The sequence below is a fragment of the Streptomyces sp. 4F14 genome (assembly GCF_048159485.1).
Lineage (GTDB): Bacteria > Actinomycetota > Actinomycetes > Streptomycetales > Streptomycetaceae > Streptomyces.
The window spans coordinates 1-56435 of sequence record NZ_JBLRVY010000030.1; the positions used below are offsets into that span (position 1 = coordinate 1).

Consider the following 56435-nt stretch of genomic DNA (forward strand, 5'->3'; position numbering starts at 1 on the left):
CCCGCTTATCGCTCTGACCTGCACTCTAGGTCTGTGCCCCCGGGCAGATTCGAACTGCCGACACCCGCTTTAGGAGAGCGGTGCTCTATCCCCTGAGCTACGAAGGCGGGATACGACCACACACGCGTGGCCCCTCACAGCGTAGCGGATCGCGGCGGGGTGGTGGGGGTGTGGTGGTCGAGGGTGGTGGTGAGGGTGTTTCGCCGGGCGGGCTGGGTTTCTGTGGTCGGTCTTGGGGCGGTCGGAGTGTTTCCTCAGGCCCTGCCGTAGATCTTGTTCAACTCTGCTGTGACCGCGGCCAGTTCGGCCACTGCCTCCGGCGGAGCCGTCACCTCCACCGAGCCTCCCATGGCCAACAGACCCCGTATGTCGGCCAGTTCCTCGAAGGCCAGCTCCGCGGAGCACCACTCGGTGTCGAGGGAGGTCGGGGCGGAGGGCAGGTTGCGGGCGAACAGGCGCTGGAAGACGGTGAGTTGGTCGTGCCGGATGCGGCACTGGACGCGCAGCCCCGCCGGTGGTCCCTCGAAGCGGGTGCGGAGTGCGGTCCAGACGGAGGCCAGGTCCTGGCCGGACCGCCGGTGGACGGGCTCGTCGAGGAGGGTGGCCGACTGCACGCGGTCGGCGCGGAAGAGGCGGGGCTCGCCGTCGCGGTCGGCGACGAGGTACCAGACGCCGGCCTTGCTGACGAGGCCGTAGGGGTCGACGGCGTACGTCCGAGGTACGTCACCGCTGCGGTACGTGAGGAGGAGGCGCCGGTCGGTGAAGACGGCGTGCTGGAGGACCCCGAGGTCCCAGTCGTCGGAGGTCTCCGTGCCCCGCATCCACCGCGCCGGGTCCACCAGGATCCGTCGGCTGGTCCGCTCCGCGTCCCCCCGGTACGGCGCCGGCAACGCGGCCATCACCTTCCGCAGAGCGGACCGCATCGCGTCGCCGAGCCCCAGCGCGTCGTGCGCCCCCTCCGTGGCCAGCACGAACAGCGCCCGGGACTCGTCGCTGGTGAGCCCGGTCACGTCGGTGCGGTAGCCGGGCAGGAGCCGTACGCCGCCGCTGCGCCCGCGCTCCGTCCACACCGGCACGCCCGCCGCGGAGAGCGCCTCGACGTCCCGGTACACCGTGCGGACGGAGACCTCCAGGTGCTCGGCGAGCTCGACATGGGTGACGCGCTCCCGGGTCTGGAGGAGCAGCAGGATGGACAGCAGGCGATCGGCTCTCACAGGTCGAGCGTAAATCCTGACGACAGGTGTCACGATTCGGGTGGAAATCTGGGCGCAGCCACGGAAACACGGACAGAAAAAGGCTGAACCATGACCGACACCCCCCTCGTCGACACCACCGGCGGAACCCTCCGGGGCCGCCCGCTCCCCACCGGCGGCCACCTCTTCGCCGGCGTCCCCTTCGCCGCCCCGCCCGTCGGCGGCCTCCGCCTGCGCCCGCCGCACCCGCCCGCCCCGTGGACCGGCGTCCGCGACGCCACCCGGTTCGCCCCGGCCCCCGAGCAGAGCTTCGCCGAGAAGTCGACCTTCCCGACCTTCCCCACGGCCCTGATCGAGGAGACCTCGGAGGACTGCCTCTACCTGAACGTCTGGACGCAGCCGGCCCCCGGCCCTCACCCCGTCATCCTGTGGATCTACGGCGGCGGCTTCGAGTCGGGCTCGGCGGCCCCGCCGTACAGCGACGGCGCGGCGCTCGCGCGGCTGACCGGCGCGGTCGTCGTCACCGCCAACTACCGGCTGGGGGCGCTGGGCTGGCTGCACCTCGCGGACCTGGGTCGTACCTGGGAGGGATCGACGAACCTCGGCCTCCAGGACCAGACAGCCGCCCTGCGCTGGGTCAGGGGCAATATCGCCGCGTTCGGCGGCGACCCCGGCAACGTCACCGTCGCCGGCCAGTCCGCCGGTGCCTTCTCGATCGGCGCGCTGCTCACCGCGCCCGCCGCGGCCGGCCTGTTCCACAAGGCGATCCTGCAGAGCGGGAGCACGCCCAGGACCCTCGACCGTACGACCGCGACCGCGCTCGCCGAGGACCTGCTCACCGAACTGGGGCTGGACGACCCGCAGGGCCTGCGCACGGTCCCCGTCCAGCGGCTCCTGGCCGCCCAGACCGCCGTCGTCTCCCGCGACATGGGTACGCGCGGCCTGCCCGGCGGCCGGGCCTGGGGGGTCGTGCACGACGGCGTGTTCCTGCCCGACGTACCCCGACTCGCCTCGCTGGACGTCCCGTTGCTCATCGGTGCCGACCGCGACGAGTTCCGCGTCTTCCAGACGATCTCCGGGGACGCCTTCCGCCCCGCCGACGAGGGCGCCCTGCACGCGGAGTTGCGCCGCGTCGGGGCCACCGACCCGGCCCGACTCCTCGACGCGTACCGCACGCGGACGGGTACGGCGGACCTGGCCGGCCTGCGGGCCGCGTTCCTCGGCGACGCCCTCTACCGGGTGCCGGGCGCCCGGCTGGCCCGCGCCCAGGTCGCCGCGGGCGGACGGGCGTTCCACTACCTCATCGTCGACGAGCCGTGCGGCCCTGACCTGGGCGCCTTCCACGGCGTCGACCTGCTGTACGTCTTCGACAAGCTGGCGCAGGTCGGCGCGGAGACCCCCGAGCACTGCCGGGTACGGGATGAACTCGCGGCGGCCTGGCGGGACTTCGCGGCGCACGGCGACCCCGGCTGGGCCCCGTACGACGGCAACTCCCGGGCGTTCGGCGGCACTTCGGCGATGCTCGCCGAACCGCCGGAGGACGAGGTCACCGCGCTCTGGCCCGCCGAGGACGCATCCCCGGTCCGCTGAGGCTCTCCAGCCCCCGTACCCCGCAGGTACTACCCGGGTAGACCCCCTCCCGGAGACTCCCTGAAAGGCCGAATTCCCCCCGGGCCGGATCGCCTCCGAACGCATTCCCCCTGATGCTGGAAAAAGTCGGACAAGTCCAGTGAAGGGGTAATTCCATGGCGCGCACCGGACGGCGTACGCGGATCGTGCTCGCGATGGCGATTCTGGGCGGCTTCCTCACGGGAGCCGCCGCCCGGACCGCCGAGCTAGTTCCGGCGTGCCTCGTCCCGCCCGGGAATCCCCACCCCGGTTCCTGCACCACGTACGGCCGGGCCGTCCCCCTCGGGTACGGGGTACTGCGGTCGTACGTCCAACGGGTGGGTGCGCTCCCGGTGGCCGTGGGTGTCGTGTTCCCGGCGTCGGCCCTGAGCGGGCTCCCGACGGCCGGAAGCGACGGCAAGCACTGTTTCGACAAGGACGGAGACGGCCGCACCGATCCGCACACGGAATGCTCGGTGGGCCACGAGAATGTGTTGGACCTGCCGGCCGGAGCGGGCCCGTTCGCCTGGGAGTTGGTGAACTGGAACCCCCAAGGCCACATCCCGAAAGGGGTGTACGACACCCCCCACTTCGACTTCCACTTCTATATGCAGCCGTTGGCCGAACGGAACGCGATCAGACCCGGCCCCTGCGCCACGCTGATGAACTGCGAGGACTACACCCGGGCGAAGAAACCCCTGCCGGCCCGCTACGCACCCCCGGATTTCGTGGACGTGGACGCGGTGGAACCCGCGATGGGCAACCACCTCCTCGACGCGAGGTCCCAGGAGCTGAACGGCGGCCCGTTCACCCACACGTGGATCTACGGGACGTACGACGGAGAGATCACGTTCTACGAGGCGATGATCGCGAAGTCCTGGCTGGAGGAGTTGCACGAGGGCCGAGCCGGGGACACCTGCACGCCGTTCCGGCAGCCGCGGGCGTGGCGGGAGAGCGGCTGGTACCCGACGGAGTACTGCGTGGAGTACCGCGAGAACCGAAAGGAGTACGCGATCTCCCTGAGCAACTTCACTTACCGAACCGGCAGTTGAGCCCCAGCCCCAGCCCCAGCCCCAGCCCCCGCACCGCCCCCGCTCACCCCCACCCGCTCACACCCCCCTCTCCACCGCCTCCGCGAACCGCACCAACAACCGCGAGAACTCCCGCACCTCCCCCTCCTCCCACCCCGCGACCAACCCGTCGAACACCCGCTGCTGGAACTCCCGCGCCCGCGCGAGCAGTTCCACCCCGTCCGGCGTCAGCGCCAGCACCCGCCGCCGGCTGTCCCGCACGGACGCCCCCTGCGCGACGTACCCGCTCTTCACCGCGTCGGACACCATCCGGCTCGCGGTCGACGGATCCAGCTTCAGCCGTTCGGCGACGGAGCCGACCGTCACCTCGGGGTCGTCGGGCGAGGCGGGTTCGCCGACCGCCTGGACGACGAGGATGTGGATGAGCCGGTCCTGCTCGACGGAGCCGGGCTGCCGCCCCAGGACGCGGACGACGCGGAAGAGGGCCGGGCCCGACGCGGGCTCCGGGGAGTCGGTGTCGCTCATGGGCGGACCGTAACAGATATGTGCGCCACACATACGTCGCCGCCCGCGCTCACCCCCAGTCACCCCTTGTGCCGACACCCCCCGTCTGTAATATGTGTGCGTCACGCATATATGGGAGCCCCTGTGTCCGAACCGCAGAACCCCGCACCAGAACCCCCCACACCCCCCGTCGCCCCCCTCATCGGCGTCCTCCTCGCCCAACTCCTCGCGATGCTCGACATGAACGTCACCGCCACGGCGATGCCGGTGATCATCGACGAGTTCGGCGGCCTGGACTCCTTCTTCTGGGTCACCACCGCCTACACCCTCACCGCGACCGCCACCACCCCGCTGTACGGCAAGGTGGGCGACCTCCTCGGCCGCAAACCGGTCCTCGTGTTCGCGATGGCCGCCTTCCTCACCGGCTCGGTCCTCAGCGGCGCGGCCCAGTCGATGGCCCAACTCGCCCTGTTCCGGGCGGTCCAGGGCATCGGCGCGGGCGGCTTCATCGTCTCCGCGATGGCCCTGTACACCGAACTGCTCACCCCGGCCCAACGCACCCGCTACCAGGGCTGGTTCTCCACCGCCCTGACCGCCTGCGCCGCGCTAGGCCCGCTGGCCGGCGGCTACCTCACCGACGGCTGGGGCTGGCGCTGGATCTTCTACGTCAACGTCCCGCTCGGCGCCCTCTCGCTGCTGCTGATCCTCACGACACTCAAGCCCGCCCGACGCGCGGCCCGCCCCACGATCGACTACGCGGGCGCCGTCCTGACCGGGGGAGTGGCCACCGGGCTCGTCCTCGTCTCCGCCTGGGCGGGTACGGAGTACGGCTGGGGCTCGCCGCAGATCCTCGCCCTGATCGGCGGGACGGCCGTCCTCGCCGCCGCCCTCGGCGTGGTCGAGCGCCGGGCGCGCGAGCCCGTCGTACCGCCGCACCTGCTGCGCCGGCCCGTCCTCGCGCTGGCCAACGCGCAGGCGTTCGCGTCCGGGGCCGCGATGTTCGGCGCGCTGATGTTCCTGCCGATCTTCCTCCAGGCCACCGGGGGCGGTTCCGCCACCGATGTCGGGCTGCTCCTGCTGCCGCTGACCGGCGGTGTCGTCCTCGCCGCGCTCGCCGCGAGCCCGCTGATGGCGAGGTTCGGCCACGAGAAGTGGTTCGGCGCGGCCGGGGTCGCGGTCACCGGACTCGGCATGGGGCTGCTGGCCACCCTCACACCCGACACGAGCCGGGCCCTGTCCGCCGGATACACGGTCCTGATCGGCACCGGCCTCGGACTGACGACCCAGGTGTACGCCCTCGCCGTGATGAACAACGCCCCGCGGGACGATCTCGGCGCCGCGGTCTCCCTCCACACCCTCGCCCGCCAACTCGGCGCCGGCCTCGGACTCGCCGCGTTCAACGCCGTCTTCCACACGAGGCTCGTCTCCGAACTCGCCGCCCTGGACGCCGAGTCGGCGAGAGCCGCGCAGCGTCCGGACAGCGTCCACCGCATGACCGGAAGCGCCCGGAGAACCGCGCTGGACGCGTACGACGCCGCTGTCGACCAGGTCTTCCTGGTGGCCGCCGGTCTCCTCGCCGTCGCCCTGGTCCTCGCGCTGCTCCTGAGGCTTTCCCAACAGCCCGACAAAGCAGGCGAGTTCACCGCACCCGGATGAACCGCGACACCACCCCGACCTCCTCCGTGATCCGCCCGGCGGCGGCGGCCAGTTCGGGCAGGATCACCGAGACGCACTCCTCGACCGACCGTCGCGCCACATGAGTCGCCGCGCTCACCGCGCCCACGACCCGCCCGTCCCGCCCCCGCACCGGCACCGCGACCGACCGCAAGCCGTCCTCCAACTCCTCGTCGACCAGGGCGAATCCGCGCTCCCGCACCTCGTCGAGCACGCCCCGCAGGACCCCCGGATCCGTCACGGTCCGCGCGGTGAACGCCCGCAGCTCACCCAACTCCCGTTCCCCGTCCGGCAGATCGGCCAGCAGCACCCGCCCCGGAGCCGTCACCCACGCCGGCAGCCGGGACCCCACGCCCAGCTCCACGCTCATCACATGCCGGGCGGCGACCCGGGCGACGTACTGCACCTCGCCGCCCCCGGCCAACACCCCCAGCGACACCGGCTCCTGGACCCGCGCGGCCAGTTTCTCCAGGTGCGGGCCGGCGATCCCGGCGAGCGTCGTCCGCGACAACGGCGGGAAACCCAGGGCCAGTACGCGCGGAGTGAGCACGAACTGCCGGGGATCGGCGCCGAGTCGGACGAGGCCCAGGTGCTGGAAGGTGATCAGCGCGCGGCGGGCCGAGGCCCGGGACAGTCCCGTCGCCTTCGCGACCTCGGCGAGGGTGAGCGCGGCGCGTCCCTCCCCGAACGCGGTCAGCACGCTCAGCCCGCGCGCCAGCGATTCCACGAACCCCCGCCCCAACTCCTGCTTCGACGCCCCGGTCCACGCCGCGAGCCCCGCCGGCGCGAGCCCCCCGACCGCCGCCGGCGCCGTACGCAGCACCTCCTCCATGCCGGCCACGGCCTCCCGCAGCCTGGCCAGCAACGCGTCCCGCAGCCCCTCGGCCGTATGCCGGCTGGTGTGGCTGACGACGCTGGCGACACAGGCGATCCGCCCGTCGACCCCCCGTACGGGTACGGAGATCGCGACGAGCCCCGGCTCGATGAGCTGGTCGTCCACCGCGTACCCGTCCCGACCGGCGGCCTCGGCGCGGCGCACGAAGTCATCGCCGGTGAAGACGTCCGCGTCCGGCGCCCCGGGAAGCGCCCGATCCGGTACCGCCCCGAACCCCGCGTCCGTGGGATCCGCCGCCCGGCGGGCCCGCCAGGCCGCCCACTCCGCCTCGTCCCACTCGCCGGCGAACAGCGGTCCGGGCGCGGTGCGTTCAGCCGGCAGCAGATCCCCGATCCGAAAGGAGAGGGAGAGGGTGCGGCGGCGGGTGGCCTGGTGGATGAAGCGGATGCCGTCGCCGTCGCCGACCGCGAGGGACACCGACTCGTCGAGTTCGTCGGCGAGTCGGTCGGCCCAGGCGCCGAGCAGCGCGGGCAGCCGCAGCGCGGACAGGTACGCGTTGCCGAGTTCCGCGACCCGGGGCGCCAGCGAGGCGTCCCTGCCGTCCAGGCGGACGTACCCCACCCGTTCCAGCGTCGCCGCGATCCGGTCGACGGTCGCCCGCGCGAGCCCCGTCTCCCGCTCCAGCGCGCTCAGACTGAGCGTCCCCCCGGCCCCGGTGAGCCGCTCCAGCACCCCCACGCCCCGCAGCAACGGCCCCACGGCCTCGGACGGAACGGCATCGGACGGCGTCATGGGCGGTGCACTCCCGGGTGAGATCTCGGGGACACACCGTACGGGACGGACCGGGAGCCGGTCAGGCGGAAGACTTCCCCCGCACCACCGTCACCAGGTAGTTCCCGTCCATGTCGATCCCCCCGACGGCGATGCTCACCCCGGCCTTGCGGTCCACGAACCGCTGCCCCGGCCGGAACGTCGCGTCGGACAGCTCCGCGTGGACGTTGGGGCTGCGCGTGCACCCCCCGCTGTCCCGCCGGGAGTCGTGCACGGTCACCGGCCCCAGCCCCGTGTCCACCCCCGCGTCCACCTTGTAGATGAGCACCCCCGGCCGGCACACCACCTCGTCGTTGCCCCCCTTCGTCCGCAGCTCGACCGCGTACCCGCTGCGCCCGCCGACCGGCACGAACAGCAGTTTGCGCCCGCCGGGGGAGGCGAGCGGGGTCAGCGTGTACTCGGAAGTGCCCTTCAGGGACGCGCAGTTGACCTGGTCCGGCGTCAGCCAGCCCAGTTTCCACTTGTGCCAGCCGAGGAAGTCGTTGTTGGCGCCCCAGTCCTCGCTCATGATGTCCCAGTGCCCGACGGCGCCCCCGCCCTCCTGCGTGTAGAGGTCGGGCAGCCCGAAGACGTGCCCGTTCTCGTGCGGCAGCACCCGGTACCCGGTCGCGTCGTACGTGCCGGAGCCGTCGTCCTGCCGGGAGTAGACGAAGGACGCGTTGGCGACGGGCACCCCGTCGGCCACGGGCGCCTCCGTGTTCCCGGCGAAGGTCACCGACAGGACCGTGTCCAGCGCGGAGGGCCCGGCGTTCGGGGTGACCAGCACGTTCAGCAGGTCGTAGTCCCGGAAGTCGACGCGCGGGTCGGCGGCGGCGACGATGTCCTCGACCAGCTCCCGGTACCCGGGGTCGAAGGGGGCGCCGCGCTCCAGCCCGTACGCGTCGAACGGCTTCGGCATCCGCAGCCAGCGCGGTACGGGCGCCTCCGCGCGGTAGTCGAGCCGGCCGTAGGAGGCGGCCCGGAACCACTCGGAGGTCTGCGGGAAGAACTCCCCGAAGCGGTCCATCGCGTTGCCGGGACCCTTGGCGTCGGGGAAGTCGATCATCAGGGTGAGCGCCCGGACCGTTCCCGTGGACCGGGAGTACCCCCCGGGCGTCGGCACCCCCTCGGACATCTGCACCGCCGCCGCGCCCCGGATCATGCACGGTCCGAGCGCGGAGGAGCGCGCGAGCGTCATCGGGTTCGCGCCCGCCGCCACCGGACCCGGCTGGGGCGTCCGCGCGGCCGGTCCCGCCGAGGTGCCGACGGCCAGCGTGAGCGCGGTCACCGACAGCAGCGCTGCCCTGCGGTGCGGGCGTATCCGTCGGCGCGGAGAGTGCGGCTGCATGCGGGGCCCTTCGGTCCGGGCAGCCACCGGTCACCGGCTGCACCCTCCCGCTCACCCTCTGCCGGGGCGCGAGGGGGCGCGCGCTGGGGGCGTCCGATCGGGGGCGCCACCCCTCGTACGGAAATATGCCTGCCGTAGAGACGTGTGACGCAGGTCACATTCGTTGGGGGAAATAACCGGGGACCACATCCCCGTTTAACCCAGCGTCCGAGCGAAACGGGGATGCAGTCCCCGGATCGACAGCCCTCTCCTCCGAAGGAGCCCGCCGTGGAGTCCCTCACGCTTCCCGCGCAGCGCAAGACGCCCCGGCCCCGTGCCGACGCCCTGCGCAACCGGGAGCGGATCGTCACCGCCGCCCGCGAGATGCTCACCGAGTTCGGCCCGGAAGTGCCGCTCGACGAGATCGCCCGCCGGGCCGGTGTCGGGAACGCCACGGTCTACCGGCACTTCCCGGACCGCCAGGCCCTCGTCCGCGAGGTCGTCTGCTCGGTCCTGGACCGCACGGCACGGGCCGGGCAGGAGGCGCTCGACGAGGGTGGCGACCCGTTCGCCGCCCTGGAGCGCTTCGTGCACGCCTCCGCCGACGAACGGGTCAGCGCGCTGTGCCCGATGATGGCGGAGACCTTCGACGAGGACCATCCCGACCTCGCCGCCGCGAGCGGCCGGGTCGAGGAGATCGTCACGGAGCTCATGGACCGGGCGAAGTCCGCCGGCCTGCTCCGCGAGGACGTCGGCCCCGGCGACGTGATGATCGTCCTGGCCCAGCTGAGCCGGCCCCCGGCGGGCATCCAGTGCGTCAACTCCGACCGGTTCGTCCACCGCCACCTGCAACTCCTCCTCGACGGCCTGCGCACGAGCGCGGCCTCCACGCTGCCGGGGAGTCCGATGACCATCGAGGAGATCCGCCGGCCCTGACCCGGCGCTGACCGATTAGTTCCGCACCCTTCACGAGTCTGATCACTCGGTACCGATCACCTTTCATCGCCGTCGATCGCTGACCGACCGCGCCGTTTTTCACCAACGAAGTCCCGGAGTGGGTTCACCCATGTCTCAAGCAGTCCCCCAGGCGCCCGACGCCAATCGCTGGAGGGCGCTGGCGTTCATCGCCATCGCCCAGCTGATGGTCGTCCTCGACGCCACCATCGTGAACATCGCGATGCCCGCCGCACAGTCGGACCTGGGCATCTCCGAGGGCAACAAGCAGTGGATCGTCACCGCCTACGCCCTCGCCTTCGGCGGTCTCCTCCTGTTCGGCGGCCGCATAGCCGACCTGTGGGGCCGCAAGCGCACCTTCGTCGTCGGCCTCGGCGGCTTCGCGCTCGCCTCCGCGCTCGGCGGCGCCGCCGAGAACCAGGCCATGATGTTCGGCGCCCGCGCCCTCCAGGGTGTCTTCGGCGCCCTGCTCGCCCCGGCCGCGCTCTCCCTGCTCGCCGTGATGTTCACGGACGCGAAGGAGCGCGCCAAGGCGTTCGGCATCTACGGCGCCATCGCCGGCGGTGGCGGCGCGGTCGGCCTGATCCTCGGCGGTTTCCTCACCGAGTACCTGAACTGGCGCTGGACGTTCTTCGTCAACATCCCGTTCGCGATCATCGCGGCGGCCGGCGCCTACTTCGTCATCCGTGAGCCCGAGGGCGGTCGCAACCGCAACCCGCTCGACATCCCCGGCGTGCTGCTGTCCACCCTGGGCCTGGTCGCCCTGGTCTACGGCTTCACCCGCGCCGAGACGGCCGGCTGGTCCGACTCGCTGACCATCGGCATGTTCGTCGCCTCCGGCGTCCTGCTCACCGCGTTCGTCGTCGTCGAGGCGAAGGTCAAGGCCCCGCTGCTGCCCCTGCGCGTCATCACCGAGCGCAACCGCGGCGGTGTCTACCTCTCGCTCGGCCTCGCCATCATCGGCATGTTCGGCCTGTTCCTCTTCCTGACCTACTACCTCCAGATCGTCAAGGGATACTCCCCGGTCAAGACCGGTTTCGCGTTCCTGCCGATGGTCGCGGGCATGATCACGGGCTCGACGCAGATCGGCACCCGCCTGATGACCCGCGTCGCCCCGCGCCTGCTCATGGGCCCCGGCTTCCTGGTCGCCGCCCTCGGCATGTTCCTGCTGACGCAGATGAAGGTGGACTCCTCGTACGCCGCCCTGCTGCTGCCGGCGATGCTCCTGCTCGGCCTCGGCATGGGTACGGCGTTCATGCCGGCCATGTCGATGGCGACCCAGGGCGTGGAGCCCCGGGACGCCGGCGTCGCTTCGGCGATGGTCAACACGTCGCAGCAGGTGGGCGGCGCCATCGGTACCGCCCTGCTGAACACGATCGCCGCGTCCGCGACGACCTCGTACGTCAAGGACCACATCGCCGGTGCCACGGCCCAGCCGCAGCAGCAGCTGGTCCAGCTGGAGGGCATGGTCCACGGCTACACCAGCGCGATCTGGTTCGCCGTGGGGATCCTCGTCGCCGCCTCGGTGATCGCCTTCACTCTCATCAACGCCGGCCGTCCGAATCTCGGCCGCGGTGCGGAGGAAGGTGCCGATGACGAGGTCAAGATCCCGGTGGTAGCCCACTGAGCCAACCGCTCTGACCTGCGCCGGCCCTGGGGACGAGGTCAGCGCAGCCAGGGCAGGTCGGCACCCGCTTCGTTGGGCTGAAGGCCCTCGGCGACGATCGTCAGGATCTCGCCGAGGGCCTTCGTCTGCTCCGGGGTGAGCCGCTCGAACAGCGCGGTCCGTACGGCCTCGACGTGGCCCGGCGCGACCCGCCGCAGCACGTCGAGCCCCGCGTCCGTCAGGACGGCGAACTGGCCCCGCTTGTCGGAGGGGCAGTCCTCTCTGCGGACCCAGCCGTTCTTCTCCAGCCGGGCGATGGCGTGCGAGAGGCGGGAGCGGGTGATCTTGGACTTCATCGCGAGCTGGGTCATCCGCAGCCGGTGATCGGGGGCCTCGCCGAGGCCGACGAGCAGTCCGTAGTACATGTGCGGCATGCCGGCGTCGCGCTGGAGCTGCCGGTCGAGGTAGTCGTCGAGCAGGGTCGACGCGTGCACGTAGGCACGCCAGACGCACTGCTCCTCTTCGGTGAGCCACTGAGGCTCCGGGGAGGGGGATGCCTTCATGTACTCCACAGTAACGCTCCCATCATTGAATTTTAAACAAACAGGTCGTAGGGTATGTACCAGTCGGTGTTGCAGATTTGAAGCACAACGGATCGAAGTGAAGGAGAGCCGCCGCCATGTCCGCCCCCGCCCAGCGCATGCCCGCCCTGTACCTCAGTCACGGGGCCCCGCCGCTCGCCGACGACCCCGTCTGGCCGGGCCAGCTCGCCGCGTGGTCCGCCGACCTGCCCCGGCCCAAGGCGATCCTCATCGTCTCCGCGCACTGGGAGGAGGCGCCCCTCGCCCTCGGTGCCGTCAACCCCGTCCCCCTTGTCTACGACTTCTGGGGCTTCCCCGAGCACTACTACCGGGTCACGTACGACGCCCCGGGCGCACCGGAGCTCGCCGAGAGCGTGCGCAAGCTGCTGCGCGCCCCCGGGATCCCCGTACAGGACATCCCCGACCGCGGTCTGGACCACGGCGCCTACGTCCCGCTGGTGGAGATGTTCCCGGACGCGGACGTCCCTGTCCTCCAGATCTCCATGCCGACCCTCGATCCGGTGAGGCTCATGGACATCGGCCGCAAGCTCGCGCCCCTGCGCGACGAGGGCGTCCTGATCGTCGGCTCCGGCTTCTTCACCCACAACCTCGCCGCCCTGCGCGGCTCCGGGGTGCCCTCCTGGTCCGTCGAGTTCGACGAATGGGGGCGGCGGGCGCTGGAGTCCCACGACTGGGACGGGCTCCTCGACTTCCTCGACAAGGCACCGGCCGGGCGCTACGCGCACCCGCGTACGGAGCACTTCGCGCCGCTGTTCGTCACGATGGGCGTCGCCGAGGCGGGGGGCGAGCTGGACGCGCAGCGGTCGGTGATCGACGGGTTCTGGATGGGGCTGGCGAAGCGGTCGGTGCAGTTCGGGTGAGGGCGGGGGTGAGGGCTCAGAGGGCCTTCTCGTACCAGGCCACGTCCCAGTAGCGGCCGAACTTCCGGCCCACCTCGCGGTACGTCCCGAGGTGCTGGAACCCGAAGCGCTTGTGGAGCCGCGTCGACCCCTCGTTCGGCTGGACGATGCCCGCGTACGCGCGATGGAGGTCCTCTTCGCTCAGGGCGGCGAAGAGGGCCTCGTACAGCAGACTCCCTACGCCGCGACCGCCGGCGCCCGGCGCCACGTACACCGTGACCTCCACGGACGTCGAGTACGCGGCCTTCGGACGGTAAGGGCTGGATGTGGCGTACCCCAGAATCTCCTGAGAGTCCGTGTCCGTGGCAACCATCAGCCGGTACGGGCCGTCTTCAGGGTGGGAGAGCAGCCAGGGACGGCGTTCTTCCACCGTGAAAACCGCGGTGTCGAATGTGATGGGCGTCTCACGGACGTAGTGGTTGTACAGCTCGGTGAGGGCGGCGAGATCTCCCTCGACTCCGGGCCTGACCTGCACCTCTGTGGGTTCCGACACTCTTCGCCTCCTCCGCGTGGCCGGGCAGGATACTGCAAGATCAGAAAATTGGGGGCACGGGTTGGGAATTCTGTCCTGATTCCAGTCGTTGTTTCCATCGAACGGATCTGAGGGACCCGGAATGGAAGACCGGGTCCGAGGGACCCGCTCAGGACCACCCGACAGCCCTCCCCCAAGCTCTCCGCTTCGGTCGAGCAGGGGGGACCCCCATACGCAAGGGAGCACGCATGGCAACCCGTGCCGTCGCCCGTCGTCAGTCCGCCAGCGGCGAGACAGGCGCCGTGGCCCGCAGCGTTCGCGCCACCGGCGGGGAGATCGCCGACCGCGATCTGGTCGGCATGTACCTCGACGAGATCGCGCGCACCCCCCTGCTCGACGCCGCCAAGGAAGTCGAGCTGTCGCAGATCATCGAGGCGGGTGTGTTCGCCCAACAGCTCCTCGACGGATACGAGGAGTCTCCCTCCGACGCCACGCGCGAGGAGCTTCAGGCCCTGGTCGCCGCGAGCGAGCGCGCGAAGGACGTCTTCATCCGCTCCAACCTCCGCCTCGTCGTCGCCGTCGCCCGCCGCTACCCGCGCAGCGGCCTCCCCCTGCTCGACCTCATCCAGGAGGGCAACGCGGGCCTGGTGCGCGCGGTCGAGAAGTTCGACTACCGCAAGGGCTTCAAGTTCTCGACGTACGCGACGTGGTGGATCCGCCAGGCCATCACCCGGTCCATAGCCGACCAGTCGCGTACGATCCGGCTCCCCGTCCACCTCGTCGAGGAACTGGGCCGCATCCGCCGCGTCCAGCGCGAGTTCAACCGCGAACACGGCCGTGACCCCGAGCCCGCCGAGATCGCGGCGGAGCTGGGCTCCACGCCCGAGCGTGTCACCGACGTCCTCGACTGGGCCCGCGACCCCGTCTCGCTCAACATGTCCGTGGACGACGAGGGGGAGACCCAGTTCGGCGACCTCCTGGAGGACACGTCGGCGGTGAGCCCCGAGCAGTCGGTCCTCACCCTCCTGCGCAGCGAGGAGCTGGACGGCCTCATCGACCGCCTCGACCCCCGCACCGCCTCCATCATCAAGATGCGGTACGGCATCGACGACGGCCGCGAGCGCACCCTCACGGAAGTCGGCAAGGAACACGGCCTCACCCGCGAGCGCATCCGGCAGATCGAGAAGCACGCCCTCCTCGAACTGAAGAAGCTCGCGCGGGACACGGGCTTCGAGGCAGCGGCCTGACACAGCCGGGCCGGGCCCTCAGGGGCGGGGCGTGCTCGCCCCTGGCGAACATCGCCCCCACCCGGCTTCAACCACCGATTCGAAGGGAACAAGTCTCCAGGGAACGGGAGTTCACCCCTACGTACGAGAAACCTCGCACCCCCGAACCCAGTTGACCTCCCAACAGAGACCACGTCCCGACGCACTCCCCCCGGCGCCGGGACCACCTCGCCGGGCTTCGGCACCCTCCCCCCCCGGGTGCCGAAGCCCGGCTCTTCTTCTCCCTGCGGCGGGAGCCCCGTGAATCCCCGCGGCGGCAGCCCCACGAAGAAGGGCGGGCCACCCCGAACCTGAACCCCGGGGTGGCCCACCCAAACTCCAGATTGTGCCACAGCCCACACCTAGTGTCGGGCCGCACCCACCTCCCGGGGCCTCACTCCTCCGCCCCCGCCCTCCCCAACCGCGCCCCCAACTCCCGTACGCACCGCCCCAGTTCCTCCGGCCCCTCCACCCTGAACTCCATCCCCAGCAACGCCAGATGCACGGCCAGCCACTCCACCGGCCCGCCGATCACCCCCCGCACCCGGCACCCCCCGCCCACCGCTTCCCCCGCGACCTTCCCCACCCACCCCGGCAACCGGGCGGTCACCTCCTCGACGCTCCCGGCGAAGACGACGGAGAAGCCGTACGTGTCCCGCCGCCCGGAGAGCGCCTCGCGGACGAACTCCGCGGCACCCCCCTCCGGCAGCTCCCGCGGAGCGAACCGCGCGCCGGTGGCGAACGGCTCGCTGACCCGGTCGACCCGGAACGTCCGCCAGTCCCCCCGGTCGAGGTCATAGGCGACGAGGTACCACCGCTGCCCGGTGGACACGAGCCGGTACGGCTCGACGACCCGCCGGCTCCCCGCCCCGTCGCGCGCGCTGTAGGCGAACCGCAACCGCTCGGTCCCGGCGACGGCGGAGGCGATGGCGGTCAGCGTCTCGGGCGCGATCCGGGCTCCGTCCCCGCCGGTCAACGGCGTGGTGGCGGCCTGCAGGGTGGTCACCCGGCGCCGCAGCCGGGCCGGCAGCACCTGCTCCAGCTTGGCCAGCGCCCGTACGGACGCCTCCTCGACCCCCGCGACCGCGTGCCCGGCCCCCGCCCGCAGCCCGACGGCGATGGCGACGGCCTCCTCGTCGTCGAGCACGAGCGGCGGCATCGCCTTCCCGGCGACGAGCCGGTACCCCCCGTCGGCCCCCATGGTGGCCTGCACGGGATACCCCAGCTCCCGCAGCCGGTCGATGTCCCGCCGCACGGTCCGCCGGGACACCCGGAGCCGCTCGGCCAGCTCACCCCCCGGCCACTCCCGGGGCGTCTGGAGCAACGACAACAGCTGAAGCAGCCGCGCGGGCGTGTCAGTGGTCATGCCCGGAAGGATGCCGCACACCTAGGCCAGGACCTGACCTAGAGGGCCGGCGAACCCACCGGAAGCCCGATCGTGCCCGATTGAAGTCCGAACCTGTTTACTTTCCAGAAATCTGGGCGTAGCCTCCCAGCGAAACCACAAGTTCGGGCATGAAGCGGACAAGCTCGGACGTGGACAGGACCCTCGGAGGCGCAGCGATGTACGCACCGGAACGGCAGCAGGAGATCCTGCGCCTCGCCCGCGACGGCGGCCGGGTCGACGTCGTCTCGCTCGCCGAGGAGTTCCAGGTGACGGCGGAGACGATCCGCCGCGACCTCAAGTCCCTGGACCGCGCGGGCCTCGTCCGCCGGGTGCACGGCGGCGCGATACCGGTGGGCCGCCTCGACTTCGAGCCGGACCTCGCGGAGCGCGAGTACACCTCCGCCGACGAGAAGGACCGCATCGCGAAGGCGGCCCTCGCCGAACTCCCCGCCGACGGCACCCTGATCCTCGACGCCGGGTCGACCGTCGCGCGCCTCGCCGCCGCGATCCCCCTCGACGCCACGCTCACGGTCGTCACCCACAGCCTCCCCATCGCCGCGCGCCTCGCGGACCACCCCGGCATCCAGCTCCACCTGGTCGGCGGCCGGGTCCGCCACCGCACCCGCGCGGCGGTCGACGCGTGGGCCCTGCGGGCGTACGGCGAGATCCGTGCGGACGTCCTCTTCGTCGCGGCCAACGGCTTCTCCCCGGAGCACGGCCTCACCACCCCCGACCTCGCCGAGTCCGCGGTCAAGCGCGCGGCGATCGCCGCGGCCCGCCGCGTCGTCCTGCTCGCCGACTCCGCCAAGCACGGCCAGGAACACTTCGCCCGCTTCGGCGACCTCACGGACGTGGACCTCCTGATCACGGACGAGGCCCTCGGCGACGAGGAGACGGCGGGCATCGAGCGGACGGGCACGGAGGTGGTCCGGGCATGAGCGAGCAGAACGGCACGGCGTACGCCCCCGAGGCCACCCCCCACCCCACCCGTACCACCGGCAAGAGCGGCGGCATGATCCTCACCGTCACCCCCAACCCCTCCCTCGACCGCACCTACGAGGTCCCCTCCCTGGACCGGGGCGAGGTCATCCGCGCCACCGGCGAGCGCATGGACCCCGGCGGCAAGGGCGTCAACGTGTCCCGCGCGGTCGCCGCGGCGGGCCGCCGTACGGTCGCGGTCCTGCCGCTCGGCGGTGCGCCGGGCGCGCTCGTCGCGGACCTGCTCGACGCGCAGGGCATCGAGGTCGCCCCGGTGCCCGTGGCCGGCGCGACCCGCTCGAACATCGCGCTCGCGGAGTCCGACGGCGTCCTCACGAAGATCAACGCGCCGGGCCCCGAACTCTCGCCCGCCGAACAGGAACTCCTCCTGGAGACGGTCCGCGAGCACTCGGCCCACGCCGACTGGATCGCCTGCTGCGGCAGCCTCCCGAGGGGCCTGGCCCCGTCCTGGTACGCCGAGCTGGTCACCCGGGCGCACGCGGCGGGCGCCCGGATCGCCCTGGACACCTCCGGCCCCGCCCTCCTGGAGGCCCTGCGCGCGGGCCCGGACGTGGTCAAGCCGAACGCCGAGGAGCTGGCGGAGGCGGTGGGGCGCCCCCTGCGGACCGTCGGTGACGCCCTCAAGGCGGCGGAGCAGCTGCGCGACATGGGCGCCCGGGCGGTCCTGGCCAGCCTCGGCGCGGACGGCCAGCTCCTCCTGGACCCCACGGGCACGTACTTCGCCGAGGCCCGGGTCGCGGCGGTCCGCAGCAACGTCGGCGCCGGCGACTCCTCCCTGGCCGGCTTCCTCATCGCGGGCGGCACCGGTCCCGAGGCCCTCGCCTCGGCGGTGGCCCACGGCGCGGCGGCGGTCCAGCTCCCGGGCAGCGTCATGCCGACCCCGGCGGACCTGGACCCGGCGGCCGTGACCCTGACGTCGGCGGTCCCGGTGGACCGCGAGCTGAGAGAGCCGGCGTCGTGAGCCCGCGCGCCGGGTTTCCCGCTGATCACCGCGCCCTCACCCGGTGCGGCCCGTCGTTAGGACCCTTCCGGGCCCTGACCGGGGCCCTCGCCAACCCCCTCCCCGTCCCCACCCCCGCCTCACCGGCGATACGCGTGCGAAGGAGCCCGCGATGAGCGAGATGATCACCGCGGAACTGGTCGACCTCGACCTGTCCGCCGACAGCAAGGAAGCGGCGGCGCGATCTCTCGCCGCCCGCATGGTGACCCTGGGCCGGGTCACCGATCTCGACGGTTTCCTCGCGGACGTCGCCGCGCGGGAGGCCCAGATGCCGACCGGCCTGGACGGCGGCATCGGCATCCCCCACTGCCGCAGCGCCCATGTCACGGAGCCGACCCTGGCCTTCGGCCGGGCCGCCGAGGGCGTCGACTTCGGCGCCCCGGACGGCCCCGCCGACCTGATCTTCCTGATCGCGGCCCCGGCGGGCGCGGACGACGCCCACCTCACGATCCTCTCCGCGCTGGCCCGCCAGCTGATGAACACGGAGTTCACCGACGCGCTGCGCGCGGTCGCGGACCCGCAGACGGCGGCGGCCCTGATCCGCGGCGACCGGTCCCCGCAGGACCTCGCCGCCGAAGACTCCGCTGCGGCACCGGTGGCGGCCTCCACCGGTGCCGCAGCGGCCGAACCCCCCGCGCCGGACGCCCCCTTCCGCATCGTCGCCGTCACCTCCTGCCCGACCGGCATCGCCCACACGTACATGGCCGCCGAGTCCCTGGAGAACGCGGGCCGCGAGGCGGGCGTACAGCTGACCGTCGAGACGCAGGGCTCGGCCGGCTTCACCCGGCTCGACCCGCAGGTCATCGCGGACGCGGACGGCGTGATCTTCGCGCACGACGTCCCGGTCCGCGACAAGGACCGCTTCGCGGGCAAGCCGACGGTCGACGTCGGTGTGAAGGCCGGCATCAACCGCCCGGCGGAACTGATCGCCGAGGTCAGGGACAAGGCGGCCAGGGGAGTGGTGACGGCCGGCTCCGCCCCCACCCCGGTGGAGCGCGCGGGCGACTCCACGGAGGGCTACGGCACGAAGCTGCGCAAGTGGCTGATGTCCGGCGTGAGTTACATGGTCCCCTTCGTCGCGGCGGGCGGTCTCCTGATCGCCCTCGGCTTCGCGATCGGCGGCTACAAGATCAACAAGGCGCCGTCGGTGATGGACCACTTCGCGTGGACCCAGGCCGACAGCTGGGCCGCGCTGCTCTTCCAGATCGGCGCCGTCTCCTTCGGCTTCCTGGTCCCCGTCCTCGCGGGCTACATCGCGTACGGCATGGCGGACCGGCCGGGGCTCGTCCCCGGCTTCGTCGGCGGCATGATCGCCTCCACCATCAACGCGGGCTTCCTCGGCGGCCTCGCCGCGGGCCTCCTCGCGGGCGGTGTGGTCCTCGGCATCCAGCGGGTGAGGATCCCCACGGCGCTGCGCGGCATCATGCCGGTGGTGGTGATCCCGCTGATCTCCACGGCGATCGTCGGGTTCCTGATGTTCGTGGTGATCGGCAAGCCCATCGCGTCCGCCCAGAAGGGCATGACGGACTGGCTGAACGGCCTCACCGGCTCCAACGCGATCCTGCTCGGCGCCCTGCTCGGCCTGATGATGTGCTTCGACCTCGGCGGGCCCGTCAACAAGGTCGCGTACACCTTCGCCACCGCCGGCATCGCCGTCACCGACCCGGGCGACTCGGCGATGAAGGTCATGGCCGCGGTGATGGCCGCCGGCATGGTCCCGCCGCTGGCGATGGCCCTGGCGACGACGGTCCGCGCGAAGCTCTTCACCGAGACCGAGCGCGAGAACGGCAAGGCCGCCTGGGTCCTGGGCGCCTCCTTCATCTCCGAGGGCGCGATCCCCTTCGCGGCGGCCGACCCGCTGCGCGTCATCCCCGCCTCGATGGCGGGCGGCGCGGTCACCGGCGCCCTGTCGATGGCCTTCGACGCCACCCTGCGCGCCCCGCACGGCGGCATCTTCGTCGTCCCGCTGATCGGCAACCCGTTCCTCTACCTGATCGCCCTGGCGGCGGGCGTGGGCGTCACCACGACCCTGGTGGTCCTCCTCAAGGGCCTGCGCAAGCCCGCCCCGACGGCCCCGCAGCCCGGCGAACCGCTCCCTCGGCCCGCCGACCGCAAGCAGCCGATAGCGGCATGACCCCCGCTCCCCGGCCGCGGCCCCGCCGAATCGGGGCCGCGGCCGGGGCCTTTCCCCGCACCCTCGCGCACGCCCCCGCACCCCCTTCACAACTCCCAAGCCCCACACGCGCATTCAGTCCCCCCGCGAGCCCTGTCAGATCCATCACGATCCGCCACAAAGGTAACGATTCGTGGTGTCTACTGGTTCCCATGCCCGCGAACCTCTCCCTGCCCCACCTGGCAGCCCTCACCGCCCTCACCCTCGCGGCCCTGGCCTGGCTGACGGTCCTGACCCGCACCCTGCGCCGCCCCCGCCCGCACCAGCCGTACGGCCCCCTCCTGCGCCCCACCCCGCTGGTCCGCCGCCCCGACGGCCTCCCCGCCCTCCCGCGCCAGCGCCGCACCGGCCCCGCCGCGGAGACGGCCCCCCTCACACCGGCCGAGGAACACGCCTTCGCGACCCTGGTCCGCCGCCTGGCGGACGACCGCTGAGCAGCGTCGGGGCAGCCGAACCCCCGGCATCTCTACGACAGTTGCGCCGCCCGCCGCTCCATCGCCGCCCGCGCCTCGTCCTCCGTCGTGTACACCTCGCACATGTGCCGTCCGTCCGGCGTCGCCGTGTGCTCCACCTCCCACAGGGACACCTCCTCGCCGTCGACGAGCAGGAACGCGTGCTCGTAGAGCGAGAAGCCGATCCCCGCGCGCCCGGCACGGCAGGGCCGCCCGAACGACTGCGTGATCTCGTACGCCGCCGCCTGCGCGACCAGGTCCGTCAGCTCGCGCCCCGGCCGGTCGGCGTTCTCCGCCCGCCGCAGCAACCGCCGTACGTGGTCCGCGGAATCGCCGCGCACGTACATGTGCCGGGGCATCGGCATCGGTGCCAGCTCCACGAACACCGGCAGCTCGAACTCCGGGGAGTCCAGGGGTAACGGCAGCCGCGCCGTCGCCTCCCGCAGCTCCTCCGGGTCCGCGTACACCTCGTGCTGCGACTCGCCGCCCGCCGTGATGTTGTGCACCAGCTCCCACAGGGTGAGCGCCGTGCCGTCCGCGAGCAGCCAGGTGTGCCGGTACGTCTCCCGGTGCAGGCCCGCGCTGTGGTGCGCGGAGTGCAGCGAACTGTCGTGCGCCAGCGCGCAGTCGAGCTGCCTCAGCACGTCGTCGGCCAGCTCGAAGGAGTTCAGGGCCCGCCCGAGGAGCCGCGCGAGGTGCTCCTCCGGAGACTCCGGCGACTCAAATGGTTCGTACGCCGCCATCTCGTACGGAACGCTCAAGGTTTCTCCCGGCGTTGCTGCATGTCACCTTGTGGGTGCATACGGTAGCCCCTCGGCCGGACATCATGTCCGGGAACGGCGAAACGTATGCCCGCTAAAACGCGTCCCCATCCCGAGAAGTTCCCATCCACCCAGACAAACCATCAAAACCCGCCCCCACCACCGACTCCCCACCCCACCCCCACACATCGTCCCAACTTCCCGCCCCCACCGGCCCTCTCATCCGTACAACTCCCGGTACGACGGCCACGCGCCGCCCGCCCCCGCCACCGGTTCCGCCGCCCGCACGGCCCGTACGATCGCCCGCGTCACGGTGTCCGCCCCCGCCGCCAGCACCTCGTTCAGCGCCAGCGGGTCCGCCTCGTCCAGCGCGAGCGCCCCCGTGGACAACGCGAACACCGTGTCCCCGTCGTTCAGCAGGTGCACCGGCCGCACGGCCCGTGCGATCCCGTCGTGCGCGACCCCCGCCAGCTTCTGGGCCTGCGCCTTGGACAGCGCGACGTCCGTGGCGACGACGGCCAGCGTCGTGTTGAGCGGCGGGGGAGCGAAGGCCGCCGCGGCCTCGGCCATCCGCCGCCGCGCTGCCTCGTGCACCTGATCAGGCGGCCACTCGACCCGCCCCCGCCCCAGCTCCCCGTACAGCACCCCGGTCTCCGGATCCACCACGGAACCCGCCGAGTTGACCACGACCAGCGCCCCCACGGTGCCCCCCGACCCGAGCCGCACCGAGGCGGTCCCGACCCCGCCCTTCAGCACCCCGGCGGCCGCCCCCGTGCCCGCCCCGACACACCCCTCGGCGACCGGCGCCCCCGCCTCGCTCGCGGCGGCCGCCTCCACCGCGGCCCGTCCGGTCCCCGCGTCCGGCCGGGCCCGGAAGTCACCGCCCCGCCCCAGGTCGAACACGCACGCGGCCGGCACCACCGGCACCACATGCCCCGGCTCGGGCCCCACCCGCACCCCGCGCCCCCGCTCCTCCAGCCACGCCATCACCCCGGACGCGGCGTCGAGCCCGTACGCGCTCCCGCCCGTCAGCACGACGGCCTCCACCCGCCGCACCACGTTCCGCGGATCGAGCGCGTCCGTCTCCTTCGTCCCCGGCCCGCCCCCGCGCACGTCCACGGCCCCCACCGCACCACCCTCCGGCGCGAGCACGACCGTCGTCCCGGTCAGCCACCCGCCCCCGACCCGGGTGGCGTGCCCGACCCGGATCCCGGCGACATCGGTCACAGCGTCAACTGCCATACAGCGAGCCTCCTTTCGCCCCACGATCGCCCATCAGCCCCGCGCACGCCACCGCCCCCTCACCCCACAGCCCCCTCCGGGGCCTTCTCCCGGGCCTCCTCCCGCGCAGCCGTCCGCGCGGTCAGCGTCGTCCCCGTCGCCACCGTGAGCGCCGCCACCAGCCCGGCCGCGAGGACACCCCACCGCCCCAGGAAGGTGCAGCACAGCACCAGCGCCGCCGCCCCCGGCAGCACCGCCTGCTGCGCGAGCCCCACCTTGAAGTGCCGGGAGTGCAACGCCCACACGGTCACCAGGTACAGCGCCACCGGCACCGTCACGGCCGCCGCTGCCGCCGTCGCCGAGACGTGCGCCTTCCCGACCGCCTGCTCCACCGCCACCTCGATCCCCGCCCCGATCGCGGCGGCCGACCCGAAGACGAGGTAGTGGCCGTAACCCCACAGGAACGCCTGCCGGTTGGAGCGCAGATGCCCGTGGACCGGCACCACGAAGTAGATCCACCACGCGGCGAACACGATCAGCAGCCCGCCCCCGGCGATCGGCAGCAGCTCGCCGAGCGCGTCGTGCTCGTCGACCGCCGACTTCACCGCGACCGTCGCCGCCGCGATCGACTCGCCCAGCACGATGATCGTGAACAGCCCGTACCGCTCGGCGATGTGATGCGGATGCCACGCGGTCCGCAGGTCCCGCTCCGCGAACACCGGCACCGCCAGCTCGACGACCACCATCACCAGGAACACCCACGCCCGCGCGCCCTCGGGGAACACCAGCAGCCCCAGCCACCCCACCTGACACGCCAGCACCCCGGCGGCGTACCTGAGAGCCACAGTCCGCTCCGCGCCGGCCGTCGACCACGCCGCTCTCAGCCACTGCGTCGCCATCGCCAGCCGCATGATCAGGTACCCGAGCCACACGAGGAGGAAGTCCCGCTCGTCGAACGCCCGCGACACCCCCGCCGCCAGCACCAGCACCCCCGCGATCTGCACCAGCGTCACGACCCGGTACGGCACGTCGTCGTTGTCGTACGCCGAGGCGAACCACGTGAAGTTCATCCACGCCCACCACACGGAGAAGAACACCATCGCGTAGTGCAGGACCCCCTGCCCCGCGTGCCCCTCCGCCACGGCGTGCACCAGTCCGACGCCCGCCTGCGCGACCGCCACCACGAAACACAGGTCGAAGAACAACTCCAGCGGCGACGCCACCCGGTGCGCCTCGTCGCGTCTGCGCGCGGTGAGTGGCCGTACGGGCCGCCCCGGACGAGGCGAGGCGTGGGCGTCGGAGGGCCCGGCGGAAGCGTCGGGGGGAACCGAACCGGTCGTCATGCCCACCAGCACAGCAGACCCCGCTTTCCCCCGCACCACGGACTCGGCCCGGCCCGCTCCGGGACCCGTACCCTGGAGGGATGAGCACCCCCTCCGCCGCCGCACCCCGTGACCCGAAGGCCGCGCTGGTCTTCGACGACCCCCTGGACCGCCCGTCCTCGGACGACACGGACCGCGGCTGGGGCGAGTCCGCTCCGGCGAGCGGCGACGCGGCGGCCGACCTCAGGCGCTTCCTCGACGAGAAGCCGCCCCACCACATCTGAAGCCCCCGGGAAAGCCGAACGGCCCCGCGGGCGAGGCCGGACGCCACCCGCAGGGCCGAGGAGAGCGCGTCTACGACCCGTCGTGCCCCGAACCGCGCTGGGCGACCAGAGCGTCCCGGATCTCCTTGAGGACCTCCAGCTCGGACACCTCGATGACCTCCTGGGTGCCCTCCTTCGCCTTCTGCCGCGCCACCTGCCGCGCGAGGTACTTCGACATCGGCAGCACCATCAGGAAGTACACGACCGCGGCCGTGATCACGAAGCTCAGCGTCGCCCCGAGCACCGACCCCCACTGGATGAGGACACCGCTCTCCAGCGAACCGTCGGCCGCCAGCTTGCACGGGTCCTTCAGACACGAGCTGTAGCTGTCCAGGTTCTTCGTGCCGATCGCACCCACCAGCGGGTTGATGACGCCCTTCACCACCGAGTTGACGATGTTCGTGAAGGCGGCGCCGATGACCACCGCGACTGCCAGATCGACGACGTTGCCACGCGTCAGGAAGGCTTTGAAGCCGTCCCAGACACCGGCCCCCTTCTTCTCGCTCACCTCGGCGACACTCCTCACTTGCTCCGACTGCGGAACGGACAGCTCCGCAACCTACGCCAGAGCGCGGCGTACATGTCCAATTCGGTAGCTCGATCGAGGGACTTGACGACGGCGGACCGTACACATATCGGAGGAAGGGCCTCACCACAGGGTCACCGCCAGCCGTTCGGAGACCCCCGCGCCGGCCAGCCGCTCGGCCGCCCCGCGAGGCACCGCGAGGACGACCAGGGCCCCGCCGTCCGCGCTCGCCCCGAGCGGCTCGGGCACCTTCGACACCAGCGCCCCGCGCGCCACCACCCGGACCCCGCCCGCCCCGGTCTCCCCGGAGGCGACCACGTCGACCCGGTCGCCCGGCCGCAGCAGCCGTACGGTCTCCGCGTCGGCGATCCGCACCGGCGCCGACACGGTCTCGACGACGACCGGCTTGCCGGGCGGCGCGGCGGCAGGGGAGGACGCGGCCCCGGGGCGCCCGCGAGCCCGCTCGGCGGTGCTGTCCCGCCCGGGGTCCTGGGACGACCCCGCCGCCACGAGCGCCGCCGCGGTGACCGCGAGCCCCAGCGCCAGCGCCCTTCTGCGCTGCCGCGCGAGCCGCCCCAGCAGATACCGCGCACCCCGCACCCGCACGGGCGAGAACTGCGGCACCTCACAGGTGGCCGGAGTGTCCGCCCCGGGCGGGCAGACGTCGTACGAGGAGGAAGGAGGCGCAACGGCCATGGAGATCACCACCGGCGACGAAGGGGGACGGCCCCCGGCATCCCCGGCGGGCCGCACAGACCGTGCATCCGGCCTGCGAGACCCACGATGACCGCTTCCGCAACCCTCCGCCGCGCCCTGTGGACAACTCCGGGCCTGTGGAAAACCCCGTCACCCGGACGGGGCGACGGCCTGGGGAGAACCGCCTGAGGGAACCCTTCGAGGGACCCTCGCGAGCCGCCCCGGCCTCAGCCTTTTCGGGCCCCCGCCGCTAAGGCAGCGCGAACCCAGGCTCCAGCCCGCCCAGCGCGTTCACACACAGACACGCCCGCCCGTCCGACGCCGGCAGCCCCGCCACCACGTCGAACAGCACGTCCCGAAGCCGCCCCACATTCGCCGAGAAGACCTCAAGCACCTCCTCGTGGGACACCCCCTCGCCCGTCTCCGCCCCCGCGTCGAGATCCGTGACGAGCGTCAACGACGTGTAGCAGAGCTCCAGTTCACGAGCGAGCGCCGCCTCCGGATGCCCGGTCATCCCCACGACCGACCAGCCCTGGGCCTGGTGCCAGAGCGACTCGGCCCGCGTCGAGAACCGCGGCCCCTCGATCACGACCAGCGTCCCGCCGTCCACCGCCTCCCAGTCCCGCCCCCGGGCCGCCTTCAGAGCGGCCGCCCGCCCGGTCGGACAGTACGGGTCGGCCAGCGAGACGTGCACGACGTTCGGCACGCTCCCGTCGGGCAGCGGCAGCCCGTCGAAGTACGTCCCCGCCCGGGACTTCGTACGGTCCACCAGCTGGTCGGGGACCAGCAGCGTCCCGGGCCCGTACGCGGGCCGCAGCCCGCCCACCGCGCACGGCCCGAGCACCTGCCGCACCCCGACCGAGCGCAGCGCCCAGAGGTTGGCCCGGTAGTTGATGCGGTGCGGCGGCAGGTGGTGCCCGCGCCCGTGCCGGGGCAGGAACGCGACCCGCCGTCCGGCGACCTCGCCGAGGAAGAGGGAGTCGCTGGGTGCCCCGTACGGGGTGTCGACCCGTATCTCCGTCACGTCGTCGAGGAACGAGTAGAAGCCTGAGCCGCCGATCACGCCGATCTCTGCGTTCGTCATGCCCGGAACAGTAGCCGCAGACGCCGAAGACCCCGCCGTCGTGGGACAGGCGGGGTCTTCGGAAGCGAGGTGCGTCAGGCGGCGGTGGAACCGGCGGACGGCTTGGAGTCGGACGCGGGCTTCGCGCTCGACGACGGCTTGGAGTCTGACGACGGCTTCGAGTCCGTGCTGGACGACGTCTTGGCCGACGCCGGCGAGCTGCTCGACGAGGAGCCGCGGCTGTCGTTGCGGTAGAAGCCGGAACCCTTGAAGACGATGCCGACCGCGGAGAACACCTTCTTCAGGCGGCCACCGCAGCTGGGGCACTCGGTCAGGGCGTCGTCGGTGAACTTCTGCACCGCCTCAAGGCCCTCGCCGCACTCGGTGCACTGGTACTGGTAGGTCGGCACTGTCTTCCTCCTGGCACTCTCACTCGATGAGTGCTAACAAGCGTCCATATTAACCCGCGCTGCCAGCTAGTTGGAGTAACGTACGTCACCTGCCTCCGGGCAGCGGTCAGGGCTTGACCGCCACTGGGGCGCTTACGCCTCACGGGGAAGCCGCGTAGCGGCGGAGTCACAGTGACGTATTCCCTGGGACATCGTCACATTTCACCGATCGTGACAGGCTCGCGATTGGCCGCGCCGCGCGTGACCACTTTGGTCACGCGCGGCGGCACGAGTCGCAAACGCAGCGCCAGCAGGATCGCCAGGGCCAGCGCCGTGCCGCCCATGGGCACCAGGAACCCGGAGCCGCCCCAGAAGCGGTCCTCCAGCTGTCCGGCGACCGTGACGGCCGCCGCCTGCCCCAGGGCGACGGCGCCCGTCATCCAGGTGAACGCCTCCGTGCGCGCGCCCGCCGGGACCAGTTCCTCGACCAGGGTGTAGCCGGTGATCAGCGCGGGCGCGATACACATGCCGACCAGCAGTCCGAGCCCGGCGAGCAGCAGCACCGAGTGCGCGGCCCACAGCCCGGAGGCGACCAGCGCGAGCGCGCCGTACGCGACGAGCAGCCGGCGCTTCGGGGCGGCCTTCCAGGCGATCGCCCCGCAGACGACGCCCGACAGCATGTTGCCGGCGGCGAACGTGCCGTACAGGACGCCGTTGAGCCCCGGTTCGCCGATCGACTCGCTGAACGCGGCCAGCGACACCTGCATGCCGCCGAAGACGGAGCCGATGCCGAGGAACGCGACGATCAGCACGCGCACGCCGGGGATCCGCAGCGCGGAGGCGTGCTCCACGCGCGCGTGCCCGCTAGCGGTGACCTGCGGCTGGGTGCTCTTCTGCGCGGCGAACAGCAGTCCGCCGACCAGGGTCAGCGCGGCCTCCGTGACGAGCCCGGCCGCCGGGTGGACGGCGGTGCACAGGGCGGTCGCCAGCAGCGGGCCCACGACGAACGTCAGCTCGTCGGTGACGGACTCGAAGGCCGCCGCCGTGGGCAGCAGGGGCGAGTCCTTCAGGGTCACGCCCCAGCGGGCGCGCACCATGGGGCCGACCTGCGGCACCGAGGCGCCCGTGGGGACGGCCGCGGCGAACACCGCCCACAGGGGCGCGTCGGCGAGCGCCAGGACCGTCAGCGTGAGCCCCGACAGCGCGTGCACGACGATGCCGGGCAGCAGGACCGCCCGCTGGCCGTACCGGTCGGCGAGACGGCCGCTGAGGGGCGAGAACACGGCCAGGGAGACGCCGGTGACGGCCGCCGCGGCGCCTGCCGCGCCGTACGAGCCGGTGGTGTGCTGGACCAGCAGCACGATGGAAATGGTCAGCATCGCGAACGGCTGCCGCGCCGCGAAGCCCGGCAGCAGGAAGGTCCATGCCCCGCGCGTGCGCAGGAGTTGCCCGTATCCGGGACGGCCTTCGGCTGACTTCTCGGTGACCGTGGACGCCACGGCCCGTGCCTTTCTGCCGCCTGGTAGCGCGCCCTGTGGGGGACGCCGAGAGCTGTCCTCTTGCGCGCTGCGGTAGATACCGACGTCCTCCGGGGAGGGCGTTCCGGCCGCCATACGGTCGCGCCAGCTCTGCTTCAGACAGAGTTGGTTCGATCTAGGTGCGCGTTCATCGTACAGGCGCGCGACCCCGCGCAGACTGTGAAAGTGAGCACGGCGAAACCTGTCGTTAACACGTCACCGGCGCTTGGGATTCTTGTCCGTTCCCAGCCATCCGGCGAGCTTGCCGCCGTGCCCGACCGCGCGCAGGCGCTTCTCCGCGGCGTCCCGGACGGGGTCGGTGGCGACCACGAGGAGCTCGTCGCCGTACCGCAGGACGGTCGTCGGGGACGGCACGAAGGAGGCGTCGTCGCGGACGACGAGGGTGACCGCCGCGCCCGCGGGCAGGCGCAGTTCGCCGACCTCGACGCCGTGCATCCGCGACCCCTCGGGGATCGCGACGGACAGAAGATGACCGCGCAGCCGCTCCAGGGGCGCCGATTCGATCCCCAGGTCGGTCGCCTCGTTGCCGCCTCCCAGGCGCAGGGTCCGGGCGAGCCAGGGGAGTGTCGGTCCCTGCACGAGCGTGTAGACGACGACCAGCACGAAGACGATGTTGAAGATCCGCTGGTTGCCGTCGACACCGTTCACCATGGGGATCGTCGCCAGGATGATGGGCACCGCGCCGCGCAGCCCCGCCCAGGACATCAGCGTCTGTTCCTGCCAGGGCACCCGGAACGGGATCAGGCACAGCAGGACGCTCAGCGGGCGCGCGACCATCGTCAGGACCAGTCCGATGATCAGCGCGGGCATGACGTCGTCGCCCAGCTCGTGCGGTGTGACCAGCAGGCCGAGCAGCACGAACATGCCGATCTGGGCGATCCAGCCGAGCCCTTCGGCGAACCCGCGCGTGGCGGGCCAGTGCGGCAGTTTCGCGTTGCCGAGGACCATCGAGGCGAGGTAGACGCCGAGGAAGCCGCTGCCGTGCGCGAGCGCGCCGCCCGCGTACGCGGCGGTGGCGATGGCCATGACGGCGATCGGGTAGAGGCCGGAGGCGGGCAGCGCCACGTGCCGAAGGCCCCACGCGCCCGCGAAGCCGACCGCCAGGCCGATCGCCGCGCCGATGGCCAGCTCCAGGGCTATCTCGCCGAGCAGCACGTACCAGTGCTCGACCGGGCCCGCCGTCGAGAACGCGACCACCAGGATGACGACCGGGGCGTCGTTGAACCCCGACTCGGCCTCCAGGGTGCCTGTCACGCGCGCGGGCAGGGGGATGCGGCGCAGGACGGAGAAGACCGCCGCCGCGTCCGTCGACGACACCACCGCGCCGATGATCAGCGCCTGCCGCCACTCCAGGCCCACCAGGTAGTGGGCGGCCGTCGCGGTCACGCCGACGCTCACCGCGACCCCGCCGAGCGCCAGCGCGGACGCCGAGGGCAGCGCCGGCCCGATCTCCTTCCACTTCGTGCCCAGACCGCCTTCGGCGAGGATCACGACCAGGGCCGCGTACCCGATGACCTGGGTCATCTCGGCGTTGCTGAAGTGGATGTCGCCGATGCCGTCCTGGCCCATGAGGACGCCGATGCCCAGGTACACGAGCAGGCTGGGGAGCCCGCTGCGCGAGGAGATCCGGACGGCCGCGACGGCGACGAGCAGGACGAGCGAGCAGACGAGCAGGAGCTGGTTGAGGTGGTGGACGGTCAGCGGCGGATTCCTTTTCTGGCGAAGGGGCGCGTTCCGGGGGTCGTACGAACACATCGGACAGGAAGCGCCGGCGCCGTACAGTCAACTACTTCGTTACCTTACCTAACTCTTGACGATTTCTTGACGCTCGCCTAGGTGTGATCCACCGCTCGCGCGCCCGCGTTGCCGACTCCGAGTCAAGTGGCGTCTGGCCCTGCGCCTATGGTTGCTCCAGCGTTCATTCAAAGTCACAGCCCGACCTGCCGCTCGCGTTAGGACAGCAAGGACAGCGATGCCCCCGAATACCACCGCCACAACGGGTGACAAGCCCGGCAAGTCCGGCAGGAAAAAGGGGCGCAAAGCCCGCCTGATCGTGATCGTCCTGGTCCTGGCGGTGATCGGGGGCATCGCCTACGGCGGTTACTGGTCCGTCAGTACCGTCCGGGCCTCGTTCCCGCAGACGACGGGCGAGATCAAGCTGGACGGGCTGTCCGGCCCGGTCGAGGTGAAGCGCGACGGTTACGGCGTCCCGCAGATCTACGCCTCCTCCGACGCCGACCTGTTCATGGCGCAGGGCTACGTCCAGGCGCAGGACCGGTTCTACGAGATGGACGTGCGCCGCCACATGACCTCCGGGCGGCTGTCGGAGATGTTCGGCAAGGGCCAGGTCGAGAACGACGAGTTCCTGCGCACCCTGGGCTGGGACCGCGTCGCCAAGGAGGAGTACGACAAGGTCCTGTCGGCCTCCACGAAGAAGTACCTCCAGGCGTACGCCAAGGGGGTCAACGCCTACCTCAAGGGCAGGTCCGGCGAGGACATCTCCCTCGAGTACGCGGCCCTCGGCTTCATCAACGACTACAAGCCGGCCGAGTGGACCCCCGTCGACTCGGTCTCCTGGCTCAAGGCGATGGCCTGGGACCTGCGCGGCAACATGAAGGACGAGATCGACCGCGCCCTGATGACCAGCCGCCTCGGCCCGCAGCAGATCGCCGACCTCTACCCGGCCTACCCGTACAGCCGCAACCAGGCGATCGTGCAGGAGGGCCAGTACGACGAGCTGACCGGCGAGTTCGGGTCGAAGAGCGACTCGGGCGACTCCTCGTCGGGCTCCAGCGGCTCCTCCACGGGCTCGGGGAGCGGCTCGGGCTCCGGAACCTCCACCCAGGGCTCCTCGGCCCTCCAGGGCCAGCTGGCGGGCCTCAACGGCGTCCTCGACGACCTTCCGACGGCCGTCGGCGTGAACGGCAACGGCATCGGCTCCAACTCGTGGGTCGTCGCCGGCAAGCACACCATCACCGGCAAGCCGCTCCTGGCCAACGACCCGCACCTGACGGCCTCGCTGCCCTCCGTCTGGTACCAGATGGGCCTGCACTGCCGCACCCTCTCGGCGACCTGCCAGTACGACGTCACCGGCTACACCTTCGCGGGCCTGCCGGGCGTCGTCATCGGCCACAACCAGAACATCGCCTGGGGCATGACCAACTCCGGCGTCGACGTCACCGACCTCTACCTGGAGAAGATCACCGGCGACGGCTACGAGTACGACGGCAAGGTCCGACCGTTCACCACGCGCGAGGAGACCATCAAGGTCGCCGGCTCCGACGCCAAGAAGATCGTCGTACGGCAGACCGAGGACGGCATGCCCCTGCTGTCCGACCGCAACGACGAACTCGTCGACGTCGGCAAGAAGGCCGGCGTCACCTCCGCCGCCCCGGACCGCGGCGACGGGTACGGCGTCGCCCTCAAGTGGACCGCACTCCAGCCCGGCACCACCATGGACGCCGTCTTCGCGATGAACAAGGCGTCCGACTGGGAGAGCTTCCGCGACGCCGCGAAACTCTTCGACGTCCCCTCGCAGAATTTGATCTTCGCCGACACGAAGAACGACATCGGCTACCAGCTGCCCGGGAAGATCCCCACGCGCGGGAAGAACCACGACGGCTCCATCCCCGCCCCGGGCTGGGACTCCAAGTACGCCTGGACCGGCTACCTCAAGTTCGACCAGCTGCCCTACGAGTACAACCCGGAGCGCGGCTACATCGTCACCGCGAACCAGGCCGTCGTCGACCCCGACGCGTACCCGTACACGCTCACCACCGACTGGGGCTACGGCACCCGCAGCCAGCGCATCACCGACCTGATCAAGCAGAAGATCGAGGGCGGCGGCAAGATCTCCACCGACGACATGCGTCAGATGCAGCTCGACAGCAGCAGCGAGATCGCCAAGCTGCTCGTGCCGCGGCTGCTGAAGATCGACCTCGACGACCCGGACGTCCGCGAGGCGCAGAAGCTCCTCCAGGGCTGGGACTACACCCAGGACGCCGACTCCGCCGCCGCGGCCTACTTCAACGCCGTGTGGCGCAACATCCTCAAGCTCGCGTTCGGCAACAAGCTCCCCAAGGAGCTGCGCGTCGAGGGGCAGTGCCTGTGGGTCGACCCGGTCAACTCCACGGGGCCCGTCGACGACACCCAGAAGGTCCGCGAGTGCGGCATGCGCGACGCCGACCAGGCGCAGCCCGACGGCGGCGACCGCTGGTTCGAGGTCGTCCGCAATCTGATGGACAAGCCCAAGAGCGACTGGTGGAAGACGCCCCGCTCGGGCACCCGTCCCGGCGCCGTCGACCGCGACGGCCTCTTCAAGCGCGCGCTGATCGACGCCCGCTGGGAGCTGACCGCCAAGCTCGGCAAGGACATCGACACCTGGAGCTGGGGCCGCCTGCACCGGCTGTTCCTGAAGAACCAGACCCTCGGTACCGAAGGCCCCGACTTCCTGCGGTACATCCTCAACCGCGGCCCCTGGAAGCTCAGCGGCGGCGAGGCCGCGGTCAACGCGACCGGCTGGAACGCGGCCGGCGGCTACGGCGTCGTCTGGGTCCCGTCGATGCGGATGGTCGTCAACCTCGCCGACTTCGACAAGTCGAAGTGGATCAACCTCTCCGGCGCGTCCGGGCACGCCTTCAGCGCTCACTACACCGACCAGACCGGTAAGTGGGCCGACGGCGAACTCCTCGACTGGTCCTTCTCCTCGAAGGCGGTCGACGACAGCACGAGCGACACGCTCACGCTGAAGCCGTGAGGCACGCGCGCGGGTAGAGCGCGCAGAGAGAAAGGGGGCCCTCCGCGCGGAGGGCCCCTTTCTTGTTGTCGCCCGCATTGCGTCGCGACGAAACCGTTTCGTCCGTACGCGGCCGTTTCGTCCGTACGTAGCTGTTGCGTCGCTACGGATGCGTTACGACGAGACAGTCCCGTACCGACGCACCCCCGATGGCGTCACCACCGCGTGCACGGGCCGGTCGTGCCCTTCGGTCGGCACCCGCTCGACGACCTCCCCGTCGTACAGCAGCACCACCAGGACCGCGCCGGAGCCCGCCCGCTCCAGCCGGGCCAGCACCCGGTCGTACGACCCCCCTCCACGCCCCAGCCGCATCCCGCGCGCGTCGACCGCGAGGCCGGGCAGCAGGACCGCGTCGGCGCCCGCCACGGCGTCCGGCCCGAGCCGCTCGCCTACGGGCTCCAGGAGGGCCATCCGCGCGCCGTGCCGGACGCTCGCCAGGGAGTCCGGGCCGTCGTAGGGGGCCCAGTCGAGGTCGTTGTCCGGCAGCAGCGCGGGCAGCAGGACGCGCACGCCCCGCGCGCGCAGCGCGTCCAGGAGCGCGAGCGTCCCCGGTTCGCTCCCGACGGAGACGTACGCCGCCACCACGCGCGCGTGCGCCAACTCGGGCAGCTCCAGCGCGCGTTCGGCCAGGGAGGCGGCCGATCCCCGCAGGTCGTCGGGGGTCAACTCGGCGCGCGCGGCGAGGAGTTCCCGCCGCAGCTCGCGCTTGCCGGACCCGGCCGGGCCGTCGGCAGTACTCATGCACCACTCCGCACTGTCTCGAATGCGCTCATATGAGCATCCGTGATCCGGTGTCACGGATTCCGCTCAAGAGCACCGGATAGGGTGACCGCCATGACTCAGTCCCACCCCAGGATCAGCAAGGCTGTCATCCCCGCGGCCGGCCTCGGAACCCGGTTCCTGCCGGCGACGAAGGCGACTCCCAAGGAGATGCTGCCGGTCGTGGACAAGCCCGCGATCCAGTACGTGGTCGAGGAGGCCGTGTCCGCCGGCCTCGACGACGTCCTGATGGTCACCGGCCGCAACAAGCGGCCCTTGGAGGACCACTTCGACCGCAACTACGAGCTGGAGTCGGCCCTCCAGAAGAAGGGCGACGCCGCCCGGCTCGCCAAGGTCCAGGAGTCCAGCGACCTCGCGACCATGCACTACGTGCGCCAGGGCGACCCCAGGGGACTCGGTCACGCGGTGCTGTGCGCGGCCCCGCACGTCGGACAGGAGCCGTTCGCGGTCCTCCTGGGCGACGACCTGATCGACCCGCGCGACCCCCTGCTCCAGCGCATGATCGAGGTCCAGGAGCGGCACGGCGGCAGCGTCGTCGCCCTCATGGAGGTCGCGCCCGAGCAGATCCACCTCTACGGGTGCGCGGCCGTCAAGCCCACCGGCGACGCCGACGTCGTCGAGGTGACCGGCCTCGTCGAGAAGCCGGAGCCCGCCGAGGCCCCGTCCAACTACGCGATCATCGGCCGCTACGTCCTCGACCCGGCCGTCTTCGAGATCCTGCGCACCACCGCACCCGGGCGCGGGGGCGAGATCCAGCTCACCGACGCCCTCCAGCAGCTCGCCCAGGACGAGACGGCCGGCGGCCCCGTGCACGGCGTCGTCTTCGAGGGCCGCCGCTATGACACCGGCGACCGGGGCGACTACCTGCGTGCCATTGTCAGACTCGCGTGCGAACGTGAAGACCTGGGACCGGACTTCCGGACCTGGCTCCACCGTTACGTCACCGAGGAGTTGCAGCCGCGTTGAGCACCGCCGCACCGCGCCCCGCCGCCCAGGACCGCCTGTGGTCCGTGGACGAGCACCTTGAGGACGTCCTCGCGACCGTCCGCCCCCTCGAACCCATCGAGCTCCAGCTCCTCGACGCCCAGGGCTGCGTCCTGGTCGAGGACGTCACGGTCGCGGTGTCCCTGCCGCCGTTCGACAACAGCTCGATGGATGGGTACGCGGTCCGGGTCGCCGACGTCGCGGGCGCGAGCGAGGAGTTCCCGGCCGCCCTGGAGGTCGTCGGGGACGTCGCGGCGGGAGCGCAGGCGGCCCTGCTGCACGTGGGCCCGGGCCAGGCCGCCCGCATCATGACCGGCGCCCCCCTGCCGCCCGGCGCCGAGACCGTCGTCCCCGTCGAATGGACCGACGGGGGGCTCGGCGAGGGCCCGGTCGGCTCCATGCGCGCGCACAGCCTCGCCCCGGAGGGCGCCTTCGGCCCCGTACGCGTGTACCGGCCCGCCGAGGCTCGCGCGCACGTGCGCGCGCAGGGCAGCGACGTCCGTGCGGGCGACCGCGCGCTGAGCGCCGGCACGGTCCTCGGGCCGCCGCAGATCGCCCTGCTCGCCGCGATCGGCCGGGGCACCGTCCGCGTCCGCCCGCGCCCGCGCGTGGTCGTCCTGTCCACCGGCAGCGAACTGATCCAGCCCGGCGAGGAGTTGGCCGACGGCCAGATCTACGACTCCAACAGCTTCGCCCTCACCGCCGCCGCCCGCGACGCCGGAGCGATCGCCTACCGCGTGGGCGCGGTCGCCGACGACCCCGGGACCCTGCGCTCCACCATCGAGGACCAACTCGTCCGCGCCGACCTGCTGGTGACCACCGGAGGCGTCAGCGTCGGCGCCTACGACGTCGTCAAGGAGGCGCTGTCGTCCGTCGCCGACGAGGACGAGGCGGGCGCGGGCGTCGACTTCCGCACGCTCGCCATGCAGCCCGGCAAGCCCCAGGGCTTCGGCACGGTCGGCCCCGACCACACCCCGCTGCTGGCGCTGCCGGGCAACCCGGTCTCCTCGTACGTCTCCTTCGAGCTGTTCGTCCGGCCCGCCATCCGTGCCCTCATGGGCCTCACGGACCTCCACCGGCCCACCACGCGCGCGAAGCTCACCGCCGACCGGCCCCTGAAGTCGCCGCGGGGCCGCCGCCAGTACCTGCGCGCCACCTGCGCCGACGGCACCGTCAGCCCCGTCGGCGGCGCCGGCTCCCACCTGGTCGCCGCTCTCGCGCACGCGGACGCGCTGATCGTCGTCCCCGAGGACGTCGACCGCGTCGAGCCGGGCACCGACGTCGAGGTCGTCCTCCTCGACTGAGGCACCCGCGCGCGGGCGCCCGTCCGCAGGACGGTCCCGTTCCGTCGCCCCCGCCGACCGGGGAGTACCGTGTCGCGCACAACAGGCCCGGACCGGGAGCGCCACACAGCATGAGCACGCAGGACCGACTGACGCATATCGACGAGGCGGGCGCCGCCCGGATGGTCGACGTGACCGGCAAGGACGTGACGGCCCGCACCGCGCGCGCCTCGGGCCGCGTCCTCGTCTCCCCGCGCGTGGTCGAGCTGCTGCGCGGCGAGGGCGTCCCCAAGGGCGACGCGCTCGCCGTCGCGCGCATCGCGGGCATCATGGGCGCCAAGCGCACCCCGGACCTGATCCCGCTGTGCCACCCGCTGTCACTGTCCGGTGTGACACTGGACCTGTCGGTCGCGGACGACGCCGTGGAGATCCTCGCGACGGTCCGTACGACGGACCGCACGGGCGTCGAGATGGAGGCCCTCACCGCCGTCTCCGTCGCCGCGCTCACTGTGATCGACATGGTCAAGGCGGTCGACAAGGGAGCGGTCATCACGGACGTGCGGGTTCTGGAGAAGACGGGCGGCAAGTCGGGCGACTGGAGCAGGTCATGACAAGCACCCCGGGTGTGGGAAGCACGTCGTACTCCGCCCTGGTCGTGACCGCCTCCAACCGGGCCTCCGCGGGCGTCTACGAGGACAAGGGCGGCCCCCTGGTCGCCGAGGGCCTGCGTGCCCTCGGATTCGCCGTGGACGGCCCGCAGGTCGTCCCCGACGGTGATCCCGTGGAGACCGCCCTGCGCGCGGGCGTCGACGCCGGCTACGACGTCATCGTCACCACCGGCGGCACCGGCGTCTCGCCCACCGACCGCACCCCGGAGGCCACCCGCGCCGTCCTCGACCGCGAGATCCCCGGCATCGCCGAGGCCATCCGCGCGTACGGCCGCGACAAGGTGCCCACCGCCGCGCTCTCCCGCGGACTCGCCGGCCTCGCGCGCGCGACCCTCGTCGTCAACCTGCCGGGCTCCACCGGCGGGGTGAAGGACGGACTGGCCGTCCTGGAACCCCTCCTGACGCACGCCGTCGACCAGATCCGCGGCGGCGACCATCCCAGAGCCGGGGGTGCGAGCTGAACAGCGCAACCTGGCCCGCCCGGCTGGTGGACGGCGACATCGTCCTGCGGCCGATAAAGGTCCGCGACCAGAACGCCTGGCGCGAGGTCAACCGGCGCAACCGCGACTGGCTGCGCCCCTGGGAGGCGACGATCCCGCCGCCCGCCCCGGGCGGCCCGCTCGCGCACCGGCCGACGTACCGGCAGATGGTCCGCCACCTGCGCTCCGAGGCGAACGCGGGCCGCATGCTCCCGTTCGTCATCGAGTACCAGGGGCGCCTGGTCGGCCAGTTGACGGTCGCCGGCATCACCTGGGGCTCCATGTGCTCCGGGCACGTCGGGTACTGGGTCGACGAGTCGGTGGCCGGGCGCGGGGTCATGCCGACGTCCGTCGCGCTCGTCGTCGACCACTGTTTCCGCACCGTGGGACTGCACCGCATCGAGGTCTGCATTCGCCCCGAGAACGGCCCCAGCCGCCGCGTGGTGGAGAAACTCGGATTCCGGGAGGAGGGCCTCAGGCCCCGTTATCTGCACATCGACGGCGCCTGGCGCGACCACCTCGTGTTCGCACTCACCTCCGAAGAGGTACCCGAAGGGCTGCTCAACCGCTGGCGCCGCTCGTACGACCGGCACCGCGCGCCGGGCAATCACACCGGACCGGGAAATTGAATACGTGTTCGAAAATGACCGAGTGGTGACCGTCTCAAAACGCTGAAGTTCCGGTCCGATGCGGTCGACTGATCGCATCGGTCACAAAAAAAGCTCGAAATATCAGCCAGATCGTGCGACACACCGGCCCAATTGGCGGATGGCCTCAACCAAATCCCTCTACGGTGTGAGGCGTGAGCAGCAGCGGCCTCATCTACGCAGTCATTGTCGGGGCCTGGGCCGCCTACTTGGTGCCGATGTGGCTCCGTAGGCAGGACGAGCTGAACGAGGCCCGTCCGACGGAACGCTTCAGCACAGCCATCCGGTTGCTGTCCGGCCGGGCGGGGATGGAGCGCCGGTACGCCCGGGACCTGAGGGCCCGCTCCGCCGAGGCGGGGGAGCCCGACGACGACGCCCTGGACGTCGCCACCGAACCGGTGGACGTCCGGGCCTTCGCCATGCCTCCGGGGCGCCCGCAGGCGCACGCGGCGGCCCCGGAACGCGAACCGGGCCGACCCGAGCCGTCGGGGCGCGAGGCGCACCACGGGCGGGAGAACCCGGCGCGGGAGGGGCATCCCGCGCGTGAGGGCGCTGCTTCTGCTGCTTCCGCTGCTTCCAGGGAGGGTGCCGCTGTCCAGCAGCGTGTGCCCGGCGCCCGGCGTACGCCCCCCGCGCGCGCCGCCGGCCGGACGTCCGAGCGCGCCCAGCGTTCGAAGTCCCTCGCGCGCCGCCGCCGCACCACGGTCCTGCTCTTCCTCGCCTTCACCCTGGGCGCGGTCATCGCCGCCGTGGGGGGCCTCGCGTTCCTCTGGGCGCCCGGCGTGCCCGCCGTCCTGCTCAGCGTGTACATCGCCTACCTGCGCTCCCAGGAACGCCGCCGCTTCGCCGTCCAGATGGACCGCCAGGCCGCGGAGGTCGCCGCGCAGCGCCTCAAGGAGCGCGTCCGCCAGCCGCACCGCCGCGCGTCCGCCTCGGTGTCCACGGAGGCGTTCGACGTCCCCGCAGAGGAGCCCGAACCGGTCGCCGAGACCGAGGACCCCGGACTGCTCGCCCTCGCCGCCGACCGGCGTGCGCTCGTCGAGCAGACCGACCACGCCGAGTGGGTCGACCAGCAGCGCGAACGCCAGCGCCGCCCCGACCACGGCGACAGCTGGGACCCCGTACCGGTGCCCCTCCCGACGTACGTCACCGCTCCCGTCGCCCCGCGCGCGACCGCCGACGTCGACCTCGGCGCCCCGGACACCTGGAGCTCCGCCCGCTCCAGCGCGGTCGCCCCGGAGCACGAGGAGGAGGCCGGGGAGGCTCTCTCCGAGCCCCCTGCCGACGACGACGCCTCGCGCGCGGACGGCGGCGAACGCTCCGACGCCCGCCGCGCCGCCTCGGCCCGCCGCTCCCGCGGACGCCTGCGCACCCCCCTGTTCGACCAGTACGAGGACGGCGAGCGCCCGCGCGCGGCCAACGAGTGACCGTCCACCCCGTGACCTGCGACCGGGCACCCGGTCCCCTGGGAGACGGATTTCCGAGCAGGGCGATGAGGGTGCTAGAGTTTCACTCGTTGCAAGGGCCTGTGGCGCAGTCCGGTAGCGCACCTCGTTCGCATCGAGGGGGCCAGGGGTTCAAATCCCCTCAGGTCCACCCGCAACAACTGCTCGCTATGCGAGAGCGGTTGAGAAGACCCCATCCAGTCGGATGGGGTCTTCTGTTTTATCCGGACGTCCCCGGCTGACGGGGTGTCCGGGGCAGGGCGCCCGAGACCGGGGCGGTTCCGAGGGCGTCGTCGCCGTCCGTGTGGCGCAGGACCCAGTCGTCGAGGTCCGTGGCGGCCTCCAGGGGCTCCTGGAGGACGTAGGGCGGGAGTTGGGGCGTCCGGGGCGTGTCGGGGGCCTCAGGGCGCCGTAGTTGGTCGTGGAGGGCCGCCTCGGCGAGGGCGAAGCGGACGCGGGCGGCGCGGGGCGAGAGGCCGAGGGCCGCGCCGACGACGTCCCAGCCGGCGCCCGCGAGGCGCTCGTGGACGACGGCGGCCTCCAGGAGGCGGTGGGCGGCGGCGAGGACGTCGACGGCCTCGGACAGGAGCGCCCCCGGCGTGCCGTCGTCGTCCCCGGCGATCGGGACGGCCGTGCGCGCGAGGTCGGACAGGACGCACGCCTGGTACGAGACGACGAGCCGCGCGCGCAGCGTCGTCGGGATGTCGTCGGTCATCGGGGCAGCCCCCTTTCAGCCGCGCAGGAAGTACAGGACCGTCATCGCCGCCGCCGTCGCCAGGACGACGCCCCGCAGCAGTCCGGACGGCATCCGGCGGCCCAGATGGGCACCGGCGAACCCGCCGACCACCGCGCCCACGAGGAGGGCCGTCAGATGGCGCGGGGCGCTCAGGGCGTCGGAGGCGGCCAGGAACAGGACGGTCGCGCTCAGATAGACGGCTGTCACCTGTGCCGTCCGCATCGGGTTGCCGGTCGCCGCGTCGAGGCCCGTGCCGACGCTCCACAGGGCCATCATCAGGATGCCTACGGCTCCGCCGAAGTATCCGCCGTACACGCCCAGCAGGAACTGGCCCGTCAGCAGGGCGGGCGGCGACAGCAGGGCCGTGCGTCCGCGGGAGGCGGCGAGGGTCCGGGAGAGGCGGGGGCCGCAGGCCAGGGCCACCGTCGCGAAGGCCAGCAGCCAGGGCACCGCCGCGTCGAAGGACGAAGCCGGCAGCGCGAGCAGCAGACCGGCGCCCACCGCGCCGCCTGCGACACTGACCGCCGTCAGCGTCCGCGTGGCGACCCCCGCGACCTGCTCGATCTCCCGCCGGTACACCCAGGCGCTCGCCACCGAGCCGGGGACGAGAGCGACCCGGGACACCGCGTTCGCGGTGACAGGCGGCACGCCGAGGGCGACGAGGGAGGGCAGCGCGACGAACGTACCGCCGCCCCCTATGGCGTTCAGGGCGCCGGAGGCGACACCGGCCAGCAGGACGAGCAGCAACTCGGACACCCGACGAGCATCCCCGTACGACCGGCGCCCCCACAATGCGCGATCCGCACACGCTGGCTAAGTCACAGCCATAGGCTGACGTCTGTGCGCTACGACCTGGACGACCTGCGGCTCTTCCTCCACACCGTGACGGAAGGGTCGATCACGGCCGGGGCCCGGCGGATGCACCTGAGCCTCCCGTCAGCCAGCGCGCGCGTACGCGCGCTGGAGCGGCAGGCGGGCGTCACGCTTCTCGTGCGCGAGCGGCGCGGCGTACGGCCCACCCCGGCGGGCACGACGCTCGCCCGGCACGCGCGCGACGTGCTCGACCGGACCGCTCGCCTGGAGAGCGCCGTCGCCAGCTACAGCCGTCCCCCGACGGACCCGCTGGTCCTGCTGGGCGGAGGTTCGGCCATGCACCGGCTCGTGCCGCGCGCTCTGGTGACGTTCCTGCGCGCGCACCCGGACGTCGACGTCACGGTCTGCGAGAGCCCCACCCCCAGGACCGTGCGCGCACTCGCCGACGGACAGGCCGACCTGGGCGTCGTCCTGGACGCCGAGGCCCGTGACTGCGGGCTGCGGACCGAGCCCCTGGGCGACGACTCCCTCGTCGTGGTCGGCCAGGCGGGAGGGATCCTCTCCGGGCGTACGGCCCTGTCGTACGGCGAGGTCGCGGAGCATCCGCTCGTCGGGCTCGACGAGGGCTCGTCGCTGCGCCGCTGGATCGAACGGCGCCTCGGGGAGCGCGCGCCGGTGGTGCGGTACCGGACGACCGTCGCGAGCCTGAACGTCCAAGTCGCCCTCGCCGCGGGCGGGGTGGGCCTGGCGGTCGTGCCGCGCCGGGCCCTCGACCCGGGGCGGCCGGTCGACGTGTGCGAACTCCAGGACGCCTGGGCCCGCCGCCACCACCTGCTGGCCTGGGGCGTCAAGGACAGCCCTCGGACGGCTGCCACGGCCCTTGCCGACCACTTGAGGCGAGCGGCCCTGGAGGAGCCGTCCTCCGGCGCTCAGACGGCCGGAGAGGGCCTCTGACGGGCCTTCGCGGCTTCCGGTTCGGGGCATCGCGGCTTCTGGCGGGCCCCGTCGGGCTTTCCGGTTCGGCTCCTGCGGGGCGGCCCGCCTGCGCGGTCTCCGTCCCCTCACACCTTCCGGCCGGCCCGCGCCGTGAGCGCCGTCACCGATGCGCCGGCCGCGAGCAGCGCGCAGACGGCGGTGAGTGCGCCGAGCGTCGCCCAGGGCGGGGACAGGGCCGGCGGGGCGGAGAGCAGGCCCAGCGCGGCGGCCATCCCGGAGAGGTCGACGAGTGTCACCAGGAGGCCCAGCAACGCCCCCGCGACGACGACGATCAGCGCCTCCAGGGCGGTGAGGCGCAGGAGCTGCGCGCGCGTCGCGCCGGTCAGCCGCAGAGACGTCAGCTCGCGGCCCCGGTCGGAGGCGGCCATCAGCAGGGTGTTGACCAGGGCGAGAGCCGTGTAGAGCAGGGCGATGCCCAGGACGAGGAAGACCCCCACGCGCGCGGCCCGGTTCGAGGCCGGACGCGCGGCCGCCACCCACTGGTCCACGGTGAGCGTCCGCGCACCGTCCACCGCGCGCAGCGCCGACTCCACGGCCGTACGGTCGGCCCCCGCGCGCACGCGTACGTCGACGCGGTCGACCGCCGCCCCGGGCGCGTTCGCCGGGGTGACGTAGGCGCCGCCCGCGCCCGTCCCGACGGCCAGGACGGCGGCGATCCGCAGGGTCCGGGGCGTGCCGTCCGCGAGCCACACGCGGACCGCCTCGCCGACCCTGTGGCGGGCCCACTCCTGCGTGACGACGATCGAGCCGTCGTCGAGGTCGGTGATCCTCCCGGCGGTCACCGGCAGGCGCGCGGTGGCCGACAGCAGGGCCGGATCGACCGCGCGGGCCTCGGACTTCACCAGGGCGACACCGTCCTCCAGGGTGTGCAGGACCGTGGGGGCGGAGACGGACACGTCGGCTCCCGGAACGGCCCTCAGGCGTTCGACCGAGGCCGGGTCCGAGGGCAGGACCACGAAGTCGGCGGCCGTCTGCCGGTGCGCCTCACGCGCGCGGGCCTCCGCGAGCGTCGCGGGCGCACCCAGGAGGGAGCCCGACAGGGCGACGGTGACCAGGACGGGCGCGGCGAGGGAGGCGGTGCGGCGCAGCGCGGCGGAGGCGTTCTCGCGAGCGAGGAGGCCCATGGCACCCCGCAGGCGGGTCGCCGGCCAGGAGAGCAGCCGCACCAGAGGGCGGATCAGCGCGGGCGACAGCAGCGCCACCGCCGTGATCAGGAGCATGGGGCGGCTGATGTACGTCTTGCGGTGCAGCAGGTCGCCCGGGTCGGTCAGCAGCGCGTACGCGAGGGTCGCGACCGCCGTCAGCAGCAGGGCCACCCCGCAGAGCCGGCGCCCCCGGGGCAGCGTGTCCGTGTCGACGGACGCCTCGCGCAGGGCCTGCGACGGGGCGGTGCGGCCCGCGCGCCAGGACGCGGCGGCGGCGCCGCTCAGGGCGACCACGAGGCCCGTCCAGAAGGCCACGTGGTACGGCCAGGCCCGGCCGCCCACGGCGAACCACGAGGGGGCGAGGCCGGCGTCGGCCACCAGGGCGCCCGCGTACGGTGCCGCGTACGCGCCGAGCGCGCAGCCCGCCGCCGACGCCAGGACGCCGACCAGCAGGGCCTCCGCGAGGACCGTCCGCCGGATCTGGCCCGGCGTCGCGCCCGCCATCCGCAACAGGCCGAACTCCCGGCGCCGCCCGGCGACCACGAAGGCGAACGTGGAGGCCACGACGAAGACCGACACGAAGGCCGTGACCCCGCCCGCCGTCCCGAACAGAGCGTTCAGCCCGGTCAGTTGCTCCTCCTGCCGACCGGTGCCCGCATCGGCGTCGGCGCGGTCGGCACCGGTCAGGACCCGGACGTCCGCGCCCGCGAGGACGGCGCGTACGGCTGTCGCGTCGGCCTCGACCACGGCCTGCACGGTCCTCGGGGCGAGGGCGGCGGCCCGGGCGCCGGTGAAGAACACCGCGCGCTCGAAACCGAGGTCATCCGCGATCCCGACGACCCTGAACGAGCCGTGGGGTGTGCGGAGTCGGGCGTCCAGAGCCGTCCAGTTCCCGGTCGCCACGACCTCGTGGGAACTTTGCGGCGGACGTCCCGCGTTGAGGCGGTACGAGGCGAAACGCGCCGTCGGCCAGGGGTGGCCGACGAGGCCGGTGGGGCCGCCGGTGACGTGGACCGGGAAGGAGCGGTCCTCGGTGACGCGGCCGACGGCGCGCAGGGCGGTGAGGGTTTCGGCGGTGAGGGAGTGCGGGATGGCGAGGTCGGCGGTGCGGACACCGGTCGGGGTGGGGACGCGCAGGGTGTCCTGGGCGCGGACCACCACGGGCGCGGACGCGAAGCGCTCGGGAGCGCGGGCGGGCGCCTGGAGGGTGGCGGCCAGCGCCTGCCCCATGACGGCGAGGAGGGCCACGGCCGGGGTGAGGGCGACGAACGCGCCCAGGAACGTCACCCAGCGGGTGCGCAGGCCGGACAGGGTGAGGCTCAGCACGACAGTGCTCCCGCCGTCAGCCCCGCCGTCCGCGCCGCGATCGTCTCCGCCCCCGCGCCCGCCAGCTCGCCGTGCACGCGCCCGTCGACCAGGAACAGCACCCGGTCCGCGTACGACGCGGCCAGCGGATCGTGGGTCACCATGACGACCGTCTGGCTCTCGGCGTCGACCATGCCGCGCAGCAGCCGCAGCACCTCGCGGCCGGTCGTCGAGTCCAGGGCGCCGGTCGGCTCGTCGCCGAACAGCACGCGCGGGCGGGTGATCAACGCCCGCGCGAGGGCGACGCGTTGCTGCTGGCCGCCCGACAGCTCGCCGGGGCGGTGGCCCGCGCGGTCGGCGAGGCCGACCCGGTCGAGCGCCTCGCGCACCCGCGCGGACGACGGCCGCCGACCGGCCAGCCGCAGCGGAAGGGCCACGTTCTGGGCGGCCGTCAGGGACGGCAGCAGGTTGAACGACTGGAACACGAAGCCGATGTGCGAGCGCCGCAGCAAGGTGAGCCGCCGCTCGCTCAGGCCGGTCAGCTCGGTGCCGTCGATCCGCACCGAACCGGACGTCGGCCGGTCCAGCCCCGCCGCGCACTGCAGCAGCGTCGACTTGCCCGAGCCGGACGGCCCCATGACGGCCGTGAAGGAACCGGCGGCGAGCGTCAGGGACAGGGCGTCGAGGGCCGTCACGCCGGCGCCGTACCGCCTGGTCACGGAGGTCAGCTGGACGGCGGGACGGGGCACGGCGCCGGCCGGGAGGGGAGGTGTCGAGGTCATGGCTCCACCAAACCCCCGCGACCCGCGCGCGGTCGCTGGGGCAGGGGCGAGACCTGGGGTAGGGCCAGTCATACCCCCGGGGGTCGGTCCCGCCGTATGGCCGGGGCGGGGCGGTGCTTCTACGGTGATCCGCATGGGGCGGGACGAGCGTGCGCGCGATGTGTGGGAGGGCCTGGCGGGCCGGGGATATCTGCTGTCCCCGTGGCCGTGGCGGGCGGTGCTGTACCTGCTGACGGGCGCGGTGTCCGGGGCCTTCGTGCTGGTGGGGCTGGCCCTGCTGGCGGTGGCGGGGAGCGTCCTCGCCGTCGTCCTGGTCGGGCTGCCGCTGCTGGGCTGCCTCGCCTTCGCCGGGCTGCCCGTCGCCGCGCTGGAACGGCGCCGGCTGCGGCTCGTAGACCGGGAGGCGGCGCCCGGGGCGCACGCCGAGCCCGCCGTACCGGGGCTGCGGGGCTGGCTGGCCGTACGCGCGCGGGAGCGGGCCACCTGGCGGGAGCTGGGGCACACCCTGCTGACGGCCTGCCTGTGGTGGCCGGCCGAGGCGGTGCTGCTCGCCCTCGCGCTGGGCTGGCCCCTCGCGATGATCGCCGCGCCGGTGCTGTTCGGCACGGTCGGCGGCGGGCGCGAGACCAAGGTGCTCAAGGTGTGGACGGTCACCGGCTGGCCCGCCGCGTTCGCGGCCTGCGCGGGCGGCGTGCTGCTGCTGGCCGCCGGGCTCTACGTCATCGGTGTCGCCGCGGGCGCGCGCGGGGCGCTGACCCGGCTGCTCGTCACCCCGCGCGCCGGCGCCCCGGACGCCCGGGTCGTCGAACTCACCCGCTCCCGGGCCCGGTTGGTCGACGCCTTCGAGGCCGAGCGGCGGCGCATCGAACGCGACCTGCACGACGGCGCCCAACAGCGGCTCGTCGCCCTCTCCATGGCCCTCGGCCTCGCCCGCCTCGACGCGCCGCCCGGCAGCCCCCTCGCCGCACAGCTCGCGCGGGCGCACGAGGAGGCGGGCGCCGCCCTCGCCGAACTGCGGGAGCTGATCCAGGGCATCCACCCCCGGGTCCTCGTCGACCACGGGCTCCCGGCGGCCGTCGCCGACGTCGCCGACCGCTCACCCGTCCCCGTCGAGACCCGGTGCGCGCTCCCCGGGCGGCTCCCGGACGCCGTCGAGGCCACCGCGTACTTCGTCGTCCGGGAGGCGCTCGCCAACGTCGCCAGGCACAGCGGCGCCGGGCGGGCCTGGATCCGGGTCGAACAGTGCGGCGAGCGGCTCGTCGTGGAGGTCGGCGACAACGGGCGCGGCGGGGCGGACAGCGCCGGCGGGACCGGGATCACCGGGCTCGCCGACCGGGTGTCGGTGGTCGGTGGGAGACTGGCGCTGACCAGTCCGGTGGGCGGGCCGACCCTGCTGCGGGCGGAGATGCCCTGCGCCGCCGGGCGTTGACGGGGGAGGGGAACCGCCGGTGGGGCTGAGGGTCGTCCTGGCCGAGGACAGCGTCCTGCTGCGCGACGGGCTGGGCGCCCTGCTCGCGCGGTTCGGACACGAGGTCGCCGCGGCCGTCGGGGACGCGGACGGACTGCTCGCCGCGGTGCGGGCCCACGCCCCCGACGTCGTCGTCACCGACGTACGGATGCCGCCCGGCTTCCAGGACGAGGGGCTGCGCGCCGCCGTCCTGCTGCGGGAGGAGCGGCCCGGGCTGCCGGTGCTCGTGCTCAGCCAGTACGTGCAGCACGCGTACGCCGCCGACCTCCTCGACTCCGGGGACGGCGCCGGTGTCGGCTACCTCCTCAAGGACCGCGTCGGGCAGGTCGAGGAGTTCGTCGCCGCGCTCACCGAGGTCGCGGGCGGCGGGACGGTCGTCGATCCGGAGGTCGTACGGCAGCTGCTGCGCCGCCGCCGGGATCCGCTCGCGCGGCTGACCGCGCGGGAGAGGGAGGTGCTGGCGCTGGTCGCCGAGGGGCGGTCCAACGCGGCGGTCGCCCGGGAGCTGGTGGTCTCCGAGGCGGCGGTGGGCAAGCACATCGGGTCCATCCTCGCGAAGCTGGACCTGCCGCCGGCGGAGGACGGGCATCGGAGGGTGCTGGCGGTGCTGGCGTTCTTGCGGGGGTGAAAGACGCTGCGGAAAAAAGTTCGGGGGAATCCGCGGAGCTGTGAACCGGGCGGCGGGGTCGGAACGATGAAGGGGCAGAGGCGGAAACCGGGAGCGACGAGAGCGAATAAACGCGAACAAGAGTGAAGGGGAGAAGACGGTGAGGGTGATCAGGGAAGCGGTGAGAAGGGGAAGGACCGCCGGCTGGGGCGGCGGTCCGGGCAGAGCGTCTCAAAGCGGCGGCGGCATCCGCGTCCGCTACAGAGCCTTCGCGTAGCAGCGGCTGGACTCGAACTCGCGGTAGTAGCCGAACTTCGGGCAGGGCTCGTAGCCGCTGGAGACGTAGAGGGCGATGGCCTCGGGCTGCTCGGTGCCGGTCTCCAGGACCATGCGGGTGCGGCCGGCGGCGCGGGCGTCCTCCTCCAGGGCGGCGAGGATGCGGCGGGCGAGGCCGACGCCGCGCATCTCGCGGATGACGAACATGCGCTTCAGCTCGGCGTCGCCGTCCGAGTTCCCCTCGTCGTTCTGGTCCTGGCTGCGCCAGCCGCCGGTGGCGACGGGGCGGTCGGAGTCGTCGTAGGCGATGAGGTAGAGGCCGTGGGGCGGCAGGAAGTCGGAGGGGGACAGTTCGGTGGCGTCGCCGCCGTCGCCGTAGCGCTCGTGGTACTCGGCCTGGACCTCGTCGTTGAGCTTGACGGCGTCGGGGTGGTCGAAGGAGAGGCGGCGTATATTCATGTGAATCACTGTACTTCTATGCAGGTGGGGAGGTGGGCGGTTATCCGGGCTTGGTCCAGTGTGCCGGTATCGTTCCCGCGGGCCGACGGTGACCAGGGTGAAGGTGTCACGGGGCCGCGATCCGAGAGGCGAGTGTTGTGTTCACCGTGACGACCGTGAACGTGAACGGGCTGCGTGCCGCCGCGAAGAAGGGGTTCGTGGAGTGGCTCGCGGAGACCTCCGCCGACGTGCTGTGCCTCCAGGAGGTGCGGGCCGAGGAGAAGCAGTTGCCGCAGGAGGTGCGGGCGCCGGAGGGGTGGTTCGTCGTGCACGCGCCGGCTGCCGCGAAGGGGCGGGCCGGGGTCTCCCTCTACACGCGGCGTGAGCCCGACGCGGTCCGGGTCGGGTTCGGGTCGGAGGAGTTCGACGGCAGCGGTCGGTACGTCGAGGCCGAGCTTCCCGGTGTGACGGTCGTCTCGCTCTACCTGCCCTCCGGCGAGGTCGGGACGGAGCGGCAGGACGAGAAGATCCGGTTCATGGACGAGTTCCTCGCGCATCTCAAGGAGCTCCGGGTGAAGGCCGCCGCCGAGGGGCGCGAGGTCCTCGTCTGCGGCGACTGGAACATCGCCCACCAGCAGGCCGACCTCAAGAACTGGCGCGGCAACACCAAGAACTCCGGCTTCCTCCCGGAGGAGCGGGAGTGGCTGGGCGAGGTCTTCGACGAGGGGAACGGGGGGTACGTCGACGTCATGCGCGCCCTGCACCCCGAGGTCGAGGGGCCGTACACGTGGTGGTCCTACCGGGGCCGCGCCTTCGACAACGACACGGGCTGGCGCATCGACTACCACGTCGCGACGCCGGGCCTCGCCGGGAAGGCGGCGAAGGGGTACGTGGAGCGGGCGGCGACGCATGCGGAGCGGTGGTCGGACCATGCGCCGGTGACGGTGGTGTACGAGCTGTGAGGAGGGGGCGGCGTGCCGGGCACCGGACACAGTGGCGCCGGACGCGGTGAGGTCGTGGCGCGGTGACACCGCGAGGTTGTGACGCCGTGATGGTGTGACGCCATGCGGGTGTGGCGCCCCCGCCCCGTCACTCCGCCTCCCGCGACCTCCGGTCCAGGGACAGGGACAGCTCCGCGTCGAAGATCGCCTTGGCCAGGGGGCGGAGGCGGGGGAGGTGTTCCGGGGGGAGGTGCTGGAGGAGGACCGAGGTGAAGAGGTCGGCGAGGGCGTCGGTGTGGGCGCGGACCGTGTGGGCCGCCGCGAGGATGTCCGCGAGGGGGATGCCTTCGCGGACGAGGGTGGAGGAGACGTCGAGGAGGCGGCGGCTGATGTGGACGATCTCGTCGCCGTCGGTGCCGAGGTAGCCGAGGGAGAGGGCGGCGGCGAGGTTCTCGGGGGTGGTCTGGCCCTCGAAGCGGGCGGCGAGTTCCTCAGGGGTGAGGCGGACCGGTTCCTCTTCGGTGGGGGTGATGCCGAGGACGTCGGTGATGTCGCGGCCGTGGTCGAGGGCCTCGGCGAGTTCGGCGATGCCGGTGAGGGTGTGGCCGCGTTCGAGGAGCGCGGAGATCGTGCGCAGCCGGGCGAGGTGGTGGTCGTCGTACCAGGCGATACGGCCCTCGCGGCGGGGCGGCGCGAGGAGCTTGCGTTCGCGGTAGAAACGCAGGGTCCGCACGGGGATGCCGGCCAGGGACGCCAGCTCCTCCATGCGGTATTCGCGCTTCGCCGAGTTCTCGTCCTGCCTGTCCACCACGCCCCGACCCTATGTCGTACCGCCGGTAACTTTCCCCCGTCCGACCTCTACCCATCGGTAGGGAGCTGCTCTACAGTCCGACTGTGCCAGTGATTACTGGCGCGGTCGCGCGAAGGAGGGCGTCCTCATGGCCGGACGCGAGCATGTGCGGGTGGCGGTCGTCGGGTCCGGGTTCGGCGGGCTCGGTGCGGCGGTGCGGTTGCGACGGGAGGGGATCACCGACTTCGTGGTCCTGGAGCGGGCGGACAGCGTGGGCGGCACCTGGCGGGACAACACCTATCCGGGGTGCGCCTGCGACGTGCCGTCGCACCTGTACTCCTTCTCCTTCGCCCCCAACCCCGAGTGGCCGCGCACCTTTTCGGGCCAGGGCCACATCCGCGCCTACCTGGAGAGGGTCGCGGACGTCTTCGGGATCCGGCCACACCTGCGGTTCGGCTCCGAGGTGAAGCGGATGGCGTGGAACGCGGAGCGGCTGCGCTGGGACATCGAGACCGCGTCCGGTGAACTCTCCGCCGACATGGTGGTCTCGGCGACCGGCCCGCTCTCCGACCCGAAGCTGCCGGAGGTCCCCGGCCTGGAGACGTTCCCCGGCGAGGTGTTCCACTCCGCGCGCTGGAACCACGGCTACGACCTGCGCGGCAAGCGCGTCGCGGTGATCGGCACGGGCGCCTCCGCGATCCAGATCGTCCCGGCGATCCAACCCCTGGTCTCCGAACTGACGTTGTTCCAGCGCACCCCGGCCTGGGTGATGCCGCGCGTCGACCGCGCGATCACCGGCGTCGAACGCGCCCTGCACCGCGCACTCCCCTTCACGACGCAGGCGCGGCGCGGACTCCTGTGGGGCATCAGGGAGTTGCAGGTCCAGGCGTTCACCAAGCGCCCCAACGAGCTCGGTTTCGTCGAGCAGCTGGCCAAGCGGAACCTCGCCAGATCCATCAAGGACCCGGCGCTGCGGGCCAAGTTGACACCCGACTACCGCATCGGCTGCAAGCGCATCCTGCTGTCCAGCGCCTACTACCCGGCGCTCGCGCAGCCCAACGTGGACGTCGTCGCGAGCGGCCTCGCCGAGATCCGCGGCAACACGCTGGTCGCCGCCGACGGCAGTACGGCGGAGGCCGACGCGATCGTCTTCAGCACCGGCTTCCACGTCACCGACATGCCGATCGCCGACCGCGTCGTAGGGGCGAACGGCCGTACGCTCGCCGAGAGTTGGGAGCAGGGCGGCATGGAGGCGCTGCGCGGTGCGTCGGCCGCCGGGTTCCCGAACTGGATGACGGTCATCGGGCCCAACACCGGCCTCGGCAACTCCTCGATGATCCTGATGATCGAGTCGCAGCTCAACTACATGGCCGACTATCTGCGCCAACTCGACGTCCTGGGCGGCGAGGTGGCCCTCGACGCCCGCCCCAGCGCCGTGCACCGCTGGAACCGGCGGGTGCAGGACCGCATGGAGCGGACCGTCTGGAACACCGGCGGCTGCGTGAGCTGGTACCTGGACGCGCAGGGCCGCAACACCACCGTCTGGCCGGGGACGACGAGCGAGTTCCGCAAGGCCACCCGCCGCGTCGACCTCGCGGAGTACGAGGTGCTCAGAACAGTCAAGTCCGGGAAGAACAGCGACAGTTACGACGCCGCCGAGGTGACCGCATGAGGACCCTCACGGCCACCTCCCAGGACGGCTCACCCCTGCACGTCGAGATCCACGGCCCGGACACCGCGCCCGCCGTCGTCCTCGTGCACGGCTGGACCTGCTCAACCGCCTTCTGGTCGGCGCAGATCGACGACCTGTCCCGCGATCACCGCGTCATCGCCTACGACCTGCGCGGTCACGGCCGAACTCCCGCGAGCCCGGCGGTCGGTACGACGGCCCTGGCCGACGACCTCGAAGCGGTGCTGCGCGCCACCCTCGCGCCGGACGAGAAGGCGGTGGTCGCCGGTCACTCGATGGGCGGCATGACCGTCATGGCCGCAGCGAAGCGACCGGCGTTCAGGGCGCACGTCGCCGCAACTCTCCTGTGCAGTACGGGGAGTTCGAGACTGGTCGCCGAGTCGACGGTCGTCCCGCTCAAGGCCGGGCGGGCGCGGACCTGGCTCACCGGGAAGATCCTCGGGTCGAAGGCACCGCTCGGCCCGGTCACCCCCGTCGGCAAGAAGATCCTCAAGTACGCGACGATGGGCCCCGGTTCGGCACCCGAGGCGGTCGAGAAGTGCGCGCGGATCGTGCACGCGTGCCCCCGGAAGGTGCGGTACGCCTGGTCGCACGTCCTCGCGTCGCTCGAACTCGACGGCGAGATGGGCCACTTGACCGTCCCCACCGCGATCGTCACCGGCACCGCCGACCGCCTCACCCCGCCCGTCCATGCCCGTGCCGTCGCCGCCGCGCTCCCCAACTGCCTCGGCCTCACGGAGCTTTACGGGATCGGCCACATGACCCCCGTCGAGGCACCGGACCTCGTGACCGCGCGGATACGCGAACTGACCACCACGTACAGCCAGTTGAAGGAGGGCGCATGAGCAGGGTGAGCCTCGACGGACAGGTCGCCGTGATCACCGGGGCCGCGCGCGGCGTCGGTGAGCTGCTCGCGCGCAAGCTCTCCGCGCGCGGCGCGACCGTCGCGCTCGTCGGCCTCGAACCCGAGGCCCTCAAGGAGGTCTCCGAGCGGCTGCACGGCGAGAGCGGCCACTGGTACGCCGACGTCACCGACCAGGACGCCATGAACCGGGTCGCAGCCGAGGTGAAGGAGCGGTTCGGGAAGGCCGACATCGTCGTCGCCAACGCCGGGGTCGCCGCCGGGGGCACCTTCCTCGACTCCGACCCCGACGCGTGGCGGCGCGTCATCGAGGTCAACCTCATCGGCTCGGCCGTCACCGCGCGCGCGTTCCTGCCGGTCCTCATCGAGAGCCGCGGCTACCTCCTCCAGATCGCCTCCCTCGCCGCGCTCACCCCGGCGCCGATGATGAGCGCCTACTGCGCCTCCAAGTCGGGCGTCGAGGCGTACGCGCACAGCCTGCGCGCCGAGGTCGGCTACCGGGGCGTCCGCGTCGGCGTCGGCTACCTCACCTGGACCGACACCGACATGGTGCGCGGCGCCGACCAGGACGACGTCATGCGCGAACTCCGCCAGCGCCTGCCCTGGCCCGCCAACAAGACGTACCCCCTCGGCCCCGCCGTCGAGCGCATCGCCGACGGCATAGAGCGCCGGTCGACCCACGTCTACGGCCAGTGGTGGCTGCGCGGGATGCAGGGTGTACGCGGGTACCTCCCTGGAGTGATCGGCTCGGTCGGCGCGCGGGAGATGCGCCGCGTGGCACCTCGGTTGTCCGGTATGCGTACGGGGCTGGTGGGCGCGGGTGGGACCGCCGACGAGGCGGCGAGAGCGGGGGCCCGGAAGGGGTGAACGCCGGGGGAGTACCTGAGGGGTAGCCCGGAGGTATGAGGAAGGGCGGCCCCCCGGAGGTCTTACGGGGGGCACGTACGCTGCGGACCATGCAGCGAACAGACGTCGATGAGCCCTTCGTCCGCAGTCTTCTCCGCGACCAGCAGCCCGACCTCGCCGACCTCCCGATCCGTCCCGTCGCGTCCGGCTGGGACAACCAACTCTGGCGGGTCGGCGAGGACTTGGCGGTACGGCTGCCCATGACGGACCGCGCCCCCACCCTCCTCGCCCAGGAGTTCCGCTGGCTGCCGGAGCTGGCCGCGCGGCTGCCGCTGCCCATTCCGACGCCCCGCCGGTTCAGCGAGCCGAGTGAGCTGTTCCCCCGGCCGTGGGCGGTCGTGGACTGGGTGCCGGGGCAGCCCGCGGACGGCGTCGAGATGACCGACGGCCCCCGCTCGGCGGACGCCCTCGCCGGTTTCCTCCGCGCCCTGCACCTGCCGGCGCCCCCGGACGCCCCCGCGAACCCCAGCCGCTGCGGCGAACTCGCCCCGCTCAAGGACGGGTTCGAGTGGGGGCTCAGCACACTGGCGGACACCGTCGACACCCCCAGACTCCGCGAGGTGTGGAACAGGGCGGTGGCCGCGCCGAGTTGGGACGGCCCTCCGGTCTGGGTGCACGTGGACCTCCACCCCGCCAACGCCGTCGTCACGGACGGCGTCCTCTCCGGGATCATCGACTTCGGCGACATGGGCGCCGGCGACCCGGCCGCCGACATCGCCGCGGCGTGGAAGCTGCTCCCCGAGGGTGCGGCGGACCCCTTCCTGCGGGCCTACGGCGTCACCGACGAGGCGCTCGTCCACCGCGCCCAGGGCTGGGCTGTCCTCTCGGCGTTCGGCCTGCTCAGTGTCGGCCAGGCATGGGAGAAGGGCCTCCCGGGCGGCCAGCCGACGTGGGGGAGGGCGGGACGCCGGACGCTGGAGCGGGTGCTGAGGCACGGGGAGTGAGGTAACGGGGAGGTACTACCCCGCTACTTCCCCAGAGCCACCTCTACCCCTCCCGAGGCGGCAACTTCGGCCGTGACCGGTCCGGCACCCCCCGATGGTCCGGCGGACTCGCCACCGTCCCCCGCTCCAGCAGCTCCAGCGCCAGCCCCACCGCGTCGTCCAACTGCGCGTGCCGCCCCTCGGCCCAGTCCAGCGGTGTCCGCAGCGCCTCCATGTCGGGGTCGACACCCCGGTTCTCCACGGACCACCCGTACGCGTCGAACCAGGCCGCGTTCATCGGCACGGTGATCACCGTCCCGTCCCCCAGCTCGTGCCGCCCGGTCATCCCCACCACTCCGCCCCACGTCCGCTGCCCCACCACCGGCCCGATCCCGAGCAGCTTGAACGCGGCGGTGATCATGTCACCGTCGGAGGCGGTCGCCTCGTCGGCGAGGGCAACCACGGGACCCCGGGGGGCATTTGACGCGTACGACACCGGCTGGGCGTCGCGCGTGAGGTCCCACCCCAGGATCGTGCGGGACAGCTTCTCGACGACCAACTCGCTGATGTGGCCACCCGCGTTGCCGCGCACGTCGACGATGAGCGCGGGCCGCGACACCTCCATCCGCAGGTCCCGGTTGAACTGCGCCCACCCCGAGCCGCCCATGTCCGGGATGTGCAGGTACCCGCACCGCCCCCCGCTCAACTCCCGTACGACGTCACGCCGTTTGGCCACCCAGTCCTGATAGCGCAAGGGCCGCTCGTCGACCAGCGGTACGACGGCCACCCGGCGCGGCGGCCGCTCGCCCTCCACGAACGTCAGCTCCACCGTCGTACCCCCCGCCCCCGCGAGCAGCGGGAAGGGCCCGGTCACCGGGTCGACCACCCGCCCGTCGACGTGCGTCAGCACCGCCCCCTCCCGAATTCCCGTACCGGCCAGGGGAGATCGCGCCTTGGAGTCGGACGAGTCGCCGGGGAGGATGCGGTCGAGTACCCAACTCCCCTCCCTGCGCACGAAGTTGGCGCCAAGGAGGCCCTGGAGCCGCTGATAGTGCGGCGGCCCCTCGTTGCGGCGCGCGGAGGCGACGTACGCATGCGAGGTTCCCAGTTCGCCGACGACCTCGCGCAGGAGGTCCGCGAACTCGTCGGGGGACGCGACGCGTTGGACCAGGGGACGGTACTGGTCCAGGACCGCGGTCCAGTCGATGCCGCACATGCCGGGGTCCCAGAAGTAGGCGCGGATCAGGCGGCCCGCCTCCTCGTACGACTGCCGCCACTCCGCGCCCGGGTCGACCTCGTGGAGGATGCGGCGCAGGTCGATCCAGACGGTCGTGTCGCTGTCGCCGGGATCCGTCGAGGGCACGGCCCGTAGTTCACCCTCGTCGACGACGACCAGGCGGGTGCCGTCGCCGCTGAGGGCGAACCAGTCGAGGTGATCGACGAGTTCGGACTTCTTGGCCTTGGTGATGGTGAAGTGTTCGAGGGTCGGGCGCTCGCTGGTGTCGTCCGGGTTCGCGAAGGTCTCGCCGAGCGCGCCGGAGATCGGCCACCGCAGCCACACCACCCCGCCCCCGGCGACCGGGTACAGCGCGGAGTACTTGGAGGCCGGGACGGGGAACGGCGTCACCCTGCTCTCCAGCCCCTCCACCTCGACGGTCACCGCGCCGCCGTCCCCGGTCTCGACGGGGTCGAGCCCGCCCGCCGCCGGGCGGCCGTCGGGGCTCAGCGCGAACGGGGAGGGGGTCGCCGAGGAGAGGGGGACCAGGTAGGGGCGGCAGCCCAGGGGGAAGGAGAGGTCGCCGGTGTGGACGTCGTAGACCGGGTCGAAGCCGCGCCAGGACAGGAACGCGAGATAGCGGCCGTCGCGGGTGAACACCGGATTCTCGTCGGCGAAGCGGCCGTTGGTGACGTCCACGATCAGCCGGTCCTTCATCCGGGCCAGCTTGATCTGCCGCAGCGAGCGCCCGATCCCGGGGTGCGACCAGGCGAGCCAGGCCCCGTCCGGGGAGAACGCGAGATCCCGCACGGGCCCGTTCACGGACCGGA

General features: G+C 72.6%; 51 protein-coding genes and 2 tRNA genes (1 of these 53 running past the window's edge). 28 read left to right on the forward strand and 25 right to left on the reverse strand.

Annotated elements, in window-relative coordinates; genetic code table 11:
* Positions 1 to 34: 34 nt before the first annotated feature.
* Both ACLZOT_RS38560 and ACLZOT_RS38565 read right to left on the reverse strand, forming a co-directional pair.
* A tRNA-Arg gene (locus ACLZOT_RS38560) sits at positions 35 to 107 on the reverse strand.
* A 147-nt stretch (positions 108 to 254) separates the two neighbouring features.
* On the reverse strand, positions 255 to 1214 hold the full coding sequence (locus tag ACLZOT_RS38565; protein ID WP_416973825.1) for a helix-turn-helix transcriptional regulator: 960 nt from the start codon (positions 1212 to 1214) through the stop codon (positions 255 to 257).
* Between the two features lie 90 nt (positions 1215 to 1304).
* Between ACLZOT_RS38565 and ACLZOT_RS38570 the strand changes: the two genes are divergently transcribed.
* Positions 1305 to 2783 carry a carboxylesterase/lipase family protein gene (locus ACLZOT_RS38570; protein WP_416973826.1) on the forward strand — a complete coding sequence of 493 codons (1479 nt, stop codon included), beginning with the start codon at positions 1305 to 1307 and terminating at the stop codon, positions 2781 to 2783.
* A gap of 155 nt (positions 2784 to 2938) precedes the next feature.
* Positions 2939 to 3853, forward strand: a complete 915-nt coding sequence (locus ACLZOT_RS38575; RefSeq protein ID WP_416973827.1) for a hypothetical protein — start codon at positions 2939 to 2941, stop codon at positions 3851 to 3853.
* A 57-nt stretch (positions 3854 to 3910) separates the two neighbouring features.
* Here the strand turns inward: ACLZOT_RS38575 and ACLZOT_RS38580 are convergent, their stop codons facing one another.
* A complete protein-coding gene (locus ACLZOT_RS38580; RefSeq protein ID WP_416973828.1) occupies positions 3911 to 4357 on the reverse strand; it encodes a MarR family winged helix-turn-helix transcriptional regulator in 447 nt (148 codons plus the stop codon).
* A gap of 123 nt (positions 4358 to 4480) precedes the next feature.
* Between ACLZOT_RS38580 and ACLZOT_RS38585 the strand changes: the two genes are divergently transcribed.
* Positions 4481 to 5992, forward strand: a complete 1512-nt coding sequence (locus ACLZOT_RS38585; RefSeq protein WP_416973829.1) for an MFS transporter — start codon at positions 4481 to 4483, stop codon at positions 5990 to 5992.
* Here ACLZOT_RS38585 and ACLZOT_RS38590 read toward each other — a convergent pair.
* Both ACLZOT_RS38590 and ACLZOT_RS38595 read right to left on the reverse strand, forming a co-directional pair.
* Positions 5976 to 7637 carry an IclR family transcriptional regulator domain-containing protein gene (locus ACLZOT_RS38590; RefSeq protein ID WP_416973830.1) on the reverse strand — a complete coding sequence of 554 codons (1662 nt, stop codon included), beginning with the start codon at positions 7635 to 7637 and terminating at the stop codon, positions 5976 to 5978. The genes ACLZOT_RS38585 and ACLZOT_RS38590 overlap by 17 nt on opposite strands.
* Positions 7638 to 7698: 61 nt before the next feature.
* Positions 7699 to 9003, reverse strand: a complete 1305-nt coding sequence (locus ACLZOT_RS38595) for a M6 family metalloprotease domain-containing protein (protein ID WP_416973831.1) — start codon at positions 9001 to 9003, stop codon at positions 7699 to 7701.
* A gap of 267 nt (positions 9004 to 9270) precedes the next feature.
* Here ACLZOT_RS38595 and ACLZOT_RS38600 point away from each other — a divergent pair, with 267 nt between their 5' ends.
* Both ACLZOT_RS38600 and ACLZOT_RS38605 read left to right on the forward strand, forming a co-directional pair.
* Positions 9271 to 9918 carry a TetR/AcrR family transcriptional regulator gene (locus ACLZOT_RS38600; protein WP_416973832.1) on the forward strand — a complete coding sequence of 216 codons (648 nt, stop codon included), beginning with the start codon at positions 9271 to 9273 and terminating at the stop codon, positions 9916 to 9918.
* 130 nt (positions 9919 to 10048) lie between these two features.
* Positions 10049 to 11563, forward strand: coding sequence for an MFS transporter (locus ACLZOT_RS38605; RefSeq protein ID WP_416973833.1), 1515 nt, complete (start codon positions 10049 to 10051; stop codon positions 11561 to 11563).
* Positions 11564 to 11601: 38 nt separating this feature from the next.
* Here the strand turns inward: ACLZOT_RS38605 and ACLZOT_RS38610 are convergent, their stop codons facing one another.
* Entirely contained in the window at positions 11602 to 12105 is a 504-nt protein-coding gene (locus tag ACLZOT_RS38610; RefSeq protein WP_416973834.1) for a MarR family winged helix-turn-helix transcriptional regulator, read from the reverse strand.
* A 116-nt stretch (positions 12106 to 12221) separates the two neighbouring features.
* On the opposite strand from ACLZOT_RS38610, the gene ACLZOT_RS38615 reads away from it, so the two are divergent.
* Positions 12222 to 13004 (forward strand): dioxygenase, encoded by a 783-nt coding sequence (locus ACLZOT_RS38615; protein ID WP_416973835.1) that lies wholly within the window; start codon positions 12222 to 12224, stop codon positions 13002 to 13004.
* A gap of 16 nt (positions 13005 to 13020) precedes the next feature.
* Here the strand turns inward: ACLZOT_RS38615 and ACLZOT_RS38620 are convergent, their stop codons facing one another.
* Positions 13021 to 13536, reverse strand: a complete 516-nt coding sequence (locus tag ACLZOT_RS38620; RefSeq protein WP_416973836.1) for a GNAT family N-acetyltransferase — start codon at positions 13534 to 13536, stop codon at positions 13021 to 13023.
* 227 nt (positions 13537 to 13763) lie between these two features.
* On the opposite strand from ACLZOT_RS38620, the gene ACLZOT_RS38625 reads away from it, so the two are divergent.
* Entirely contained in the window at positions 13764 to 14762 is a 999-nt protein-coding gene (locus ACLZOT_RS38625) for a sigma-70 family RNA polymerase sigma factor (RefSeq protein WP_416973837.1), read from the forward strand.
* Between the two features lie 412 nt (positions 14763 to 15174).
* Here the strand turns inward: ACLZOT_RS38625 and ACLZOT_RS38630 are convergent, their stop codons facing one another.
* A complete protein-coding gene (locus ACLZOT_RS38630) occupies positions 15175 to 16146 on the reverse strand; it encodes a helix-turn-helix transcriptional regulator (protein ID WP_416973838.1) in 972 nt (323 codons plus the stop codon).
* 197 nt (positions 16147 to 16343) lie between these two features.
* Between ACLZOT_RS38630 and ACLZOT_RS38635 the strand changes: the two genes are divergently transcribed.
* The 4 genes from ACLZOT_RS38635 to ACLZOT_RS38650 all read left to right on the forward strand — a co-directional run bounded on the left by ACLZOT_RS38635 (position 16344) and on the right by ACLZOT_RS38650 (position 20773).
* Positions 16344 to 17105: a DeoR/GlpR family DNA-binding transcription regulator gene (locus ACLZOT_RS38635; protein ID WP_416973839.1), complete on the forward strand. Its 762-nt coding sequence runs from the start codon at positions 16344 to 16346 to the stop codon at positions 17103 to 17105.
* A gap of 74 nt (positions 17106 to 17179) precedes the next feature.
* A complete protein-coding gene (gene pfkB / locus ACLZOT_RS38640; protein WP_416973956.1) occupies positions 17180 to 18127 on the forward strand; it encodes a 1-phosphofructokinase in 948 nt (315 codons plus the stop codon).
* A gap of 151 nt (positions 18128 to 18278) precedes the next feature.
* Positions 18279 to 20300 carry a PTS fructose transporter subunit IIABC gene (locus ACLZOT_RS38645; protein ID WP_416973840.1) on the forward strand — a complete coding sequence of 674 codons (2022 nt, stop codon included), beginning with the start codon at positions 18279 to 18281 and terminating at the stop codon, positions 20298 to 20300.
* A gap of 191 nt (positions 20301 to 20491) precedes the next feature.
* Positions 20492 to 20773, forward strand: coding sequence for a hypothetical protein (locus ACLZOT_RS38650; protein WP_416973841.1), 282 nt, complete (start codon positions 20492 to 20494; stop codon positions 20771 to 20773).
* Positions 20774 to 20805: 32 nt separating this feature from the next.
* Here ACLZOT_RS38650 and ACLZOT_RS38655 read toward each other — a convergent pair whose 3' ends face one another.
* The 3 genes from ACLZOT_RS38655 to ACLZOT_RS38665 form a co-directional block, all read right to left on the reverse strand.
* Entirely contained in the window at positions 20806 to 21552 is a 747-nt protein-coding gene (locus tag ACLZOT_RS38655; RefSeq protein ID WP_416973842.1) for a DUF6227 family protein, read from the reverse strand.
* 219 nt (positions 21553 to 21771) lie between these two features.
* Positions 21772 to 22794: a P1 family peptidase gene (locus tag ACLZOT_RS38660; RefSeq protein WP_416973843.1), complete on the reverse strand. Its 1023-nt coding sequence runs from the start codon at positions 22792 to 22794 to the stop codon at positions 21772 to 21774.
* Positions 22795 to 22853: 59 nt separating this feature from the next.
* Positions 22854 to 24116: a low temperature requirement protein A gene (locus ACLZOT_RS38665; protein ID WP_416973844.1), complete on the reverse strand. Its 1263-nt coding sequence runs from the start codon at positions 24114 to 24116 to the stop codon at positions 22854 to 22856.
* Positions 24117 to 24196: 80 nt separating this feature from the next.
* Between ACLZOT_RS38665 and ACLZOT_RS38670 the strand changes: the two genes are divergently transcribed.
* Entirely contained in the window at positions 24197 to 24379 is a 183-nt protein-coding gene (locus ACLZOT_RS38670) for a hypothetical protein (RefSeq protein ID WP_416973845.1), read from the forward strand.
* 70 nt (positions 24380 to 24449) lie between these two features.
* On the opposite strand, the gene mscL is transcribed toward ACLZOT_RS38670, so the two are convergent.
* The 6 genes from mscL to ACLZOT_RS38700 form a co-directional block, all read right to left on the reverse strand.
* Positions 24450 to 24926, reverse strand: coding sequence for a large conductance mechanosensitive channel protein MscL (mscL, locus tag ACLZOT_RS38675; RefSeq protein WP_416973846.1), 477 nt, complete (start codon positions 24924 to 24926; stop codon positions 24450 to 24452).
* Positions 24927 to 25067: 141 nt separating this feature from the next.
* Entirely contained in the window at positions 25068 to 25640 is a 573-nt protein-coding gene (locus ACLZOT_RS38680; RefSeq protein ID WP_416973847.1) for a hypothetical protein, read from the reverse strand.
* 250 nt (positions 25641 to 25890) lie between these two features.
* The gene (locus tag ACLZOT_RS38685; RefSeq protein WP_416973848.1) at positions 25891 to 26724 is read right to left on the reverse strand and encodes an S-methyl-5'-thioadenosine phosphorylase; all 834 of its coding nucleotides are present in this window, start codon (positions 26722 to 26724) and stop codon (positions 25891 to 25893) included.
* A gap of 74 nt (positions 26725 to 26798) precedes the next feature.
* Positions 26799 to 27113: an FmdB family zinc ribbon protein gene (locus ACLZOT_RS38690; protein ID WP_416973849.1), complete on the reverse strand. Its 315-nt coding sequence runs from the start codon at positions 27111 to 27113 to the stop codon at positions 26799 to 26801.
* 194 nt (positions 27114 to 27307) lie between these two features.
* Complete coding sequence (locus tag ACLZOT_RS38695; protein ID WP_416973850.1) at positions 27308 to 28591, reverse strand: MFS transporter; 1284 nt, start codon at positions 28589 to 28591, stop codon at positions 27308 to 27310.
* A gap of 234 nt (positions 28592 to 28825) precedes the next feature.
* Complete coding sequence (locus tag ACLZOT_RS38700) at positions 28826 to 30385, reverse strand: potassium/proton antiporter (RefSeq protein WP_416973851.1); 1560 nt, start codon at positions 30383 to 30385, stop codon at positions 28826 to 28828.
* 217 nt (positions 30386 to 30602) lie between these two features.
* Between ACLZOT_RS38700 and ACLZOT_RS38705 the strand changes: the two genes are divergently transcribed.
* Positions 30603 to 33386: a penicillin acylase family protein gene (locus ACLZOT_RS38705; RefSeq protein ID WP_416973852.1), complete on the forward strand. Its 2784-nt coding sequence runs from the start codon at positions 30603 to 30605 to the stop codon at positions 33384 to 33386.
* Positions 33387 to 33539: 153 nt separating this feature from the next.
* Here the strand turns inward: ACLZOT_RS38705 and ACLZOT_RS38710 are convergent, their stop codons facing one another.
* Positions 33540 to 34166, reverse strand: a complete 627-nt coding sequence (locus ACLZOT_RS38710; RefSeq protein ID WP_416973853.1) for a 5-formyltetrahydrofolate cyclo-ligase — start codon at positions 34164 to 34166, stop codon at positions 33540 to 33542.
* Between the two features lie 93 nt (positions 34167 to 34259).
* Between ACLZOT_RS38710 and galU the strand changes: the two genes are divergently transcribed.
* From galU to ACLZOT_RS38745, 7 genes are all read left to right on the forward strand, one after another.
* Positions 34260 to 35171: a UTP--glucose-1-phosphate uridylyltransferase GalU gene (gene galU / locus ACLZOT_RS38715; RefSeq protein ID WP_416973854.1), complete on the forward strand. Its 912-nt coding sequence runs from the start codon at positions 34260 to 34262 to the stop codon at positions 35169 to 35171.
* A complete protein-coding gene (gene glp, locus ACLZOT_RS38720) occupies positions 35168 to 36493 on the forward strand; it encodes a gephyrin-like molybdotransferase Glp (RefSeq protein WP_416973855.1) in 1326 nt (441 codons plus the stop codon). Before galU ends, glp begins: the two co-directional genes overlap by 4 nt.
* Positions 36494 to 36603: 110 nt before the next feature.
* Positions 36604 to 37083, forward strand: a complete 480-nt coding sequence (gene moaC / locus ACLZOT_RS38725) for a cyclic pyranopterin monophosphate synthase MoaC (RefSeq protein ID WP_416973856.1) — start codon at positions 36604 to 36606, stop codon at positions 37081 to 37083.
* Complete coding sequence (locus tag ACLZOT_RS38730; RefSeq protein ID WP_416973857.1) at positions 37080 to 37601, forward strand: MogA/MoaB family molybdenum cofactor biosynthesis protein; 522 nt, start codon at positions 37080 to 37082, stop codon at positions 37599 to 37601. Before moaC ends, ACLZOT_RS38730 begins: the two co-directional genes overlap by 4 nt.
* Positions 37602 to 37627: 26 nt before the next feature.
* Positions 37628 to 38248, forward strand: coding sequence for a GNAT family N-acetyltransferase (locus ACLZOT_RS38735; protein ID WP_416973858.1), 621 nt, complete (start codon positions 37628 to 37630; stop codon positions 38246 to 38248).
* A gap of 173 nt (positions 38249 to 38421) precedes the next feature.
* Positions 38422 to 39693, forward strand: a complete 1272-nt coding sequence (gene glpR, locus ACLZOT_RS38740) for a gephyrin-like molybdotransferase receptor GlpR (protein ID WP_416973859.1) — start codon at positions 38422 to 38424, stop codon at positions 39691 to 39693.
* A 95-nt stretch (positions 39694 to 39788) separates the two neighbouring features.
* Positions 39789 to 39862: transfer RNA gene (locus tag ACLZOT_RS38745), tRNA-Ala, on the forward strand.
* Between the two features lie 69 nt (positions 39863 to 39931).
* On the opposite strand, the gene ACLZOT_RS38750 is transcribed toward ACLZOT_RS38745, so the two are convergent.
* Together ACLZOT_RS38750 and ACLZOT_RS38755 are read right to left on the reverse strand one after the other, a co-directional pair.
* Positions 39932 to 40426, reverse strand: a complete 495-nt coding sequence (locus ACLZOT_RS38750; protein WP_416973860.1) for a hypothetical protein — start codon at positions 40424 to 40426, stop codon at positions 39932 to 39934.
* A gap of 15 nt (positions 40427 to 40441) precedes the next feature.
* On the reverse strand, positions 40442 to 41203 hold the full coding sequence (locus ACLZOT_RS38755) for a sulfite exporter TauE/SafE family protein (protein ID WP_416973861.1): 762 nt from the start codon (positions 41201 to 41203) through the stop codon (positions 40442 to 40444).
* 84 nt (positions 41204 to 41287) lie between these two features.
* Between ACLZOT_RS38755 and ACLZOT_RS38760 the strand changes: the two genes are divergently transcribed.
* A complete protein-coding gene (locus ACLZOT_RS38760; RefSeq protein WP_416973862.1) occupies positions 41288 to 42214 on the forward strand; it encodes a LysR family transcriptional regulator in 927 nt (308 codons plus the stop codon).
* A 107-nt stretch (positions 42215 to 42321) separates the two neighbouring features.
* On the opposite strand, the gene ACLZOT_RS38765 is transcribed toward ACLZOT_RS38760, so the two are convergent.
* Both ACLZOT_RS38765 and ACLZOT_RS38770 read right to left on the reverse strand, forming a co-directional pair.
* A complete protein-coding gene (locus ACLZOT_RS38765) occupies positions 42322 to 44727 on the reverse strand; it encodes an FtsX-like permease family protein (protein ID WP_416973863.1) in 2406 nt (801 codons plus the stop codon).
* Positions 44721 to 45488 (reverse strand): ABC transporter ATP-binding protein, encoded by a 768-nt coding sequence (locus tag ACLZOT_RS38770; protein ID WP_416973864.1) that lies wholly within the window; start codon positions 45486 to 45488, stop codon positions 44721 to 44723. Before ACLZOT_RS38770 ends, ACLZOT_RS38765 begins: the two co-directional genes overlap by 7 nt.
* A gap of 133 nt (positions 45489 to 45621) precedes the next feature.
* Between ACLZOT_RS38770 and ACLZOT_RS38775 the strand changes: the two genes are divergently transcribed.
* Both ACLZOT_RS38775 and ACLZOT_RS38780 read left to right on the forward strand, forming a co-directional pair.
* Positions 45622 to 46917: a sensor histidine kinase gene (locus ACLZOT_RS38775; RefSeq protein ID WP_416973865.1), complete on the forward strand. Its 1296-nt coding sequence runs from the start codon at positions 45622 to 45624 to the stop codon at positions 46915 to 46917.
* Between the two features lie 19 nt (positions 46918 to 46936).
* The gene (locus tag ACLZOT_RS38780; RefSeq protein WP_416973866.1) at positions 46937 to 47584 is read left to right on the forward strand and encodes a response regulator; all 648 of its coding nucleotides are present in this window, start codon (positions 46937 to 46939) and stop codon (positions 47582 to 47584) included.
* A gap of 237 nt (positions 47585 to 47821) precedes the next feature.
* Here ACLZOT_RS38780 and ACLZOT_RS38785 read toward each other — a convergent pair whose 3' ends face one another.
* Entirely contained in the window at positions 47822 to 48298 is a 477-nt protein-coding gene (locus tag ACLZOT_RS38785; RefSeq protein ID WP_416973867.1) for a GNAT family N-acetyltransferase, read from the reverse strand.
* A 137-nt stretch (positions 48299 to 48435) separates the two neighbouring features.
* Here ACLZOT_RS38785 and ACLZOT_RS38790 point away from each other — a divergent pair, with 137 nt between their 5' ends.
* On the forward strand, positions 48436 to 49239 hold the full coding sequence (locus ACLZOT_RS38790) for an exodeoxyribonuclease III (RefSeq protein WP_416973868.1): 804 nt from the start codon (positions 48436 to 48438) through the stop codon (positions 49237 to 49239).
* A 127-nt stretch (positions 49240 to 49366) separates the two neighbouring features.
* On the opposite strand, the gene ACLZOT_RS38795 is transcribed toward ACLZOT_RS38790, so the two are convergent.
* On the reverse strand, positions 49367 to 49984 hold the full coding sequence (locus tag ACLZOT_RS38795; protein WP_416973957.1) for a MerR family transcriptional regulator: 618 nt from the start codon (positions 49982 to 49984) through the stop codon (positions 49367 to 49369).
* Positions 49985 to 50156: 172 nt separating this feature from the next.
* On the opposite strand from ACLZOT_RS38795, the gene ACLZOT_RS38800 reads away from it, so the two are divergent.
* The 4 genes from ACLZOT_RS38800 to ACLZOT_RS38815 all read left to right on the forward strand — a co-directional run bounded on the left by ACLZOT_RS38800 (position 50157) and on the right by ACLZOT_RS38815 (position 54410).
* Positions 50157 to 51680, forward strand: coding sequence for a flavin-containing monooxygenase (locus tag ACLZOT_RS38800; RefSeq protein WP_416973869.1), 1524 nt, complete (start codon positions 50157 to 50159; stop codon positions 51678 to 51680).
* Positions 51677 to 52543 (forward strand): alpha/beta fold hydrolase, encoded by an 867-nt coding sequence (locus tag ACLZOT_RS38805; protein WP_416973870.1) that lies wholly within the window; start codon positions 51677 to 51679, stop codon positions 52541 to 52543. The genes ACLZOT_RS38800 and ACLZOT_RS38805 overlap by 4 nt, the downstream gene beginning before the upstream one ends.
* Positions 52540 to 53427 carry an SDR family oxidoreductase gene (locus tag ACLZOT_RS38810; protein WP_416973871.1) on the forward strand — a complete coding sequence of 296 codons (888 nt, stop codon included), beginning with the start codon at positions 52540 to 52542 and terminating at the stop codon, positions 53425 to 53427. Before ACLZOT_RS38805 ends, ACLZOT_RS38810 begins: the two co-directional genes overlap by 4 nt.
* Before the next feature lie 89 nt (positions 53428 to 53516).
* A complete protein-coding gene (locus ACLZOT_RS38815; RefSeq protein WP_416973872.1) occupies positions 53517 to 54410 on the forward strand; it encodes an aminoglycoside phosphotransferase family protein in 894 nt (297 codons plus the stop codon).
* 43 nt (positions 54411 to 54453) lie between these two features.
* Here the strand turns inward: ACLZOT_RS38815 and ACLZOT_RS38820 are convergent, their stop codons facing one another.
* Positions 54454 to 56435, reverse strand: partial view of a S41 family peptidase gene (locus ACLZOT_RS38820; protein WP_416973873.1) — the 3' portion only. It continues 1231 nt past the right edge of the window; 1982 of the gene's 3213 nt are visible here — the last part of the coding sequence; its start codon lies off the right edge, out of view — the gene reads right to left on this strand; the stop codon is at positions 54454 to 54456.

Bases quoted from the DNA above. Each gene is read 5' to 3' on its own strand.
- ACLZOT_RS38795 (WP_416973957.1), bottom strand. From the start codon at position 49,984: ATGGAGGAGCTGGCGTCCCTGGCCGGCATCCCCGTGCGGACCCTGCGT.
- ACLZOT_RS38700 (WP_416973851.1), bottom strand. From the start codon at position 30,385: ATGTGTTCGTACGACCCCCGGAACGCGCCCCTTCGCCAGAAAAGGAAT.
- ACLZOT_RS38670 (WP_416973845.1), top strand. From the start codon at position 24,197: ATGAGCACCCCCTCCGCCGCCGCACCCCGTGACCCGAAGGCCGCGCTG.
- ACLZOT_RS38625 (WP_416973837.1), top strand. From the start codon at position 13,764: ATGGCAACCCGTGCCGTCGCCCGTCGTCAGTCCGCCAGCGGCGAGACA.
- ACLZOT_RS38580 (WP_416973828.1), bottom strand. From the start codon at position 4,357: ATGAGCGACACCGACTCCCCGGAGCCCGCGTCGGGCCCGGCCCTCTTC.
- ACLZOT_RS38630 (WP_416973838.1), bottom strand. From the start codon at position 16,146: ATGACCACTGACACGCCCGCGCGGCTGCTTCAGCTGTTGTCGTTGCTC.
- ACLZOT_RS38815 (WP_416973872.1), top strand. From the start codon at position 53,517: ATGCAGCGAACAGACGTCGATGAGCCCTTCGTCCGCAGTCTTCTCCGC.
- ACLZOT_RS38685 (WP_416973848.1), bottom strand. From the start codon at position 26,724: ATGACGAACGCAGAGATCGGCGTGATCGGCGGCTCAGGCTTCTACTCG.
- ACLZOT_RS38750 (WP_416973860.1), bottom strand. From the start codon at position 40,426: ATGACCGACGACATCCCGACGACGCTGCGCGCGCGGCTCGTCGTCTCG.
- ACLZOT_RS38590 (WP_416973830.1), bottom strand. From the start codon at position 7,637: ATGACGCCGTCCGATGCCGTTCCGTCCGAGGCCGTGGGGCCGTTGCTG.
- ACLZOT_RS38615 (WP_416973835.1), top strand. From the start codon at position 12,222: ATGTCCGCCCCCGCCCAGCGCATGCCCGCCCTGTACCTCAGTCACGGG.
- ACLZOT_RS38770 (WP_416973864.1), bottom strand. From the start codon at position 45,488: ATGACCTCGACACCTCCCCTCCCGGCCGGCGCCGTGCCCCGTCCCGCC.
- galU (WP_416973854.1), top strand. From the start codon at position 34,260: ATGACTCAGTCCCACCCCAGGATCAGCAAGGCTGTCATCCCCGCGGCC.
- ACLZOT_RS38635 (WP_416973839.1), top strand. From the start codon at position 16,344: ATGTACGCACCGGAACGGCAGCAGGAGATCCTGCGCCTCGCCCGCGAC.
- ACLZOT_RS38610 (WP_416973834.1), bottom strand. From the start codon at position 12,105: ATGAAGGCATCCCCCTCCCCGGAGCCTCAGTGGCTCACCGAAGAGGAG.
- ACLZOT_RS38730 (WP_416973857.1), top strand. From the start codon at position 37,080: ATGACAAGCACCCCGGGTGTGGGAAGCACGTCGTACTCCGCCCTGGTC.
- ACLZOT_RS38705 (WP_416973852.1), top strand. From the start codon at position 30,603: ATGCCCCCGAATACCACCGCCACAACGGGTGACAAGCCCGGCAAGTCC.
- ACLZOT_RS38570 (WP_416973826.1), top strand. From the start codon at position 1,305: ATGACCGACACCCCCCTCGTCGACACCACCGGCGGAACCCTCCGGGGC.
- ACLZOT_RS38775 (WP_416973865.1), top strand. From the start codon at position 45,622: ATGGGGCGGGACGAGCGTGCGCGCGATGTGTGGGAGGGCCTGGCGGGC.
- ACLZOT_RS38595 (WP_416973831.1), bottom strand. From the start codon at position 9,003: ATGCAGCCGCACTCTCCGCGCCGACGGATACGCCCGCACCGCAGGGCA.
- ACLZOT_RS38810 (WP_416973871.1), top strand. From the start codon at position 52,540: ATGAGCAGGGTGAGCCTCGACGGACAGGTCGCCGTGATCACCGGGGCC.
- ACLZOT_RS38680 (WP_416973847.1), bottom strand. From the start codon at position 25,640: ATGGCCGTTGCGCCTCCTTCCTCCTCGTACGACGTCTGCCCGCCCGGG.
- ACLZOT_RS38800 (WP_416973869.1), top strand. From the start codon at position 50,157: ATGGCCGGACGCGAGCATGTGCGGGTGGCGGTCGTCGGGTCCGGGTTC.
- ACLZOT_RS38645 (WP_416973840.1), top strand. From the start codon at position 18,279: ATGAGCGAGATGATCACCGCGGAACTGGTCGACCTCGACCTGTCCGCC.
- ACLZOT_RS38575 (WP_416973827.1), top strand. From the start codon at position 2,939: ATGGCGCGCACCGGACGGCGTACGCGGATCGTGCTCGCGATGGCGATT.
- ACLZOT_RS38660 (WP_416973843.1), bottom strand. From the start codon at position 22,794: ATGGCAGTTGACGCTGTGACCGATGTCGCCGGGATCCGGGTCGGGCAC.
- ACLZOT_RS38785 (WP_416973867.1), bottom strand. From the start codon at position 48,298: ATGAATATACGCCGCCTCTCCTTCGACCACCCCGACGCCGTCAAGCTC.
- ACLZOT_RS38650 (WP_416973841.1), top strand. From the start codon at position 20,492: ATGCCCGCGAACCTCTCCCTGCCCCACCTGGCAGCCCTCACCGCCCTC.
- moaC (WP_416973856.1), top strand. From the start codon at position 36,604: ATGAGCACGCAGGACCGACTGACGCATATCGACGAGGCGGGCGCCGCC.
- ACLZOT_RS38710 (WP_416973853.1), bottom strand. From the start codon at position 34,166: ATGAGTACTGCCGACGGCCCGGCCGGGTCCGGCAAGCGCGAGCTGCGG.
- ACLZOT_RS38805 (WP_416973870.1), top strand. From the start codon at position 51,677: ATGAGGACCCTCACGGCCACCTCCCAGGACGGCTCACCCCTGCACGTC.
- pfkB (WP_416973956.1), top strand. From the start codon at position 17,180: ATGATCCTCACCGTCACCCCCAACCCCTCCCTCGACCGCACCTACGAG.
- ACLZOT_RS38605 (WP_416973833.1), top strand. From the start codon at position 10,049: ATGTCTCAAGCAGTCCCCCAGGCGCCCGACGCCAATCGCTGGAGGGCG.
- ACLZOT_RS38665 (WP_416973844.1), bottom strand. From the start codon at position 24,116: ATGACGACCGGTTCGGTTCCCCCCGACGCTTCCGCCGGGCCCTCCGAC.